We start from the raw sequence: 54,228 nt of genomic DNA on the forward strand, positions 1-54,228 counted from the left end.
GCCGCCCCGGCGCGCTGGCCGGCGCGCTTGGCCGATGGATCGCCGCGCTGGGCGGCTGGCCCGCCGTCTCGGGCGTGACGCTGGCGGGCGTTGCCGGTCTTGCCCTCGGCTTTGCCCTGCCCGATGTCGTCGACACATGGTCCGGCGGCCAGATCTGGTCCCTGTCGGGCGGCGCCGGGACCATGCCCGAGATGGGCGCGCTCTGGGATGGCACATGGGAGGAGGGTGGCGATGTCTGATCCAAACACGCAACAGACCGGACCCCGGCGCAGCGGTCGCGGCCTCAAGATCGCGCTTGGCCTGTCGCTCGGTCTCAACCTGCTGATCGTGGGGCTGGTCGTGGGCGCGCTCCTCTCCATCGGGCCGGGGCGGGGTCCGGACGGGGATCCGCGCCTGCGCAGCCTCGGCCTAGGGCCTTTCGCCATCGCCCTCCCGCGCGAGGATCGGCAGGCGGTGACTGACCGGATCGACCGCGACGCACTCCGCGCCGACCGCCGCGAGATGGGGCAGGCGCTGGCCGATCTGCGCGCGGCGCTCCTGTCCCAACCTTTCGACCGCGCCGCGGCCGAGGCGGCGCTGTCCCGATCCCGCGATGCCGCCCATGCCGCGCAGGGGCAGGGGCATCGCGCCCTTCTCGATCACATCGAAACCCTTACTCCGTCCCAACGCGCCGAGCTGGTGGAGCGTCTGGGCCGTGCCCTGCGCCGGATGGGCGGCCCCGAGGGCCGCCGCTGATCCGCGTCAGGCCGCCGAAACATTGGACAGCGTGACCTGATCGCGGCCATGCGCCTTGGCCCCGTAAAGCGCGGCATCGGCCCGATCCAGCAGGCTTTGCGTCGTCTCGCCGCTGCCCGGCCGCGACAGCGCGATCCCCACGCTCAGCGTGATCGCCAGCGCCCGGTCCACGGCATCGAGGCAAAAGGCCTGCCCCGCGACCGCCTTGCGAAGGCCTTCGGCGATGCTCAGCGCATGGGCCGCGTCGCAATCGGGCAGGGCGACGAGGAATTCCTCCCCCCCGATCCGCGCCAGCAAGTCACCCGACCGCAACGCCGACCGCAGCCGGCGCGCGACGCCGTGCAGCACGCTGTCGCCCACGGCATGGCCATGGACATCGTTGACCTGCTTGAAATGGTCGATGTCGAGCAGCATCACCGCCACCGCCGTTCCGTCGCGGGCCAGCATCCGCTCCAGCTCGAACAGACCCTTGCGGCGGTTGTGCAGCCCCGTCAGGCTGTCGGTCACCGCCATCTCCAGCTCCAGCCGCAGCGAGGCGCGCAGCCGGTCGGCCTGCCGCTTGCGGCCCAGTTGCGCACGGATGCGGATCGCCAGTTCCGCCGCGTCGAACGGATCGTAGAGGATGTCATGCGCCCCAAGGTCCAGCGCGATCGCCGCGCGTTCCGCGTCGCCATCGGGCAGGATCATCACGGTTGCCGCATGACGCGTGGCGGGGCGCGACCGCAGGTCGGACAACAGGCGCAGCCCCTCGTTGCGGTGCGACAGGTCGGCGGCGATGACGAAGACATCGGGCACGTCGGTGTCGTCTGCCCCGAAACTGCCCAGCGCCGCGTCGCGCGGCAGGATCGACACCTCGCCGCCCAACCGGTCGTCCAGCGCCGTCTTCCACAGGACCGCGCCCTTGGGCCCCGAGGCGATCAGCGCGATGCGCCCGGGCGTCTCGCGCGCTGCGAAACCTGCGGCAGCCTCGGCGAAACCGGGCGTGGTCTGGCCCCGCAGCTTCAATTCGCGCGCCGTGTCCCGCGCGCGAAGCAAGGACCGCACCCGCGCCAGAAGCGTCACCTCGTCCACCGGCTTGGTCAGGAAATCATCCGCCCCCGCCTCCAGCCCCGCCATCTTGGAGGCGTGATCGGCCAGCGCGGTGACAAGGATCACGGGAATGTCTGCGGTTTCGGGATCGGCCTTCAGGCGGCGGCAGACCTCCAGCCCCGACATCTCGGGCATTACGACATCCAGCAAGATCAGGTCGGGCGCGGCGCTCCGGGCCACGGCCAGCGCGGCAAGCCCGCAATCGGCCTGCTCCACGGCATAGCAGGCGGCGGCAAGCTTGACCTTCATGACGATGCGGTTCGTCGCGACATCGTCGACAACCAGTATTCGCCCTGTCATGCGCGCCTCGCAGCCGTTACTCGTATGTCAGCCGACCCCGGTCTGGTCGCGGACTCTGCACCGGTTTTGGTCCCGAATGGTTAACAAAAGCTTTAGCTGATGGGATTGTCTTGGGGATGAATGAAGACTTGGCGGAAACCCGCGCCCTCGCGGTCCTCGGCTGGATCGCCGGACAAGAAGAGATCTTCCCGGTTTTCCTTGGTGCGACCGGCGCCAGCGAGGCTGATCTGCGCCGCCGTGCGGGCGAGGCCGACTTCCTCGCGGCGGTCATGGATTTCGTGCTGATGGACGATGCCTGGGTGATCGACTGCGCCGCCGCGCTGGGCTGGCCGCCCGAGCAAATGCTGGCCATCCGCGCGGCCCTGCCGGGCGGGAACCTGCCGCACTGGACCTGATCGCGGATCGTTCAGGGCAGCTCGTCTGCCGCGAGCTTCGCCAAAAGCACCTTGAGCGTTTCCAGCTCGGCCTGGCTCAGCTTCTTGTGGAAATGAACCGACGCGGCTCGGCAGAACGGCAGGGCGGCGGCGAATTGCGTCTGGCCCAACTCGGTCAACCGCACCTCGGTGGTGCGGCGGTCGTCGCGGCCCATCTCGCGCAGGATCAACCCGTCATTTTCAAGCTGGCGCAGCGCGCGCGACGTGGCGGTCCGGTCGATGCCCACGAAATTGGCGATGTCCGACGGGTTCTTCTTGCCCTCTTCGGAGACGGCGACCAGAACGCACCACCCCACCCGCGTCAGGCCGAAGCGGCGCAGGTCTTCCTCCACCCGCCGCTCGACGATCCGCGCGGTGCGGGTGATCTGGTGGCCCACGCTGTCTTGCAGGCTGAACTTTTTGCCGGTGCCGTCCATGGTGAGGTTGCGCTATAGAGCCACGCGGTCATTCTGTCACGCCATATACGCATTGGGTGAAAGATTGACACCAAAATCAACCCGGAGTTGTGTCTTGTCATCTCGCCTCTCCACCCCGATCCGGGGTCTTCTGTTCGACAAGGATGGCACCTTGTTCGACTTCCATCTCAGCTGGTCGAACTGGATCGCGGGGCTGATCGACACCCTGTCCGACGGGCTGGACGACCGCCGCGTCCATATCGCGGAATGTCTCGAATATGATTTGGAAAACAGGTGCTTCTTTCCCGGCGCCCTGTCCATCGCCGGCACCGTCAAGGAACAGGCGGCCGTGCTGTCCCCGGCTTTGCCGCATTGGTCCACCGATGCAATCGAGGCCTATCTGGTGCGCGCCGCCGCCGATGTGAGGATGGTCCCGGCTGTGCCGCTTGCCCCGCTCCTTCATGAATTCCGCACCGCCGGACTGCGTGTCGGCCTCGCCACCAACGATGCCGAATCTGCGGCGCGCAGGCATCTTGAAGGCGCTGAAATAATTGACAAATTCGATTATATCGCCGGGTATGATTCGGGCTACGGTGCCAAACCTGATCCGGGCATGTGCACGGGCTTTGCCCGTACCCATGATCTCGACCCCGCCGCCTGCGTCATGGTCGGCGACAGCGCTCATGACCTTGTCGCCGGTCGCGCCGCCGGCATGGCAACCGTCGCGGTTCTGACCGGCATGGCCGGGCCCGAGGAACTGGCCCCGCTCGCCGATGCCGTCCTGCCCGATATCGGTTCGCTGCCCAGCTGGCTGTCCGCGCGCGGCTGACGCGCCGGGCGCGGCGCAGAAATGCGACCCTTACGCGTCGGTTCCGGGCAATCGGGTGCGCCGCCGATGGGCAAACCTGCCCCATGACAGGCGCGGGGCCGGACCCCGCCGCGCGCAGCGAAAGGCCGCCCGATGACCGACACGCTCGACCTTGCTGCCCCGAAGCGCCGCCGCGGCGGCGGGCGCGCGGGCCATTCCGCCCGGGCGGGTGGCCATGTCATCGACCAGATGCCGTGGCGTGTGCCGGTCAACACCGACCGCCCCACCGAACCACTCCCGCCCGAGGGGGTTCAGGCGATCCACGATGGCGCGATGCGCGTCCTGTCCGAGATCGGGATCGAATTCCTGAACGAAGAGGCGCTGGGCCATCTCAAGGCCGCGGGCTGCCGGGTCGAGGGGCAGATGGTCCGCTTCGACCGCGCCTTCGTCGAGGAGATGGTGGCAAAGGCCCCGGCCTCCTTCACCATCACGCCCCGCAACCCCGACCGCGCCATCACCATGGGCGAGGGCCATATGCTCTTCGGCAATGTCTCCTCCCCGCCCAATGCCTGGGACCTGGAGCGCGGCAAGCGGCCCGGCGACATGGCGACCTACCGCGACTTCATCAAGCTGACGCAGTATTTCAACTGCATCCATTTCGCGGGCGGCTACCCGGTCGAACCGATCGACGTGCATCCCGGCATCCGCCATCTCGATTGCCTGTTCGACAAGCTGACCCTGACCGACAAGGCGGTCCATGCCTATTCGCTCGGACCCGAGCGGGTCGAGGACGTGATGGAGATGGTCCGCATCGCGGCCGGTCTCAGCCATGCGGAATTCGACGCAGCCCCCCGCATGTTCACCAACATCAATTCGGTCAGTCCGCTCAAGCACGACTGGCCGATGCTTGACGGCGCGATGCGGCTGGCGCGGCGCGGGCAACCCGTGGTCGTCACCCCCTTCACGCTGGCGGGCGCGATGGCCCCGGTCACGCTGTCGGGCGCGGTGATGCTGAGCTTGGCGGAGGCTTTGGCCGCCATCGCGCTCTTGCAGTGGATCGCGCCCGGCTGCCCCGTGGCCATCGGCACCTTCACCTCCAACGTCGACATGAAATCGGGCGCGCCCGCTTTCGGCACGCCGGAATACATCCGCGCGACCCAGATGACGGGCCAGATGGCGCGCTTCTACGGTCTGCCGCTGCGCTCCTCTGGCGTTTGCGCCGCCAACGTTCCCGATGCGCAGGCGATGTGGGAGACGATGAATTCGCTCTGGGCCGCCGTGCAATCGGGCACCAACATGGTCTATCACGCGGCTGGCTGGCTCGAAGGCGGGCTGATCGCCTCGCCCGAGAAATTCGTGATGGATTGCGAGGTCTTGCAGCAATTCCAGCGCTATTTCGAGCCCTCGATCCTTGGCACGACCGAGGCCGATCTGGCGCTTGACGCCATCGCCGAGGTGGGACCGGGCGGCCATTTCTTCGGCTGCCAGCATACGCAGGACCGCTACCAACAGGCTTTCTACGGCCCCTTCCTGTCGGATTGGCGCAATTACGAGGCATGGCAGGGCGCGGGCGGTCTGTGGACCGCCGAACGCGCGCACGGGCTCTACAAGAAAATCCTCGACGAATTCGAACCGCCCCCGATGGATCCGGCCATCCACGAGGAACTGGCCGCCTTCGTCGCGCGACGCAAGGCGGAAGGCGGCGCGCCAACGGATTTCTGAACCGCGGCAAATGCCCTGAAATCGCCCTGTTTGCGAAAGGCTTCGTTTACGGATCGGCCCCTATCCGTCGCGGGCGGGCCATCGGTCGGCCTGCGGCGGCAAGGGATGGCTTTCATGCACGGGATGGTGAATCGCGCGCTTCAGGGGTTCCTGACCACAACCTACGGCCCCGATGTCTGGGCCGAGGTGCGGGGGCAGGCGGGCCTGCCCTTCGCCGATTTCGAGGCGATGCTCGACTATCCCGACGCCCTGACGCTCGCCTGTTTCGAGGCGGCCTGCCATGTGCTGCACAAACCGCCCAATGCGCTCCTCGAGGATATCGGGACTTGGCTCGTGACCGATCCCCATCTCGAACCGCTGCGCCGCCTGATGCGGTTTTCGGGCGCGGGCTTCGTCGATTTCCTCCATTCGCTCGAGGAATTGGGGGATCGCGGGCGGCTCGCCATGCCCGATCTCGACCTGCCGCAGATCGCGCTCGACCGGCACGATGCAGCCACCTTCACGATCCGGGCGCGCTGGTCGCTGCCGGGGATCGGGCCGATCCTGATGGGATGCCTGCGCGCCATGGCCGATGATTACGGCGCGCTCGCCCTTCTCAGGCTGGAGGGGATCGAGGATGGCGTGGAATGCCTGCGGGTACAGTTGCTCGACACCGCCTTTTCCACCGGGCGCAGCTTCGATCTCGGGCGGGTGGGGGCATGATCGGCCTACCCCCCAGCCTCGACCGGGTGATCGGCCTGTCGGGCGGCGCGCTCGACGTGCTGATGCCGATGCATCTGTGGGCTGATCCCGAGGGGCGGGTGGTGCAGGCGGGGCCGACGCTCACCAAGATGGCGCGGCGCGGCGATCTGACGGGGCTGTCCATCTTCCGCCTGCTCGAAATCCGCCGCCCGCTGCGCGTCGACCATGTGCCGGGCCTGATCGCGTTGGCCGGTCAACGGCTGGGGCTGGTGCTGCGCGATGCGCCCGACCTGCCGCTGCGCGGGGCACTGACCGCGCTGCCGGCCGGAACCGGGCTGATCCTCGACATCTCGCTCGGCCTGTCCTTTGCCCGGGCCGTGTCGGAATTCGGGCTCACGCTCAACGATTTCTCGCCCTGCGACCAGACCGTCGAACTGCTCTACCTGCACGAGGCCAATACCGCCACCATGGCGCTGTCGCGCCACCTGTCCCACCGGCTCGAGACCGCCCGCGCCGCGGCCGAGGCGCAGGCGCTCAGCGATCCGCTCACGGGTCTGGCCAACCGCCGCGCGATGGATGCGGCCATCGCCCGTTGCCTCGACGATCCAACGCAGGAGATCGGGCTTTTGCACCTCGACCTCGATCTCTTCAAACAGGTCAACGACAGCCTTGGCCATGCTGCGGGCGATGCGGTTTTGGAACGGGTCGGCTCGATCTTGCGCCAGCAGCTGCGGCACGATGATCTGGCCGCGCGCGTGGGCGGCGACGAATTCCTGATCCTCCTGCGCGATTGCACCGCCCGCGACGGGATGGAGCCTCTGGCCGCTCGCCTCATCGCCACGATCGAAGAGCCGATCCCTTTCCAAGACGGGATGTGCCGGGTCTCCGCCTCCATCGGCCTCGTGGCCAGCGTCGACTATCCCCACAGACCCGGCATCGACCGGCTGCTGGCCGATGCCGATGCCGCGCTCTATGCCGCCAAGCGCGCCGGGCGCGGCCGCTGGTCCGCGCATATCCCGCCGCCGCGCGGGCCCGGTCGGCGCGCGGGCGACGCGGCGCGCGTGACCCCGGGGGATTGAGCGGTCGCCCATCGGCGCTATCTGCCGGAGACCAAGCGCAACGCAGGCCCCCATGACCCGATCCCCCGATCTTCGCCCCCATCCCGTGCCCTCGGGCCGCTTTGCCCGCGCGCGCCGCATGGGCGGGCTGGCCACCGGGCTTGCAGGCGGCGTGGCGCTGGGCGGCGCGCAGGCGCTGTTGCGGGGCCAGCGTCCCCGCCTCGCCGATCTGGTGATGACGCCCGCCAACATCACCCGGCTAGCCGACCGCCTGTCCGAAATGCGCGGGGCCGCCATGAAACTCGGCCAGCTCCTGTCGATGGAGGCGGGCGATCTCCTCCCCCCCGAGCTGGAAACCATCCTCTCCCGCCTGCGCGCGCAGGCCCATGTCATGCCGCCCCAGCAGTTGAAGCATGTGCTACAAGACGCCTACGGCCCCGATTTCCGCAAACTATTCCGCAGCTTCGACACCACGCCGCTGGCCGCCGCCTCGATCGGGCAGGTGCATCGCGCCACCACGCCCGACGGGCAGACACTCGCCGTCAAACTGCAATATCCCGGGGTCCGCGACGCCATCGACAGCGATCTCGACAATGTCGCGGCGCTGATCCGCTGGTCCGGCCTCTGGCCCGCCGAGCTTGACCTCAAACCCCTGATGGCCGAGGCGCGCACCCAACTCCACGAAGAAGCCGATTACGCCCGCGAGGGGGCGGCCCTTGCCCGCTTTGGCGCGCTTCTGGCGGGTGACGACCGTTTCGTCGTGCCCCGCCTCGACGAGACGCGCACCCGCCCGGCGGCGCTGGCCATGAGCTTCGAACGCTCCGAACCCATCGAAACGCTGGCCAGCGCCCCGCCCGCGATCCGCGACCGGGCGGTCAGCGCCCTTCTCGAACTCTGTCTGCGCGAATTGTTCGATTTCCGCCTGATGCAGACGGACCCGAATTTCGCCAATTACCGCTGGCGGCCCGATACCGGCCAGATCGTGCTGCTCGATTTCGGCGCCACGCGCGAGATTTCGGCGCCCGTGGCCGAGGCCTATCGCCGCCTCCTCCGCGCAGGCCTCGACCACGACCAGCCCGGCGTCCTCGCCGCGCTCGAAGGGATCGGCTTCATCAAGCCCGGCCTGTCCGACACCCACCGTCGGACCATCCTCGACATGTCCGAAATGGGCTTCACCCTCCTGCGCGGGCCCGAACCCTTCGACTTTCGCGGCAATGATTTCGCCGAGCGCCTGCGCAAACGCGGGATGGAGATCGGGGGCGAGCGCGAGCTTTGGCACCTGCCGCCGCCCGAAACCCTGTTCCTGCAACGCAAGATCGGCGGGCTGTACCTGCTGGCCACGCGTCTTGGCGCGACAGTGGATGTCGCGGCCCTGGTGCGGCGCTTCGCCTGATCGACCGCTTACAACGACAACCGCCGCGTCCGTGCACCGCCCCGCCTGCGGGGTAGGGGCAGCGACAGGTCCAAGGGCGTCAACGGCAGGGTCAGCGACGTGGCCAGAAGCGCGCAGAACTCCGCCACTGCGGGCGAGGCCCCGGCATAGGGTTCCGCAAGGCGCAGCGCCGCCCGCGCGGCGCGCGGATAGGGCATATCGCCGGACAATCCGCCCAGCCATTGCATGTAGCCCAATTGCCCCAATTCGCGGGCCCGCTCAGGCGCGGCCTCCGGTCCTTGGTGGCTCAAAAGCTGGATCAGGGTCTTTTCGGTAAGCATTGCGCCCTCCGCGCAAGGGGGCGGGTTCTGCATGAGGCAGGCGTGAGGGGGGCGCGGCACGGGTCCGGTCGCATGTCGATCACTCCTGTCCGGACACCCCGCCCGGGTTTCGGTTCAAGGGCGATGGCAGGTCTCCTGGCTTGCGGGTCTGGGCTCGTCCGATCCTTCCCGGGCGGTGGTTTGCCCAGTGGTTCATCGGGGTCGCTCGCCGCTCACAGTTGCGGGGGCAGCCGCGGGTTTGCACCGCGTTCCCTTTTCAGACCGGAGGGCTCGCCACCGGTCACCATCCCCGCCATCAGACGCCGCCGCCCGGCCCGGGTCAAGCCATATCGCGGATCAGGCCCGCGGCATCATCCCTGCGCGGCGCGCCGCTCCAACAGGCCCGTCAGCCAATCGGGGTCCATCTCCGGCACCGACGACAAAAGAAGCTCGGTATAGGGCTCATGCGGCGGGGCAAAGATCTGCGCCTTGGGTCCTTTGTCGACCACGCGGCCCTTCTGCATCACCACCACGTCGTCGGCGATGGCGCGCACGGTGGCGATGTCATGGGTGATGAACATGTAGGACAGGCCCAATTCGTCCTGCAGCCGGGTCAGAAGCTTCAGGATGCCCTCCTGCACGATCTGGTCCAGCGCCGATGTCACCTCGTCGCAGATGATCAGTTTCGGCTCCGCGGCCAGCGCCCGGGCGATTCCGATCCGCTGCTTTTGTCCGCCTGACAATTCGCCCGGCAAGCGGTCGATATAGGTGTCCGGCTCCAGTTCGATCAGCGCCAACAGGTCGCGCACCCGCGCCTCCAGCGCCCGGCCCCGCAGACCAAGGTACATCTGCGCGGGCCGCCCGATCAGTTCGCGCAGGCGCAGCTTGGGGTTCAGCGCGGTATCGGCCATCTGGTAGATCATCTGGACCTGCCGCAGCTGGTCGCGCGTGCGCGATTTCAGCGCCGGGGGCAGAGGGCTGCCCTCGAACAGCACCGTTCCCGCGCTTGGCGGCAAAAGGCCGGTGATGACGCGGGCGGTCGTCGATTTCCCCGATCCGCTTTCACCCACCACGGCCATGGTGCGGCCCGGATGCAGGTCGAAACTCACATCCTCCAGCACTGGCACCTTGCCATAGGCCGCGCTCACGCCTTGCACCGACACCAGCGCCGCGCCGGGGCTGTCGGTGCGTTCGGGGCGGGCGAAACTGCGCACGGCCCACAGGCTCTTGGTGTAGTCCTCGCGCGGTGCGGCCAGCATGGCCCGCGTCTCGGCCTCCTCCACCTCCTCGCCGCGCAGCAGCACCTTGATCCGGTCGGCGGCCTGCGCGACCACGGCCAGATCGTGGGTGATGTAGATCGCCGCCGTGTCGAATTGCCGAACGATGTCGCGGATCGCGGCCAGAACCTCGATCTGCGTCGTCACATCCAGCGCGGTCGTGGGTTCGTCGAAGATGATCAGATCCGGACGGCAGGCCATCGCCATCGCCGTCATCGCGCGCTGCAATTGCCCGCCCGACACCTGATGCGGATAGCGAAAGCCGATCCCCTCGGGGTCGGGCAGTTGCATTCTCCGGTAGAGCTCGATCGCATCCTCTTCGGCCTTGTCGCGGCCCATCACGCCATGGGTCACGGGCCCTTCGGCATATTGGTCGATCAGCCGATGCGCCGGGTTGAAACTTGCCGCCGCCGATTGCGCGACATAGGCGATGCGCTTGCCGCGCAATCCGCGCCGCTGCGCCTCGGAGGTGCGGCGCAGGTCGATCCCGTCGAACTCGATCGTGCCGCCGGTGATCCGGCACCCGTCGCGGGCGTAGCCCATCGCGGCCAGACCCACGGTCGATTTGCCCGCGCCGCTTTCCCCGATCAGGCCCAAAACCTCGCCCCGGTGCAGCGTCAGGTCCACGCCCTTCACGATCTCGGACCAGGTGTCGCCCGAGCGTCCCTCGATCCGCAAATCTTCAATCTTCAGTAAGATATCGCCCGACATCTTCACCCTTCCTTAAGGCCCGAGGCCCGGTGAAGCTGCCAATCGACCACGAAATTCACCGCCACGGTCAACAGCGCGATACAGCCCGCAGGCAACAGCGGCGTCACATCGCCAAAGGTGATGAGCGTCGCATTGTCCCGCACCATGCTGCCCCAATCGGCCGTGGGCGGCTTGATCCCGAGCCCAAGGAAGCTGAGCGAGGAAATCGACAGGAAAACAAAGCAAAAGCGCAGTCCGAACTCGGCCACCAATGGCGCCATCGCATTGGGCAGGATTTCGCGCCGGATCAGGAACCACGCGCCTTCGCCGCGCAGCTTTGCCGCCTCGATGTAATCCATGACCACGATGCCTTGCGCCACAGACCGCGCCAACCGAAAGACGCGCGTGGCATCGACCGCCGCGATCACAAGGATCAGGGACAGCACCGAAGTCCCGAAAATCGTGAGCAATAACAACGAAAAGATCAGCGCCGGAATGGCCATCAGCGCATCGACGAACCGCGATAGCAACTGGTCGAGCCATCCCCCCGTGAGCGCCGCCCACAGCCCGAGGATCGACCCCACCACAAAGGCCAGCGCGGTGGTGGCAAAGGCGATGCCCACCGTATTGCGCGCCCCGTAGATCAACCGCGAAAGCATGTCGCGCCCGATCCGGTCGGTGCCCAGCGGATGTTCCGCGTTCCACGCCTGGAACTGGCTGCCCACGATCTCGCGCTCTGGAAAGGGCGCAAGCACGGGGGCCGCGATGGCGACGATTGCATAGATCAAGATGACCAAAAGGCCGAAGGCCGCCGTCAGCGGCATGTCATTGACAAGACTGCGGGATTGCCCGGTCAACACGGCCCGGCCGCCCGCGCGGATCACCCAGGCCAGTGCAAAGAGCCCGGCAAGCCCAAGCGTGACGGTGGCGGCGAACCCCATGTCGCTACCTCCGGTGCATCAGGCGCGGATTGCTCAAGGTCGAGAGCACGTCCGCGATGAGGTTGAGGCCCACATAGGCCGTGGCAAAGATCAGCGCGACCGCCTGCACCACCGCGATATCGCGGTTCGACACGGCATCTACCATCAACTGCCCAAGGCCGGGGTAGACAAAGACCACCTCCACCACCACGACGCCGGTGATCAGATAGGCAAGGTTGAGCGCCACCACGTTGATGATGGGGGCCAGCGCATTGGGTAGCGCATGACGCAACACGATCCGCAAGGGCGACAGACCCTTCAGCCGCGCCATCTCGATATAGGGGCTGGCCATCAGGTTGATGATCGCGGCCCGTGTCATCCGCATCATATGCGCCGTCACCACCAAGGTCAGCGTCAGCGCCGGCAAAAAGGTCATGTAAAGCCGCTCGCCCATGGTCGTGGTCGGGTTGATCCGCACCATCGACGGGAAAAGCCCCGTCTGCGCCAGCCACAGGACAAGGATATAGGCCACGAAGAATTCAGGCAGCGAAATCGCCCCCAGCGCGCCCGCATTGGCGGCGCGGTCAAAGATCGAATTGCGCCACAGCGCGCTCAGGATGCCAAGGGTCAGCGCGATGGGCACCGATAGGGCGGCGGCATAGAGCGCAAGGAAAACGGTGTTGCCCAGCCGCGCGCCGATCAGGTCGGCGATGGGGCGGTTGGTTGCCAGCGACACGCCGAAATCCCCGGTCAGGGCCCCGCTCAACCAGTTCCAGTAGCGCACGGGGGCGGGATCGTTCAGGCCCAGTTGCTCGCGTAGCGCCGCCAAGGTCTCTGGCGTGGCCGACTGGCCCAGAAGCTGGGACGCCAGATCACCGGGCAACAGTTCGGTCGCCCAGAAGATCACCAAGGACACGACGAACAAAAGCCCGATGCCCAGCGCCACGCGCGTCAGGATCATACGGATCAGATTGGACAGAACCCCGTCCTCCGCCTTGTTGTCAGGAGAATGTCCGCCCGGCCCGCATCAGGGGCCGGGCGGGACGTGCGGATCAGGCCATCCACCAGCGCTCGACGCAGCGGAAGCCGTCGAGGTTCCAGTTCGATCCGATCTGCTCGGGCGTGCCCACGCCATTGGCAACCGCCATGACGAAGTTGTTGTACATCGGGATGACGACCGATCCTTCGAAGGACACGATCTGCTGCATCTCGTGATACATCTCGCGGCGCAGATCCTCGTTCACCTCGGACCGGGCGGCGAGCAGCAACTCGTCGAACCGTTCGTTCGACCAGAAGCTGTCGTTCCAATCCGCGCCCGTCGCATAGGCGGTCGTGAACATGTGATCCTCGACCGCGCGGCCGCCCCAGTAGCTGGCGACAAAGGGTTCCTTCATCCACACGTTGTCCCAGTAGCCATCGTTCGGCACCCGGTCGACGGTGATGTTGATGCCTGCCGCCCGCGCATTCTCCGAGAACATGGAGGCCGCGTCGACCGCGCCCGAAAACGCCGCATCGGCCGCCTTGAGCGTTACGTCGAGGCTTTCTAGCCCCGCTTCGCGCAGGTGGAACCGTGCGCGGTCGGGGTCATAGCCCTTTTGCTCCATGTCCGCGAAGAAATAGCGGTTTGCGGGTCCGATCGGGTTGTCGTTGGACACCGCGCCATGACCGCCGAGGATCGTGTCGACCATCGCCTGACGGTCGAGCGCGTATTTCAGCGCCAGCCGCACGTTGTTGTCGCTGAAGGGTGCCGCGCGGGCATCCATCGGGAAAACGTAATGCGCGTTCGCCGGGATCGACAGGATGCGCGCCACACCGCGCCCTTCCAGCATCCCGATGGTGGCCGGGTCCACCTGGTCGATCAGATGCACCTCGCCGGTGATCAGCGCGTTCAGGCGCGCGGCCGGATCGAGGATCGAAAGGATTTCCACCCGGTCGAACCAGGCGCGGTTTTCCTTCCAGTAATTGGGGTTGCGCGTCAGCGAGGCTTGGACGCCCGGCTCGTAGCTTTCGACGATATAGGGGCCGACGCCATCGGTGGAGGCCGGGTCGATCCGCCCGTCCGTCGCAGGCATGATCGGGATGTGGTAGTCGGTCATCAGATAGGGCAGGTCGGCATTGGCCGCTTCCAGCGTGATGACAAGGTTTTGTCCATCGGCGCGCACATCGCTGATGGCCGACAAAAGCGTCTTGATCGCGCTCGTCGCCTCCTCGCCCCGGTGATGGTTGATCGAGGCGATCACGTCATCGACGGTGACGGTGCGCCCGGAATGGAAGGTCACCCCCTCGCGGATGCCGAAAACCCAGGTGACGCCGTCGGCGCTTTCCCAGCTTGTCGCCATCTCGGGCACAAGCTGTCCGTCGGCGCCCACCTCGATGAGCTGGTTGTGGCGGGCCGCGGCGAAGGTCTGGACGTAGAGGTTGTCCCACAGGCCGGGGTCGAGGCTGTCGGTGGTCGAGCCATGGCCGAGGCCGATCCGGAACGTGCCGCCGCGCGTCTGAGCGCGGGCCGATGTCACGCCATGCGGCAGGATCAGGCCCGCAGCGCCAAGGGCGGCGGCGCCTTGCAGCACGCCACGGCGCGACACGCCACGGTTCGCCATGGCGGGAAGTTTGGGGTATTTCATCGTCGTTCTCCCTGTGGTTCGCCCCTCGCTTTTCGCGGGGGCGTTCGTTCCGTCGGGCCAGGGTTGGCACCACGCGACCCTGCGGTCGCATCGGCCCGTCTGGGGCCCGGCTGGCGCGATCATACATACCGGGCGGCTGTGACAAAGCCTTGAATCGCCCGAATGCGACGGTTTGTGCCCGTGGGCCCCTTGGCCCCGCGGTGCGACGGCCTCAAGCCTGCGCCAGGATCAGGTCGGCCGCGCGCATTGCGGCCATGATCACCGGCGCATTGGTGTTGGCCGAGGTGATGTTGGGAAAGATCGAGGCATCCACCACGCGCAACCCCTCCATCCCGTGGACCCGCAGCGTCGGATCGACCACGCCACCCGCCTCTTGCGGGGCCATGCGGCAGGTGCAGCAGGGGTGATAGACAGTGCCTGCGCGGGCGCGCGCATCGGCAAGGATCGCGGCATCGTCCTGTCCCACGGGACTGAAGCCATGCGCCGCCGTAGCCAGAGTGCGCAGCGGTGCCGTCTCCATCAGCCGCGCGACCAGACGCCCGCCCGCGATCATGTCTGCCACGTCGCCTTGGGTCGACAGCGAATTGGGCCGGATCGCGGGTTGGGCCGTTGGGTCGGGACTTGCGATGTCGATCCGCCCCCGGCTGGTCGGACGGCAGGGGTTGAAGGACAGGATAAAGCCCGGCCATGGGTCGGGCCGCAGCAAGGGGCGCTTGTCGCGGTAGACGGTCGAATAGGACAGCGGGTTGAAATAAAGCTGCATGTCCGCTTGCGTCAGGTCGGGGCGCGACCGCACCAGCCCGCCCATCTGGTTCACGCTCAGGCTGAAAGGTCCGTCGCGGAACAGCGCATAGCGCAGCGCCGCCATCACCTGGCCCCTTCGGCTGCCCATGATCTGGTTCAGCGTCGGCTCCTCGCAGCGAAAGGTGTAGGTGACCGCAAGGTGATCTTGCAACGCGCCCCCCACGCCCGGCGCGTCAAGCACGACCGGAAGGCCCATACGTCGTAACAAGTCGCCCGGTCCGATGCCCGACAGCTGCAGCAATTGCGGCGATTTCACCGCGCCCGCCGACAAGATGACCTCGCCCCGGCAGGCGGCACTGAACACCTGCCCGCCCCGGCGGTAGCGGATGCCCGTGGCGCGCCGCCCGTCCAGCGTCAGGCCCAGAACCTCGGCCCCGGTGATCACCCGCAGGTTCGGGCGCGTCATGGCAGGCCGCAGAAAGGCATCGGCCGCCGAATGCCGCCATCCCTTGCGCGTCGTGGTGCAATAGGGCCCGGCCCCTTCGCCCGTGACCGTATCGCCCTCGGTCAGACCCGCCGCGCGGATCGCCGCGAGGTAATGCCGCCCCAGCGGATGAAACTCGGGCGAGCGGTCGCTGACCCAGAGCGGTCCGTCGCCGGTTTGCGTCCCGTCGGCATGGATGCGCCGCTCGACCCTTGCATAGACCTGCGCCACGTCTCGGGCGCCCCAACCCGGGTTTCCCGCCCCCGCCCAATCGTCGTAATCACCGGGCAGGCCCCGCGCATAGACCATCGCGTTGATCGCGCTCGACCCGCCCAGAACCTTGCCGCGCGGCCAATACATGCGCCGGTCGTTCAGTTCCGGATCGGGTTCGGATTGCATCCGCCAATTCAGCGATGGGTCGTGAAAGGTCAGGCCGTAGCCGATCGGCACGCGGACATCGGGCCGCCGGTCGCTGCCGCCCGCCTCGAGCACCAGAACACGCATGCGTCCATCCGCGCTCAGCCTGTCAGCAAGAACCGATCCTGCCGATCCCGCGCCGACGATGATGTAATCCCAAATGTCCAATCGGCCCTCCACCGGCGCGAAAATCGCAGGCTTGATGGCATCGGACAAACAATGGAAAACGGGTGAAAGGCCTAAATGAAATGGGGTCATTCATGCGTCATCTTCCGCCCCCCGCCTGGCTGCGCAGTTTCGAGGCCGCCGCACGGCTTGGCGGCTTTACCGCCGCCGCCGCCGAACTGGGCCTGACGCCTGCCGCCGTCAGCCAGCAGATCCGCAGCCTCGAGGCGCGGCTGGGCTATCCGCTGTTCCACCGCCTGCCGCGCGGCGTGACGCTGACCGAACTGGGGCAATCCTATTTGCCCGCCGTCCGCCGCGCCTTCGAGGATCTGGCCAGCGCCACGGCGGGCCTCTTCGGTGTCGCGCAGGGTCGCCCCCTCGTGGTGCGCGCCCCGCCCAGTTTCGCGGTCCTGTGCCTTGCGCCCCGGATCGCCGCCTTTCGCGCTCTGCATCCGGGCATCGTGCTGCGGCTGTGTTCCTCGACATGGGCCGATACAGCGCCCGAGGATCGGGTGGATGTCGACATCCGTTACGGCGATGGCCGCTGGCCGGTGGAGGATGTCCGCCCCCTGACCGAACCGGGATCGGTCGTCGTCGCCCCGCCGGGTGTCGATTTCGGCCCCGATCCCCTGTCGGTGCTGCGCCCGATGCTGGGGCAGGGCGCGATCCACATCATCGGTTGCGACAGTTTCTGGGAGGGGTTCGCGCGACTGCACGGCCTTCCCGAAACGTCCGTGGGCCGGGCAGTGGCGGTCGACAGTTCCCATGCCGCGCTGGAAATGGTGGCGGCGGGTCTGGGCGTCGCGCTCATGGCGCGCGATCTGGCGCGGCCGTTTCATGCGCGGGGCCGCATCACCGTCGAACCGCGCCTGACCTTCCAACACGATCAGGCCCATTACATCCTCGTACCCAAGACCGCCGATCCCCGTCCAGAGGCGCGGCTTTTCGCGGATTGGCTCACGGCCGAGATGGCGGCCCTCGGGCCGCTTCTGCCCGAGGCCGCCACGCCGCCCGACAGATCTATCTGAGGAAGAGTATGGGACCAACAAATCGCCCTTAAATTGCACAGGCCCTCAAGGGCTTGGCGCATCCCGCCCAAGCCTTTAGAAGGGCAGGACAACACACCTTTAGGGAGGTAACAAAATGTCGTTCTTCAAGGCTCTCGCAGCCGGCGCGCTGGTTGCCGTCGCAACCCCCGCCTTCGCCCAGGAACAGCTGTCGATCGCCACCGGCGGTACCGGCGGCGTCTATTACCCGATGGGCGGCGGTCTGGCCGAGATCATCAACGCGCAGGTCGAAGGCTATTCCGCCACCGCCGAGGTTACCGGCGCATCGGTGGAGAACATGGGCCTGATCGCCACCGGCGACGCCGATCTCGCCATCGCACTGGCCGATACCGTCGCGCAGGCTTATGCCGGAACCGGCCGTTTCGAAGGCCAGCAGCTGCCCATGGTGCGCGGCCTCGCCTCGCTCTACGCCAACATGGTCCAGATCGTCGCGCTCGAAGGGTCGGGGATCACCTCGCTCGAGGATCTGCGCGGAAAGCGCGTGTCGATCGGTGCGCCGGGCTCCGGCACCGAGGTGAACGCCGCCGCGATTCTCGAGGCGAACGGCATCAGCTATGACGACATCGAGGAACAGCGCCTGAACTTCAACGAAACCGCCGATGCGCTGGCCAACGGCGATATCGATGCGGGCTTCTGGTCGGTGGGCGCGCCCACTTCGTCGATCCTCAACCTGTCGACCACCAACAACATCGTCATCATCGAACTGGATGCCGCACAGCTTGACGCGGCCCGTGCCGCCGATGCGACCTTTGCCGTGACCACGCTGGCGGGCGGCACCTACACGGGCGTCGACAACGACATCACCGTGCTGGGTATTCCCAACGTCCTCGTCGTTTCCGAGGAGATGTCGGACGATCTGGCCTATGCGATCACCCGCGCCATGTTCGAGAACATCACCGATCTGCAGGCCGTGCACCCGGCAGCGAACGAGACCACGGTCGAGTTCACCATCGCAGCGACCCCGGTTCCGCTGCATCCCGGTGCGATCCGCTACTACGAGGAAATCGGCACCATGATCCCGGACGCGCTGCGCCCGTGAGACCGCGGATCGGAGGAGGGCTTTGCGCCCTCCTCCTGACCGCTCTGGCCGCTGGCCCGACCTTTGCGCAAGACCTTGTGGTCACGCGCGGGGACGGGGCGGAACTCCTGCGCCTGCCTGCGCCGAACGGCACGGGCTGGTGCATTCTCTGGAACCATTCGGTGCAGGGCTTTCCGGTGACGGACTGCTACGAAAACCGGGACGGACGAATGGTGCTGGTGCGCTCGCGCCAGCCCGATTTCGCCGCCGGGCTGGGGCATATTCCCGGCCGCGGGCGACAGGTCTCGGACGGGGCGGGCGGCTACTGGATCCTCGACATCGACGAAGCCGTGCCCGGTGATGCCTATGTGCTGCGCCCCGGCGCGGGCGCGGTCGATCACCGGATCGAGATGGGCGACACCATCGTGTCGCTTTCGGCGCTGGCCCCGCGCGACCGGGTGCGCATCGCCCTGACAGAAGGGAACGAGTGATGAGCGGCGACACCGAAATCCGCCCCGTCGAGGCCCCGCAGCCGCGTTTCGCGCTGCGTGCCATCACCATCGTGGGCATCGCGCTCTCGCTGTTCCAGCTCTACGCGGCGGGTCTTCAGCCGCTTGGCCTGTTCTTTCAGCGGCCCATCCATCTGGGCTTCATCCTTGTCCTGTGTTTCCTGATCTATCCGGTCTTTGGCCGCCACCGCCCGCGCGGGCCATTGGGCTGGGCCATCGACGGGGCGCTGATCGTGGCAGGTGTCGTGGTTGGGGCATGGGTGCCGATCAACATCGACATCATCGCCAACCAGATCTTTCCGCGCGACATCGACGTCTGGATGGGCGTCCTGACCATGATCGTGGTGCTGGAGGGCGCGCGCCGTGCCGTGGGCCTCGGCATGACGATCATCGGCGCGTTCTTCATCGCCTATGCCTTCGCGGGCAGCCGGGGCGAATTGCCGTTCCTCGCCGATTGGATGCCCGGCATCCTGAACCATCGCGGCTACGGGCTTGACCGCGTGGCCAGCCAGATGACGCTCGGGGCCGAGGGGATCTACGGCATCCCGCTCGGGGTGGCGGCGACCTTCATCTTCGTCTTCGTCCTGTTCGGTGCGTTTCTGGAGGTCACGGGGGCGGGCAAGTTCTTCATCGATCTGGCCTATGCCGCGACCGGCAGGCAGCGCGGCGGCCCGGCCAAGGCCGCCGTCATCGCCAGCGCAGGCATGGGTTCCATCTCGGGTTCGGCCATCGCCAATGTGGTCACGACCGGGGCCTTCACCATTCCCTTGATGAAAAAGCTCGGCTACCGCCCCGCGCAGGCCGGCGGGATCGAGGCCGCGGCCTCGACCGGCGGGCAGATCATGCCGCCCCTGATGGGGGCGGGCGCCTTCCTCATGTCGGAATTCACCCGCACGCCCTATGTCGACATCGTTCTCGTGTCGATCTTTCCGGCCATTCTCTATTTCGGGGCGGTCTACCTTCTGGTCCACATCGCCGCCGTAAAGCAGGGCATGACCGGCATGAGCGCCGAGGAATTGCCCAGCGTGCGTTCCGTTCTCGCCGAAGGTTGGCATTTCCTTTTGCCGCTTGTCGCCCTCACATGGTTTCTGGTCGCGGGCTATTCGCCGATGCGCGTGGGCTTTTACGCCATCGTCTCGGTCGTCGCCGCCGCCTCGGCCAAGGCGCTTTGGACCTTTTTCGCCAGCCAGCCCACCCTTGGCGGCTTCGTCGCTCTCTGCAAGCGCGGGCTGGATCTCACGCTTCAGGCGTTGGAGCTTGGCGCGCGCAATGCCGTTGCCGTGTCGATGGCCTGCGCCGTCGCAGGCATCATCGTGGGCGTCGTGGGCCTGACCGGGCTGGGGCTGAAATTCTCGGCCATGATGATTGCCTTCTCCGGTGGCAATTTGGTGCTGGCGCTGATCCTTGTGCTGATCGCCAGCCTGATCCTCGGCATGGGCCTGCCGGTGACGGCGGCTTATATCGTCCTCATCATCCTCGTCGGCCCCGCCCTGACCGAAGAATTCGGCATCCCGATCCTGATCGCGCATCTGGTCGTCTTCTGGTATTCGCAAGACAGCAATGTCACGCCACCGGTGGCGCTGGCGGGCTTTGCCGGTGCGGCCATCGCCGGGTCGAAACCGATGGAGACAAGCGTTCAGGCGTGGAAATACGCCAAGGGTCTCTACCTCATCCCGCTCTTCATGGTGTTCAACGAGGAAATCATCCTCGGCGGTCCCTTGCCCCTCGTGATCTGGAGCGGGGTGATCGCCGTGATCGCACTGGTGGCCTTTGCCGCCGCGCTCGAAGGGTTCTTGTGGCGCGCCATGCCTATCTGGCAACGCGTGGTGCTGGTGCCCGGTGTCATTGCCATCTTCTGGCCTGACATCCTGGTCGAGATCGCGGGCGTGGCCTTGATCCTCGCCATTCTCGGAGCGAACTGGTGGGGCGCACGGGGAACAACTCGCGCGCCGGCCTGAGCCGCCCGCACCCTTGCGCGCGGCAAAATGGTTGACGATTCGTCAATCCTTGCCAAACTGAACGAGTTTCGGGGGCATTCTTGACCTTTGCCCGCGATGGTGACGCGGCCCCGCCCGATCTGCGGCGGGATCGCAGTGTGTAACCAGTAGTCGGGAGGTCAGCATGGCTGAACCCTTCATCGGTCAAGCCTATCTCGTCGCCTATGATTTCCCCACGCGCGGCTTTGCTTTGTGCGACGGGGCGCTGATGTCGATAGCGTCGGCCCAGAGCCTGTATTCCCTCATCGGCACGACCTATGGCGGCAATGGCACGACAAACTTTGCCCTGCCTGATCTGCGCGGGCGCGTCCCGGTCGGACAAGGAGCCGCGCCGGGGGCCAGCACCTACAAGCTCGGGCAAAGGGCGGGCAGCGAGGCCACGACGCTGACACCGGGCAACATGCCGGCCCATACCCATAGCGCAACGCTCATGGCGGAAAACGGCGGCGCCACCACGACCGATCCGACCGGCAACCTGCTGGCCCAGGGCAACATCTACCTGCAGCCCGGACGCTCGCCCGATGTGGCGATGGCAAGCTCCGCCATCCAGATCGCCTCGGCGGGCGGCAGCTTGCCCGTCAACAATATGCAGCCCTATCTGGTAATGAACTACCAGATCGCGCTGGTCGGCCTTTTCCCATCGCGGCACTGACGATGGGTCTGGCCGTGTCGCCGCAACAGCCTCAGCACCGGCCCCCGCCGGACAGCCGCCAGATCGGCTTTCGCGTGATCCACGATGCGGATGCCGAATTCCTCTTTCGCGTCTATGCCGGCACTCGGGAGCATGAATTCCAGCTCACGATCTGGACCGACGCCGACAAGGACGCCTTCCTGCGCCGCCAGTTCGACCTCCAGGATCAGCATTACCAGATGGCCTTTCCGAATGCGCTGCGCCGCATCATTACCCAGGGCGCGACCGACATCGGGCGGATCTACCTGCAACGGCAGGACGATTGCCTGCGCATCATCGAATTTTCGCTTCTGCCGCAGGCGCGGGGGCGGGGCATCGGCACCGACATCCTCCGCAGCCTGATGAACGAAGCGCAGGGCGGCAAGGTGCCTGTCCTCCTCAGCGTCGAACGCGCCAGCCCCGCCCTGCGCCTGTACCTGCGCCACGGGTTCAGGCCGACGGGGCAGGCCGGATATCACGTTGCGCTGGAATGGCACCCCGCGCGCGCCATGGCGGAGCGGGATCAGTTGAAGACGGCTTCGTACAAGGTGCAGTCATGATCGCGCCGGAACGGTGCCACGAAAAGCATGAGCGGCCCCAATTCGGGATGGTGCAGCTCTTTCATTCCCTGCGGCAGGACGGGCGCGTGCGGCCCGATCAGTGTGAGCGCAAAGGCCTTGCGCGGCGGATAGACCACGCCCGCGATCTCGAGGTGATTGTCGCGGATGCTCGACCCTTCGAAGACCTTGATGTTGTCGAGCCGCAGCGCCACGGGCCCCGCGTCGGTGGCGCAGGTGAAGTCCTGCCCGACATGAGGCCGAAACGTCTCGGCGGTGGCGGTGACAAGGTCGATGGTCATCGGGGCGGGTGGCTTTCGGTCTGGGCTGTATCCACGCGCCAAGGATTAACCGGAATGCCGCGTCCGCGCCACCCGGAACGGAACCCCGTCACTCCGGACCAAGCCCGGCATGGTATCTCGCTCTCAACCTGAACAACCGCGACGCAGGAGCTCACGACAATGGCAGCATTCACTTGGAACTACCTGATCAGTTATGTCGGCAACGGAGACGGCGCAGACGACCCGATTGGCACCGGTACGCTCACCGGGACGTTGGATGATGGTGAACCGGACGGTCTGTTCGACAGCGGTGATTCGATCACCAGTCCAACGCCCGAGTTTCCCAGCGCGACAAGCAACGGGGTCTACATCGGCACGGCTGTGGTCGATGGCAACACCTGGCCGGTGTTCTACCATGCGGCCTCAAACGAGTCCGTTATTTATCTGAACGTCCCCAGCCCGCCGTCGACCCCCTTCGCGGCGACCCTCCAAGTCTCCGAAACCGACACTTTCGACGCGCCCTGCTTCCTCACCGGAACCATGATCGCCACGCCGACCGGCGAAACCCCGGTCGAGGCCTTGCGCATCGGCGACATCATCCTGACGGCGGAGGGCGCAGCCGTCGCGGTCAAATGGATCGGACACCGCCAGGTCGCCACCCGCTTCGCCCCCGCCGCGCGCCTGATGCCCGTCTGCATCGACGCGGGCGCGATGGGCCATGGTCTGCCCCGGCGCGATCTGCGGGTGACAGCGGATCACGCGCTTCTCATCGACGGTTTGCTCGTCACGGCGGGCGCGCTCGTCAACGGCACCACGATCCGTCATCTCGCCCCGTCCGATCTCGGCGGGTCCTATACCGTCTATCACGTCGAGACCGAGGCGCATGAGGTCATCCTCGCCGAAGGGATGCCGGCCGAAACCTATATCGATTACGTCGGGCGGCAGGCCTTCGAGAACCACGCCGAATATCTCGCCCTCTACGGAGCGGAACGCCCCATCGCCGAGATGCCGCAGCCGCGCATCACCACGGCCCGGCAATTGCCGCAAGCCTTGCGGGCCCGGCTGGGCATGGACCGCGCGGCCTGACGGCCCTCAGCGCGGGATCAGCGCGGCCAAGGGGCCGGGGGCGCTGCCCGCCTCCAGCCCCCGGTACCAGCGCGTGATGGCCTCGCGCTCTTCTGGCTGCATGAAGCTGACATTGCCGGGGGGCATCGCGTGGCTGACGCCTGCCTGAAGGTAGATCGCCCGCGCCGCGCGTGCGATGGCGGCCTCATTGTCCAGATGCACGCCGCGGGGCGCCCAATGCAGGCCGGGCCAGGCAGGTTCGGCCGCGTGGCACATGGAACAGCGGCCCAGAACGATATTCGTCACCTCCTCGAAGCCCGTGCTTTCCACGATCGGGACCAAGCTGTCGGGCAGGGCGGCGCTGGCCTCCGCCGCGCGGGGGGCGGGCAGGGCGGAAAGCCAGATGATCGCCACGAAAATCACCGCCGTCGCCCCCCATGTCCAATGCGGGTTGCCCGTGCCCGCGTGGCGGGTGTTGAACCAATGCCGGATCAGGACCCCCATCAGGAACACGAGGCTTGCGATGATCCACGCGTTCTGCGTGCCGAAGGCCATCGGGTAATGGTTCGACAGCATCAGGAAGACGACCGGCAGCGTCAGGTAATTGTTGTGGGTCGAGCGCAGCTTTGCGATCTTGCCGTATTTGGGATCGGGCGCGCGCCCGGCCTTGAGGTCAGCCACGATGATCCGCTGGTTGGGCATGATGATCAGGAAGACGTTCGCCGTCATGATCGTGGCGGTAAAGGCCCCCAGATGCAGCAGCGCCGCGCGCCCCGTGAACACCTGGTCATAGCCCCAGGCCATCGCCACCAGCACGCCGAACAAAAGCAGCATCAGCAATGTGGGCCGGTTGCCCAGCGGGCTCTTGCACAAGGTGTCATAGATCAGCCAGCCGATCCCCAACGATCCGGCAGAAATCGCCACCGCCTGCCATGCGGCCAGATCCACCTTGTCGTAATCGATCAGAACCATTTCCGCCCCGGCCCAATAGACCAGCGCCAAAAGCGCCGCCCCCGACAGCCATGTCGTGTAGCTTTCCCATTTGAACCAGGTCAGATGCTCGGGCATCGCCTCGGGCGCGACCAGGAACTTGCGGATCTGGTAGAACCCGCCGCCATGCACCTGCCATTCCTCGCCATGCGCGCCGGGGGGCAGGTCCGGCGCCTTGCGCAGGCTCAGATCCAGCGCGATGAAATAGAAACTCGACCCGATCCAGGCCATGGCGGTGATCACATGCAGCCAGCGGACCGCAAAGGCGATCCAGTCGGTCAGGATGGCAAGGTCGAGCATCGGCAGGGGCCCTTTCACGGCAGGAACGGTCCCTCAGCCTATCGCGGCGGGCTACTTTCTGATAATTCCTGATTGTGCCAAGCACTTTCAAGAATTTCAAAAGAATGCCGCCATGAACAACATCAACAACATCCGCATGTTCGTGCGCGTCTACGAGCTGGAAAACATGTCGGCGGCCGCCCGCGACCTGCGCGTGTCGGCGGCCGTCGCCTCGGCCCGCGTGGGCGAGCTGGAAAAGCATCTTGGCGTCCGGCTCTTCACCCGCACCACCCGCTCGATCCAGCCGACCGAACAGGGGCGCATCTTCTATGACAAGGCGGTGGCGATCCTCGATGCCGTCGACGATGCGGAGGCGGCAGTCCACGAGGTCACGCGCAAACCGCGCGGCTCGCTTTTCGTCGCGGCCCCCCTTGGCGTCGGTCGCCGCCTGATCGCCCCGGAAATCGCGGGCTTCCAGGCGCTATATCCTGACATCTACGTCCGCCTGCGCCTGTCCGACCGCAAGATCGACATGACGACCGAAGGGTTGGACGTGGCCTTTGTCCTCGGCAATCCGCCGGATTCCGCCCATCGCATCCGGGTGATCGCGGAATGCGCCCGCGTGCTGTGCGCATCGCCCGATTACATCGCCCGGCGCGGCGCGCCCGAACACGGCGCCGATCTGGTGAACGATGCGCATGATTGCCTGCTTCTGCGCTTTCCCGGCTCGACCGAGTTTCGCTGGACGCTCGACACCAGCGATGGCCCGCAATCCTTTGCCGTGGCCGGGCCGGTCAGTTGCGATGACGGCGACGTGCTGACCCAATGGGCGCTCGACGGGCGCGGGATCGTGAACAAGCCCGTCTTCGACGTGGCCGATCACCTGGCCGAGGGGCGGCTGGTGCCGGTCTGCCGCAAAACCCCGCCGCCGCGCGCGCAATTGGCCGTGCTGTTCCCGCACAAGCGCAACCAAGCCCCCAAGAACCGCCTGTTCATCGACTACATGGTGGACCGGATCAAGACGCGGCTACGCGCGCCCGCCTAGAGAGTGGCGCGTTCATCCGCATGCACGCGCCACTCTCTAACTTTTTGATTTCGCATGTTCTGGGTGCGCAAAACCGGTTCCCACTTTTGCGCAACATGCTTCAACTCCCGCGATAGGTCGAATAGCCGAAGGGAGAGAGCAGGAGCGGCACGTGGTAATGCGCCTCCTCCGCCATGCGAAAGCGCAAGGGCACGAGGTCGAGGAACGTATCCGGCGCGCCATGGGCGCGCAGGTAATCGCCCGCGTGGAACACCAGTTCGTAATCCCCGGTGGCAAAGCTGTCCTTGGGCAGGATCGGCGCATCGGTGCGCCCGTCCGCATTGGTCCGCGTCTTGGCCAGACGGGTGCGCGTGCCATCGGCCTCCACCCGGTCGAGCGTGATGGTGACGCCTTGGGCGGGCAGCCCGCGCGCGGTGTCCAGAACATGTGTGGTCAGGTAGCCCGGCATCGTGTCCTCCTGCATCTGGTGGGAGTCTGGCCCGTCCGACACGGGCGGCAAACAGCGTCCTTGCGCGAAACACTTTCAAGAAATTCTTGAAACCAAGTTTCTTCATCCGGGTCTAACCTGAAGATCCGGGCAGGAGGACCCAATGACACGCAATCACCCCGCGACGCAAGCCCAAGGCACGGCAGACCTGCTGCCCTCGCGGATGGATCGCGCGGGCTTCGTGGCGCGCTTCGGTGGCATCTACGAACATTCGCCCTGGATCGCGGAACAGGCCTTCGACGCCGGGATCGGCCCCGATCAGGACAGCGCGCCGGGGCTTCACGCGGCGCTTGCCCATGTGTTCCGGCAAGCCGATGATACCGCGCGCCTTGGCGTTTTGACCGCCCATCCCGATCTGGCAGGCAAGCTGGCCGCCGCGCGCCGCCTGACGCCGGAATCCACCGCGGAACAGGCGGGTGCAGGCCTCGATGCGCTGACCGATGCCGAACGCGCGCGGTTTTCCAACCTGAACGCGCGCTATGTCGCGCGGTTCGGGTTTCCCTTCATCGTCGCGGTACGCGATCATGCGGGCGATGGGGCGGCAGCGATCCTCGAAACGTTCGAGCGCCGCCTCACCCATGACCGCGACAGCGAATTCGCGGAAGCCTGCCATCAGGTGGAACGCATCGCGAACCACCGCTTAAGGGACATCCTGACGCCATGACCAATCCCGACCGATCCTATTACGCCGCGCTCGGCGGCCACCCGCCCCAGACCCAGCTGATGACCGACCGCGCCGTCTTCACGGAGGCCTATGCCGTCATCCCCAAGGGGGTCATGCGCGACATCGTCACCAGCGCGCTTCCCTTCTGGGATGCGACGCGTGCTTGGGTTCTGGCGCGCCCGCTCAGCGGCTTTGCCGAAACCTTCGCCCAGTCGATCCTCGAGATCGGGCCGGGCGGCGGTTCGGACAGGCCCGAACCGGATGCCGGCGTCCAAGGCGTCTTGTTCGTGGTCGCGGGCGGCGTCACCGTCACGCTCGGCGGCGCGGATCATGATCTGGCCACCGGCGGCTATGCCTACCTGCCCGCAGGCAGTGGCTGGACGATCCGCAACCGTGGCGATCAGCCCGCGACGCTCCATTGGGTGCGCAAGCGCTACGAGGCGGTCGAGGGGCTCGACCATCCGGAGGCCTTTTTCACCAGCGACGATGCCGTCGCCCCCACGCCGATGCCCGGCACCGAGGGGCGCTGGGCCACCACCCGCTTCGTCGATCCCGCCGACCTGCGCCACGACATGCACGTCAACATCGTGACCTTCGAGCCCGGCGCCTCCATCCCCTTTGCCGAAACGCATGTGATGGAACACGGGCTCTACGTGCTGGAGGGCAAGGCCGTCTATCGGCTCAACCGCGATTGGGTCGAGGTCGAGGCGGGCGATTTCATGTGGTTGCGCGCCTTCTGCCCGCAAGCCTGCTACGCGGGCGGGCCGGGGCGCTTTCGCTACCTGCTTTACAAGGATGTGAACCGCCACGCGGCGCTGCCCGCGTCGCGTCTCTAGTCTCTAGGAGCGCCGATCGAGGATCGCGTCTCTTGGCGGGCCAAGCCCGCCATCGTGGTGGCCCCGGAAGGAGGAGCCGGGGCCGCCGCATCTTCCCCACGCCCGGCGCGGGGACCAGACCATCAAGGGAGGACAGATGATGGCAGACGCAACCCTCGGAACGCCGCAACAGCTCCGCGATCCGGACTACACCCCGCCGCTGGTCAAGGCCGTGCCGCTTGGCATCCAGCACGTTATGGCCATGTTCGTGTCGAACGTGACGCCCGCGATCATCGTCTGCGGGGCGGCGGGATTCGGCTTCGGCTCGAACAGCCCCGATTTTCCCCAGATGATCTACATGATCCAGATGTCGATGTTCTTTGCGGGCATCGCCACCCTGTTCCAGACCATCGGCTTTGGACCCGTCGGCGCGCGCCTGCCGATCGTGCAGGGCACGTCCTTTGCCTTCATCCCGATCATGGTGCCGCTGGTGGCGGGGCAGGGGGTCGATGCCATTGCCGTGCTGATGGGCGGCATCCTTGTAGGGGGCCTGTTCCACGCCTGCCTCGGCCTGTTCATCGGCAAGCTGCGCTTCGCCCTACCGCCGCTCGTGACCGGGCTTGTCGTCACCATGATCGGTCTCGCGCTGGTCAAGGTCGGCATCCAGTACGCTGCCGGCGGCGTGCCGGCCATCGGCACGCCCGAATACGGCAGCCTTCAGAACTGGGCGGTGGCGGGAACCGTCATCCTCGTGACCCTTGCGCTCAAATTCTTCGCCCGGGGCATGTTGTCGGTCTCTGCCGTTCTGGTGGGCCTGCTCGCGGGCTATGCGGTGGCATGGTCCATGGGCATGGTGAGCTTTGCCGCCGTGGGCCGCGCCGCCCCCGTCGCCTTGCCCAACCCGTTCCACTTCGGGCTCGAATTCTCCGTCGCCGCGATCGTGGGCTTCTGTGCCATGTCCTTCGTCAGCGCGGTGGAAACCGTGGGAGATGTTTCGGGCATCACCAAGGGCGGCGCGGGCCGCGAGGCGACCGACAAGGAGATCCAGGGCGCGACCTTTGCCGACGGCCTCGGCACCGCCGTCTCGGGCGTCTTCGGCGCGCTTCCCAACACCTCCTTCAGCCAGAACGTGGGCCTGATCGCCATGACCGGCGTGATGAGCCGCCATGTCGTGACCATCGGCGCGATCTTCCTGATCCTGTGCGGCCTCGTGCCCAAGGTCGGCGCGGTGATCTCCACCGTCCCGATCGAGGTTCTGGGCGGCGGCGTGATCGTCATGTTCGGCATGGTCGTCGCGGCGGGCATCTCGATGCTGTCGGACGTGGATTGGAACCGCCGCAACATGGTGATCTTCGCCATCGCGCTGTCCTTGGGTCTTGGGCTGCAGCTCGAGCCGCAGGCGCTGCAATACCTGCCCGACACGGCCAAGGTGCTGGCGACCTCGGGCATCCTGCCTGCAGCCCTCATCGCCATCATTCTGAACCTCGTCCTGCCCAAGGACCTCGCCGCCGAAGCGACCGAGGAGGTTTCGGGCGGCATGGCCGGCAACGGCCGCGGCTCGATGCCGGGGGAGTGACCGGCTCGCGACGGCAAAGCCGTTGACTAGGACAGGGCCGCATCCGGTTGGGTGCGGCCCTTTCGTGTCCGGGGCCGGCGTCGTCCATTGTCTCTCGGACCGATGGCGAGACGATGGACGACCGCTTGCCCTGCGCCTACGACGCGCACCGGGCCTTTCAGCGCTCAGAAGTCCTTGGGGACTCCCCCCTTCACACCACCTGCGCCCCCAGATCCACGCCCTCGGCCACGCCCCGCACCTCCACGATCCCCAGCCCCAGCCGCAGCCGCCAGACACCTCCGCCCATCTCCTGCACGATCGGGGCCGAAGGCCAGCCCGACAGGTCATAGACGGCACCGGGGTCCCAGCCCTCGATCACGCAGACCCCGCCCCAGCGGATGCGGTAGCGTTTCGCCCCTGCCCCCGCCTCGATCCGGGTCACGCCGGTGCCCACGATCACCTCGTGCTCCCCCTCGGCCAGCCGGACCACGTTCCGCCCCGGCCCCGGATCGATGGTCGACGCGCCCTCGCCATCCTCGATCACGTCATTGCCATGGCCGCCGTAGATGTGGTTGCGCCCCGTATAGCCAAAGATCACGTCATCGCCCGTGCCGCCGTCCAGCGTATCGCGCCCCGGCCCGCCATGCAGCGTGTCGTTGCCCGCCTCGCCGTAAAACGCATGCCGCCGGTTCGCCTGTTTCGCGCGCGCGATCATCAGATCGTTGCCCGCGCCCCCGTAAAACGTCGCCGCCCCGTGTTTCGGCCCGATCATCACGTCATCGCCATCCGACCCGGTCAGGTCGATCTCCACCCGTTCCGAGGTTTCGAATTCGATGGGGCTGTCGGGATGGGCGACGATGCGGATCACCTTGCTGGTCTGGCCATCGGCCTCGGACCGGCTGACCACCGTGGCGATGCGGATCTTTTCCACATTCGGCGGGCAGCGCAGGACGTAATCATCGGGCCCCGCCATGTACCACAGCGTATCGGTGCCGCCGTCCTTTTCCTCGACGATCTTCTCGGCATCCGCGCCATAGGCCCAGTAATCGTTGTTCCCGCGCCCTCCCGCCAAGATCACCGATCCATCGACCGCCATCATCGCATTGACGCCATCGGCCGGGTTTTCCGCCCCCCGCAGGTCTAGGCCAAGGTTCAGCGCCCCCTTGACCAGTTCCGCGCGCAACGCCTCCAGCGGCGCTGTGTCGGCGATATTCGTCGTCTCGCCGGGGTCGTTTTTCAGGTCATAGACATGCTCTTCGCCATTGGGGTAGCGGAAGTAGCGGTACTGCGTCAGCCCCTCGACCGAGGGGCGCACCGACAAGGTGCCGAACACGCAGGTGACGGGCGACCACTGGCGGTCATACGTCCCGAAACTCGCGTCGATCAGCGGCAAGAGCGATTGACCCGATGTCCAATCCGGGCGCGGCGGCAGACCGGCCAGATCCATGATCGTCTTGGGGATGTTGTGCAGGCTGACGGGCAGGGCGATCTCGCGGCCCTCTGTCATCGCCGGGTGATGGATGCCCAACGGGATATGGGCGGCACTGTCCCACTGGCTCATCTTGTGGAAACTGTCATGCGTCCCGAGGTTGAACCCGTTGTCCGAAAAGAACACCACCGTCGTGTTCCCCCCGAGCGGCGAGGCCGCCAACGCGTCGAGGAACCGGCCCAGCTCGTGATCCATGTGGGAAATCGCGGCGAAATAGGCGCGCACCACCTGCCGCCACGCCTCATCCCCCGCCTTTTCCGGCGTCCATTGTCCGTTGGCGATATAGGCCGCCTCGTAGACCGCGAAACCGGGCTGGGGCCCGTGGTAATCATCGGCATGGGCGATGCTGGGCCAGCGGATCTTGGCGGGGTCATATTGCGCATAGAACCGGTCGGGCGTGATCAGGTTGTAATGCGGATGCTTGAATCCCAGCTGGATCAGGTGCCGCCTTGCCGGATCGGCCCGGTTCAGGAAATCGATGGCGTTCTGGGCGACGTGGAAGTCATAGAACCGGTCATCCTGCGATCCGTCGTCATCGGGATGGTTCACGCCCTTGATGCCCGGTCCCCGCTCCAGGTAGGTCTTCACCCCCGACCGCTTGCCGTTGTCATCGGCGGCCGGTTCCTCGTGGAACAGGATGCGCCGATAGGCCTCGGGCATCGGCTGGTAATTGCTGTCCACCTTGCCCGTGGTGAACATGTGCCAGCCCGCGCGGCGCAGGTCGTAATGCCACGCCTTCTCGGGCCGGTAGACATCGCGCCAGAACCGGTTGAGGTCGACCAACCCCGACCGGAACGGGCTGATGCCCGTCGCCACCTCGGCCCGGCAGGGCGCGCACAAGGGCACGGTCGCATAGGCATTGGTGAACCGCGCGGCCCGCGCCATGAACCGGTCAAGGTTCGGCGTCTCGATCCTCAGGCCAAAGGCGTCGCGCCACGTAAAGACATCGATCAGGTCATCGACCCAGATCACCACGATATTGCCCGTGGCGATGGTGTCGCGGGTAAAGCCCGTCATCCCGCATCCGCCCAGAGATGGAACCGCCGCAAGGCCAGCAGCGCCGCCCGATCCTCTGCCCCGCCCGGGGTCAGGATCGCCCGTCCGGGCCAGAACCACACATCCGCGATCAGCGCGCCACCCAAGGTCTTGGTCAGGCCCGGCCGATGGTTGCGACAGCCGAAAAACAGGTGCCCCGGCCCCGACAGGACCGGGGCCTTGGCCTTTACCTCGGCCTCCTCACCGCCCAAAACCGCCACGCAAAGCCGGTCGCGCATCAGCGACACAAGAACCAGCCGCGTCGCCTCCGGCGCGGGGGCAGGCAGGTTCAATTCCACAAGGCCCTTGTCGTCCTTGACCGTCACCCGCCCCTCGGCCTCGGACAGGTAGAGGTAATTCTCCCCCGCCGATTTCTTGGCCCCGCCGCCGGTGTTGAAGGTCAGGATCGTCTTTGCCTCGTCTCCCCAAGGCGGCAGGTAGCGCGCGGCGAAACTGACCATGCCCGCGTCGCGGGCCACATCCTCGGCCACCAGCCCGCAATGCAGCCCCTCGCGGCATTGCAGCCCCACCAGATCGCCCGCCGCCCCGGACAGGCCGTTCCCGGTGTTGGGATCGGTCGGGCGCGCCGCCAACCCACCCAACCGGTCGGGCCAGTGCGTGACCGCGCCTGTTGCATCCGCGACGATCCCGGCCCCGTCCCACCACAGCGCGCCGGTCGCTCCCAGCGCCCCGGCTAAAATCCCGGCCCCGCCGTCACACAAGGCGCCGGGCGGCAGCTTTTCGGTCAACTCGATCATCGCGCGCCCCCAGATCCGCGCCCGGATCCGCCCTCATTCACCGGCAAGATCGCGGGCAGCGCCCACCGGTGCAGCACCCCGCCCGTACGGCTATCAAGGCTCCAACCATCCCGCACCGCGCCCGGCACCCCCGCCGCATAAGACAGATGCAGGCCCGGGGCCTTGCCGCTCACCCGCACCAGCAGGGCCTGCGGATCATCCGGGGCCAGCGTCACCGCCTCGACCGTGGCCTCCCCTTCGACGATGGCGAACCCCGCCGCCCCGCCGCCGTCCAGCACCAAGGGTCCCTCGGCCTGCGCCGTGACGCGGATCACGGGCGCGCCGCCCGGTTCCCATTCCGCCAGGAACAGGGTCGGACAGCGCCATCCCTCACCGACCGAGATCGCCGCCGCCGTCATCTCGGCCATGCGCAGGCGTGCCTCGTCTGTCGGGCGGTCATAGGCATCGCGGGCAAAGGCATAGCTGGGGCTGGAGAAAATCAGCCGGTGATCGCCATGGTTCCACGCCAATTCCCACTGGCCCTGCAACACCGCCGCCGCCGTTGCGGGATCAAGCCCCGCCTCGAACCGCGCGACAAAGAGCGGCCTGTCAAAGCCCAGCCGCCCCGATTCCCCCTCGATCCGGCGCATGACGGCGAGCATCCCGTCGCGATAGGCGATGGCATCGCCACCCAGATCCTCCAGCGCATAGTCGAGGCAGACCGCCAAGATCTTCGCCCGCTTGCCCATGCGCGCTGCCGCCGCCCGCAGGTTGCCCGCCGCGCGGATCAGGTTGCCCACCGCCGTCCCGCCCGCCAGATCGGCGGCACGGGCCGAGGCGTCGGTTTCCACCCGTGCCACGATCAGGGGCAGGGGGGCGAATTTCTCGATCTGCCAATGCAGGATCGTCTCGCCCGCCAACGCCTCGTGCGTCACCTCGCGCAAGGGCTCCAGCCGGTCGGTTTCGGGCGCGGCCTCGATCCCCGCCATGCCGACCGCGCCGATGTCATCCTCGGGCGCCACGATGTGATGCGGAAAATCCGACGCGCGGGGATTGGCCAGCGCCGCGCGCGGCCCGCCCAGCCCCAGGATGCCCAGCACCGCCCCCGGCCCGTCGCCCAGAACCGCGCCGCCGGTGACATGGCGGCGGAACCCGCGCACCCCCTGCGCCCCCGCCATCCGCGCGGTAAAGCGCAGCCAATCGCCCTCCCGGCTCACACCCCAGGCGTCGATCCCGTCGAGCAGATCCTCCACCGGCCGCTCGGCGGCCCCCTCCGCCTCCTCGCCAACCGCTTCCGTAGGGTGCGCCTTCAGGCGCACCATCCCCGCACCCGCCCCATCCCCCAACCGCATGGCAATGTCGGCGATCACCGTATCGGACAGGCGCAGGACAAGGCCCGTGGGGTCATAGCGGATCACATCGCCATTGGCGGCACGCACCACGACGCCATGCCCGGCCAGCAACTCATCCTCGGTTTCGGTCTTGCGGGTCACATCCACCTCCGGTCCAATCCAATCAGGCTAGGGCAGGGCGCCTCCCACGTCACGCCCCCGCCGCTCGCCGCAGGTCCACGGCCCCGCCGCCTCATTGTGCCACCCGGTCGAATTGCAGGCTTCCCCCGCCGGCGCGATCCGGGTTTTCGGCAAAGCCCATGGCCTCCAGCACCGGACCATAGCCCGCCCGCAGCCGCCCTGCCTCCTCCTCCGAGACGAAGGGAAACAGAACCCGGCGCAGCGTGCCCGGATCTTGCGCCGCCAAGACCTCGGGCGGCACATCGGCGGGGCGGTTCAGGCGCAGCGCCTCGGGGCGGAAATCGCGCAGATAGGCCGCCAAACCGCCCGCCGCCGCCCCGCTGTCCGACGCCAGCCGCAACGGCCCGTCGCTCCATTTCAACCGCGCGGAATTCTCCACGCCCGCACGTCGCGCGATCTCTTGGCCCAGCACGATCAGTTCGGCGCGCATGTCTTGCGCCATCACGGTCACGCCCTCCGAAATCGTCAGCAGCCGGATCGGCAGGAACCCCACACCAGTCCCGATTTCCAGCACCCGCGCGCAGCCCTCCAGATAGCCCGCGATGTTGCGCGCATGCCGCCGCTCGAACCGCCCCGCGACGATCGCGCTCAGCGCCTCGGGGCGAAAGACGCGGGCGTCCGCAGGCAACGCGATCTCGTGGTTCGCCATCCAGTCGCAGGGGATGTCTTCCCTCAGATCGATGGGCGCGGGCATATAGGGATCGCCCCCCTCCACCGCCCAGCCCGCCACGGTCTCGGTGCGCCGCTCCTCCTTGGGGCGGGATTGGGATTTCTGCTCAACCTCGCTCATCAGGGCGGCGATCTTGGCCGGGTCGCGCGCCTTGGGCGGTTTCGCCTCCACATCCGTGATCGGCACCTTCGACGCCGCGATCAGGCTTTCGCGCAACTCCTGGTAGGCGGGCGTTTGGCGATACTCGGCCAGCCGCGCCTCGACCCGGTCGAGGGCGGCATGATGCAGCCGGTTCAACACCGGGTCCTTGAGCAATTCCGCCATGATCCGCGCGCGCTCGGGGGCGTGGCGCAGGATGGCGCGATCCTCCACCTCGTTGCGGTCCTGAAGCGACCAGTAATCGGCGTTATACTTGTCCTTCTTGTTGTTCACGTTGCCGCGGAACTTGCGGACGGCATAGCTGTCCACCGATTTCACCGCGTAATGGTTCATCTGCGCCCAGTTGTAGCCGATGGTGCGCCGGATCGACCGCCAGCCGCGGAACTTGAAATAATCCTCCATCGGCAGGCCCGACCCGTTCAGCCATTTCACCTGATCGGGGAACCCATCCTCCAGATGCTTGTTCTTGATCGTGGGGCGGTGGATGCCGAGCTTCCAATATTCCGGGTCGAACTTGAAAAGGGTCTTCACCCCCCATCCCTTGTTCCACAGCGGCGGGGCGGCGCGCGTATACTGCTCCGTCACGGGCGCGCGCGACCAATCCACCACGCCCCCCGAGCCAAAGATGCGCCAGGTGATGACAACACCCGTGCCGCCACGCGCCACCGTGTCATCCAGCATCCCCTCCAGATTGCCCGACGGGTGATTGACGCTCAGGAATTCGTCCGCATCGAACACCAAAACCCAATCGGCCGCCCCCACCAGCGGCTCGTTCTGCGCATGGTTCAGCGCCGAGGGCTGCGGCTTGACCCCCTCGGGGATCACGTTGGGCCGGTGATACCCCAGCCCCAGCTCCTCCAGCCGGATCAGCATCTCGTCCGTGCCGTCCGAACAATCGTTGGTGTAGACAAGGATATCGGTAAATCCGACCGCCAGATGATGGGCGAACCATTCCAACAGGAACGGGGCCTCGTCCTTCATCATCGACACGGCCATGACGCTGCCGTGTTTCGAGCTGGGTTTGAGATGCTGCATCGTGCCCCTGCGCCCGCGTCCCCGGCGTCTTCGACTTTCGCGAGTGTTACCACGTCGGCGGATCAAGGCAAACGAAAGACCGGCGCGGAGGCCGCGCCGGTCCTTGATTCCGTCGGGCGGGGGCGGTTCAGGCGGCGCGCAGCGCGCCCGCCGGTGCCGACCGGAAATGGCGGCGGTGCAGATAGACCACCAGCGCCACCGCAACCGCCTGAAACGCCAGCGCCACGGCGGTCAGCGCCCAATAAGCCGTCCCGAATTTCTCGATCAGACCGGCGCCAACCAGACCGTTGTTGATCCAGAACTGCGTCAGGACGGACAGCGCCACGGGCGGGCAGACCAGCGCGTAATTGCCGGGGCTGATCGCATCGCCCGCAAGGAACCGGCGCGCATAGCCCGTTGCGGCCAGCACCGTCAGACCGAAAAGCGCGAACAGAACCTCGACCGACAACAGCCGCGTCAGCAGCATCATCCGCTCGGCGGCTTCCATATGCGCCTCGAAACTCGTGCCCAGACCATGCGCTTGGCGCAGCATCAGGATGCCGAGGATCGTGGTGATCGGCACGACCATCATCAGCGTCGGGGCCTGTTCGGCGGCGACGCCGTTCTCCAGGATCGACCGCAGGCCGAGGATCAGCCCGACCAGCACGATCAGCACGGCAGCGACCAGAAAGAAACTCGACAGGATCAGCGATATCCCCGCGACGGTGACATTGCCGCTCATGGCCGCAGGCGCCGACAGGCCCACGCCCGTCATCGCAAGCGCAAAGGCGGGCAGCATCTGGGCAAAGGAATTGTTCTTGGCGCAGTCGAACCCGCCCGATGCGGTCACCCGCGCGATGAACCGGCCCAGTTGCTTGAATGCCAGCCAGCCCACCGCCAGAAAGGCCACCATCGCCAGCGGGAACAGGTATTCGACCACCGTCCACAGGCCGGGAACAAAGACCATGCCAAGGATGAAGCCGCCGTTGATCGACATGGCCAGCGCCAGCGGCAGGGCCATCATCTGCGTCTGGGCGTTCGAATTGGCGATGGCCTGACCCTTTTCGCTGGCCCAGAAGCCGCGCATCTTGCGCAGGTTCCACACCAGAAGCGACAGGTTCAAGGCCCCGAAAACGGCGATACCGATCAGCGCCACGACAATAGCCGCCGTAAGCGCCGGGGTGCCCGAGGCCAGCGCGGCGGCAATGTCCTCGAACACGGCCACCGTCTTGCCGGGGTGCGGCACCCAATGCATCAGGTACATGTAGAAGGTGACGGACAGACCGCCCGCGCCCACGGAGGCGAGGAAATAGAGCGGCGACCATTGGTCGGCGGGTCGTTTGAGAATGCTGGACATGGTGTTGGTCTCCTTGATCGGAGACCTGTTTACGCCGCAGGGCAGGGGGGTGTCGGTGACTTTGTTACCACCGTCAATGAATTCGACGGATGGGGTGGGGGCGTGTGGTGGGTTGCACACACCCTACGTCACCCCACCCGAGGCGGGGCGATGCTGCGCGTGAACGCACACCCCACGTCACCCCCGTTTCCGTAGGGTGCGCCTTAAGGCGCACCACCCGACGCGCCCGATCACGACATGCCTGTAGGGTGGGTGAAACCCGCCATAAGCACCGCCGCCAACCGCCAAGGTGGGTTGCACCCACCCTACAGCATCCCCTCCGGCAGCTTCTGCTCGGCGGCCGTATTGGCCCGCCGGAACACCAGCGTGACCAGCGTCGACACGATCACGATGAACAGCGAATAAAGCGCCGGTACCGCCATGTAGCTCTGCGCCTCGTCGCCTGCGAAGGTGAAGGCGATGATGGCAATCGCCAAGGGCCCGTTCTGGATGCCCGTCTCCAGCGCCACCGTCCGCGCATTTCTCGGATGCAGCTTCAGCACCCGCGCGAAACCATAGCCGATCATGATCCCGAACAGGCCCAGCCCGATGGCCGCCACATAGGTCGCGGGCGTCGTCGTCATCAGGAACTGCCAGTTCCGCGGCACCCACGAAATCGCGATGAAGGCGATGAAAAACAACGCCAGCGCCGATCCCATGAATTCCGTGACCGCCCCCACATTGGCGTTCAGCTTGCGCAACACCATCCCGATCGCCACCGGCACCAGCAGCAACACCAGCGTGATGATGATGTTCTCGCGCGGGATCTCCAACTCCAGCGCGGTCGCGTAGATCACAAGGATGATGGGGATCAAGATCACCCCCGTCACGGTCGACGTCACCGTCATCAACACCGACAAGGCCAGATTGCCCTTCGAGAAATAGGTGAAGATGTTCGAGGTCGTCCCCCCCGGCATGCAGGCCATGATCAGCACACCCACCGCGATGGCCTGCGGCAAGGGCAGGATCGTGATCAGCAAAAACCCGAGGAACGGCATGATCCCGTATTGCGACACCACGCCGATCAGCAACCCGTAGGGCCGTTTGAGCGCCAGCCAGAAATCGCGCGGCGTCAGCGATGCCCCCATGCCCAGCATGATGACAAAGATCATCAGCGCCAACAGCGCCTGTTCGAAGGCCCCGACCATCTACGTCACTCCGCTGCGATCTGCGCCATCGCCTCGGCGCGCAGGTCTTTTCTCAGGATCTTGCCGACATTCGATTTCGGCAGTTCGTCGCGGAATTCCACGCGCTTTGGCACCTTGTAGCCGGTCAGATGCTCCTTGGCGTAGGCGCGCAGGTCTTCGGCCGTCAGCCCGGGGTCCGACTTCACCACATAGGCCTTCACCGCTTCGCCGGTTCCCATGTCCGGCACGCCGATCACGGCCACCTCCAGAACGCCGGGATGGGCGGCCAGCACCTCCTCCACCTCGTTGGGATAGACGTTGAACCCCGAGACCACGACCATATCCTTCTTGCGGTCGACGATCCGGACGTAGCCGTCCGCGTCGATCACCCCGATATCGCCGGTCAGGAACCAGTCGCCGCGCATGACCTTGGCGGTCTCTTCGGGCTTTTGCCAATAGCCCAACATCACCTGCGGCCCGCGTGCCGCGATCTCGCCCGCCTCGCCCTGCGCCACGGGGTTCCCCGCATCATCGAGACAGGCGATCTCCGTGCCGGGCACCGGCACCCCGATGGATCCCGGCCGCGCCTTGCCCAAGGGTTCGAAGGTCAGAACCGGCGCCGTCTCGGTCAGGCCATAGCCCTGGATGACGGGCGATCCGGTGATCCGCTCCCATGTCTCGGCCACCGAGGATTGCAGCGCCATGCCGCCCGCGCTCGAAAATTTCAGATGTCGGGGCGGGCTGTCGGTGAACCAGACCTCGTTGGTCAGCCCGTTGAACAGCGTGTTCACCCCGCTCATCCAGGTGATCTTGTAATTCTCGAAGGCCCGCTTGAGGTTGGTCAAAGGCTTGGGATTGGGGATCAGCACGTTGCGCGCGCCCAGCCACCAAAAGCCCAGCAAATTCACGTTGAAGGCAAAGATGTGGTACATCGGCAGCGCGGTCAGCGCGACCTCGCGCCCCTTCTGCAGATCGCCCACCAGCAATTCCATGACCTGTTCCATGTTCACCAACAGGTTCGCATGGCTCAGCATCGCGCCCTTGGACACGCCCGTCGTGCCCCCGGTATATTGCAGCACCGCGACATCATCCGGTGCCACGCCCTGGTGATAGGCATCCACCTCGATCCGCGCCTCCTGCGCATGGGCGCGACCCGCCGCCAGCGCGTCGGGCAGACGGATATGGGCGATCTCGATCGGCTTGACGGTCCGGTCCCAGTATTTTTGCACCAGCCCCACGATGCCGCGCGGCATCGCGGGCAGAAACTCGGCCACCCGCGTCACGATCACGTTGGGGATCGGATGACCCGCCGTCGCCGCCGGCACCTTGTCGGCGAACATGTCGACGATGATCAGCGCATGGGGGCGGGCATCGGCGAATTGCCGCGCCATCTCCTCGGCGGTGTAAAGCGGGTTGACGTTGACCAGAACGCAGCCCGCCTTCAGCACGCCGAAGGCCGCCACCGGAAAGGACAGGCAATTGGGCATCTGCACCGCCACCCGGTCCCCCGCCCGCAACCCCGCGATCTCGCGCAGGTAGACGGCCAGCGCATCCGACATCTCGTCGACCTGCGCGAAACTCAGCGTGCCGTTCATCCCGTTGGGCAGGCAGCAAGTAAAGGCCGGATTGCGGCCATGGGTCTCGGCCACGCTGCGGATCATGTCCGCCAGGTTGCGATAGGCGGGCTCCGAGATCTCGGTCCGCGCGCCCGCGCGGTAGAATGCCGTCCAGGGCTTGTCCGGATGGTCCATGAGCCTCCCCTCTCACGTCGTTCCTGACGGGGGACGCTATCCCAACTCCGTTTGCGCGTGAAACGAAATCCGTCGGGACGTGGCGTCATCTCCGCATCTCCCCCGCCCCTTGCAACCGCCCGCGCCCTTGGCCAAAGCTGTGCCGCGAGAACCGGAGACCCCGCCATGACCAGATACCCCCGCGACCTGACCGGCTACGGTGCCACCCCCCCCGATCCGCAATGGCCGAACGGGGCCAAGATCGCCGTCCAGATCGTGATGAATTACGAGGAAGGCGGCGAGAACAACATCTTGCATGGCGACCCCGCCTCCGAAGGCTTCCTGTCCGAGATCACCGGCGCCCAGCCCTGGCCGGGGATGCGGCACTGGAACATGGAATCGATCTATGAATACGGCGCGCGCGCCGGGTTCTGGCGGCTCCACCGGATGCTCGCGCATCTGCCCATCACCGTCTACGGCGTGACCAGCGCGCTCGCCCGCGCCCCCGAACAGGTCGCCGCGATGAAACAGGCGGGTTGGGAAATCGCCTCCCATGGCCTCAAGTGGATCGAACACAAGGACATGGACGAGGCGACCGAACGCGCGCTGGTGGCCGAGGCCATCCGCCTGCATACCGAGGTCACGGGCGCGCCGCCGCGCGGCTGGTACACCGGGCGCTCCTCGATGAATTCCGTGCCGCTGGCCGCCGAAACCGGCCTCTTTGCCTATATCGCCGATGATTACGCCGACGACCTGCCCTACTGGCGCCGCTTCGGTGACCGCGACCAGCTGATGATCCCCTATACGCTCGACGTGAATGACATGCGCTTCGCCATCCAGGCGGGCTTCAGCGAAGGCAGCCAGTTCGAGCGCTATATCCGTGACACCTTCGATTGCCTCTATGCCGAGGGTCAGGCCGGTCGGCCCGCGATGATGTCCATCGGCCTTCATTGCCGCCTCGCCGGGCGTCCGGGCCGCGCGCTGGCGCTTCAGCGCGCCATCGATCACATGGCCGCGCACGAGGGTGTCTGGTTCGCCACCCGCCTCCAGATCGCCGAACACTGGGCGCGCACCCATCCCCCCCAGCCGCGAACCAGGCCCTCAGAAATGGATCGTGCGACCTTCGTCGCCGAATTCGGCGGCATCTTCGAACATTCCCCCTGGATCGCCGAACGCGCCCATGGGCTGGAGCTTGGCCCCACCCATGACACGGCCACGGGCGTCCATTCCGCGCTCGCCCGCGTTTTCCGCGCCGCCAGTCCCGCGGAACGCCTCGGCGTCCTGACCGCCCACCCCGATCTGGCGGGCAAGCTTGCGGCGGCCAAACGCCTGACCCCCGACAGCACGGCGGAACAAGCCAGCGCCGGCCTCGATGCCCTGACCGATGCCGAACGCGCCGAGTTCACCGAACTCAACAGCGCCTATACCGCGAAATTCGGCTTCCCCTTCATCATCGCCGTGCGCGACAACACCAAGGCCTCGATCCTCGACGCCTTCCGCCGCCGCCTCGGCCAAGACCGCGACACCGAATTCGCCGAGGCCTGCCGCCAGGTCGAACGCATCGCCGAACTCCGCCTGCGGGAGAAACTGGGATGAGCGAGACGATCCTCATCCAGCCCCTGACGGAAACGGCCTTCGCCCCCTTCGGCGAGGTGCTCGAGACCTCGGGCGATCCCGACCGGATCATCAACCAGGGTCTCTGCGGCCGCTGGCACGACCGCGCGCGCCTCGATATCGTGGACGGGCAGACGGGCATCAGCCTTTTTCGTTCCGAGACCCGCGCGCTGCCCTACCGGCTCGACATGGTCGAACGCCATCCGATGGGCAGCCAGGCTTTCCTCCCGATGTCCCACGATCCTTTCCTCGTGATCGTCGCCCCCGACGAAGGCGGGACACCGGGCCTCCCGCTGGCCTTCCGCAGCGCGCCGGGGCAGGGCATCAACATCGCGCGCAACACCTGGCACGGGGTCCTGACGCCGCTCCACGCGCCGGGGCTTTTCGCCGTGATCGACCGGATCGGCGAGGGCGCGAACCTCGAGGAACACTGGTTCGCGACCCCCTACACAGTCCGCGACGCCTGAGACCGCGGAAAGCACTGCCCGCGTCGCCAAAGGCGATGGTGCCAAAGCTAGGGGGCTCTGCCCCCGTCCTGCGGACTCCCCCGGAGTTTTCCGGCCAAGATGAAGAAAAGCCCGCACCTTCATCTTGGCTAAAAAACTCCCGCCGGAGGCTCCCGCAGCTGCCGCGGGCGCTGCGGGTCGAGGGACAGAAGAGGTGCGCGGAGGGCCTGTAAGCCGGATTCTGTCCAAGGGGTCGCCCCCTCTGGATGGCCATTCCTCTGGACGCGGGATTGCTTCCGCGCCTCAAGCTGCCAACCCGGATGCCTGGGGGCGAAGCCAGCCCCCGGGGTTGCCCCCGCGACATCCCTATTCGGCATTGCTCCCGGTGGGGCTTGCCGTGCCGCTCCTGTTGCCAGTCGCGCGGTGGGCTCTTACCCCACCGTTTCACCCTTGCTGGGCCCCGAGGGGCACAGCGGTTTCATTTCTGTGGCGCTTTCCGTCGGATCGCTCCGCCCGGGCGTTACCCGGCACCGTGGCTTCAGGGAGTCCGGACTTTCCTCGAACGGTTGCCCGCCCGCGGCCATCCAGCCCTCCGCGCAAGGCCTGAGCTACGCTCAGAGCGCCGCGGGTTCAAGCGCGCATATGCGCGGCCATCTCGGCCATGATCGCGCAATCGCGCCCGTCGAGCGGTCCGCGCATCCCGTGCCGGAACCGCAGCCGGACCGCCGCCAGCAACAGCGCGTCCTCCACATCGGGAAACCCATAGGCCAGCGCATCGGCCCGGAACCGGCCCGGATCGAGCGGCGACACCCCGCGTCCTGCAGGCCAAAGCGCCAGCCCCCCCCGCGCCAGCCTTTCCCAGTCGAAGCGCGGGCCGGGGTCGATCTTGCGCCCCGGCGCCATGCACGAATGCCCGATCACGCCATGGGCCGGGATCTCCCACCGCGCGAGGATGCCGGGCAACAGCCCCTCCAGCCCATCCATCAGCGCCGCTGCAAAGGGCGAGGCGCCGTCATTGTCCAGTTCGATCCCGATCGAGCGCGAATTCACATCGCCTTGCCCGCGCCATTCCCCCGCGCCCGCATGCCAGGCGCGCAGCGCTTCATCCACCAGCGCCACGACCTGCCCGTCGCGGCGGATCAGGTAATGCGCCGACACTTCGCGTTCCGGCGCGCACAGAACCCGGATCGCCGCCTCGCAATCGGCCATGGCCGTGTAATGGATCACCACCAATTCCGGGCGCAGCCCGTCGCGCCGCGGCCCGTGATTGGGCGACAGGCTCAATTCCGCGCAGCCGCCGCGGCGGCGCGAAAGACCGACGGATCCCAGCCGCAGGCAAAGCCGTCGCCATCGGGATCCAGCCCCTGACGGTCGCGCCCCGGCCCGCCGTTTTGCAAGAACCACTCCTGCGCCAGATCGGCGGAGCGGAAGGAGAGACAGGCGCGCTGGTGCCGCGTCTCCGAGATCGGGCGGCGGGTATAGCGCCGCTCGCCCAAGCCATGGGTCGTGGCCAACGCGTAATCGACGATATTCGGGCCCAGCCCCTCGGGCCGGTCGGGCACGGCGCTGGGCGCGACCACGACCCGGTCGGCCTGCATCCGGGCCAGACGCTCCGCATCGCTTTCGATCGTCTCGCGGGTGGCGACGGCGGTGAAATCCTGCTCGTCCGAGATGCCGGGGTTGCCGGACAGCGCGCTGGCCACCAGAGTCGGGGCGGCGGGTGCCGGCGCAGGCGCGACAACGGCGCTCGCCGGAGCAGGGGCCGGGGCAGGGGGCGCGGCCGGGACGGCGGGCCTGTCGCGCAAGGCGGCCATGGTCGCTGCGGCGATCCCTTGGGGCTCGGCTGTGGGGGCGGGGGTGGCCGCCGTCTGCACGATCACCGGGGCAGGGGCCGCGACAGGTGCCGCGCGCGGCGGCGCAGGCGGCAGGGCCGCGCTGACCGGGGCCAAGGGCGAGGCGACGGTCGCAGGTTGCCCGCGCAACATCGCGCGCCGCGCCTCCAGCGCCTGAAGATCGGCAAACCCGACACCTTGGGCCACATCGTTCGGCGGCGCGCCTCCCGTGCAGGCCGAAAGCGCGGCGACCAAGATCATACCATGGACAAGGGCGCTACCGCCCGTCCGGAACCTTGCAAACATGACTGCCTCGAAACATTATCGTTTTCGAGACATTACCACCATTTCGCCGGTTTCGCCACAAATCCCGCGGCCTGTTCCAGCGCGTAGCCGATGTTCAACAACTCGCCCTCTTCCCAGGGTTTGCCGATCAGCTGCAGCCCCATGGGCAGCCCCTGCGCATTCAGCCCCGCAGGCACGGCCAGCCCCGGCAGACCGGCGAGGTTGACCGTCACCGTGAAGACGTCGTTGAGATACATCTGCACCGGGTCGTCGAATGTCTGACCCAGCTCAAAGGCGGCGGATGGCGTGGCGGGCGTCAGGATCGCGTCGATCCCATCGGCGAACACCGTCTCGAAGTCGCGCTTGATCAGGGTGCGGACCTTGCGGGCGCGGTTGTAATAGGCGTCGTAATAGCCCGCCGACAGAACATAGGTGCCGACCATCACGCGGCGGCGCACTTCGGCCCCGAAACCTTCGGCGCGGGTCTTCTCGTACATATCCGTGATGCCATCGCCCTGCGCGAGCTTGGCGCGATAGCCGAACCGCACCCCGTCATAGCGCGCGAGGTTCGACGACGCCTCGGCGGGCGCGATGACATAATAGGTGGGCAGCGCGTATTTCGTATGCGGCAGGCTGATGTCGCGGATCACCGCGCCCGCATCGGCCAGCATCTCGCGGCCACGGGCCCACAGCGCCTCGATCTCCTCGGGCATCCCCTCCATCCGGTATTCGCGGGGAATGCCGATCACCTTGCCGCGAATGTCGCCGGTCAGCATCGCCTCGAAATCGGGCACGGGCAGATCGGCGCTGGTCGAATCCCTCGGGTCATGGCCCATCATGGCGGCGCCCATGATGGCGGCATCGCGCACCGTCTTGGTCATAGGCCCGGCCTGATCCAGCGACGAGGCGAAGGCCACGATCCCCCAGCGCGAACAGCGCCCGTAGGTGGGCTTCAACCCCACCGTTCCGGTAAAGGCCGCAGGCTGGCGGATCGACCCGCCCGTATCGGTGCCGGTGGCCGCAAGGCACAGATCGGCGGCGACGGCGGCGGCAGAGCCGCCCGAGGAGCCGCCGGGCGTCAGCGCCGCATCCGAATTGCCCGCCCGCCACGGGTTCACGGCATTGCCGTAGACGCTGGTCTCGTTGGACGAGCCCATGGCGAATTCGTCCATGTTCAGCTTGCCCAGCATCACCGCGCCCGCATCCTGCAACCGCCCCGAAACGGTGGATTCGTATTCGGGCCGGAACCCTTCGAGGATTTTCGAGGCCGCCTGGCTCGGCACGCCCTTGGTGCAGAACAGGTCCTTGATCCCCACCGGGATGCCGCACATGCCAGACGCATCGCCCGCCTTGATCCGCTGATCGGCGGCCTTGGCGCGCTCCAGCGCGATTTCGGGCGTCTTGTGGACAAAAGCCCCCAGCGCATCGGCGGCATCGATCGCGGCAAGGCAGGCTTCGGTCAGCGCGACGCTCGTGGTCTCGCCCTTGCGCAGCGCGTCGCGGGCCTCGGCGATGGTCAGTTTCGTCAGGTCGGACATGCTCACTCCACCACCTTGGGAACCGCGAAAAAGCCTTCGCGCGCATCGGGGGCATTGGCCAGAACCGCTTTTTGCTGGTCGCCGTCGCTCACCACGTCCTCGCGGCGGGGCAGGCGCATCGGCGTCACGCTCACCATCGGCTCCACGTCGCTCACGTCCAGTTCCTGCAATTGCTCGATGAAGCCGAGGATCGCGTTGAAATCGTCGGCGAGCGCGGGCAGGTCGGCCTCGTCCACGCGGATGCGGGCGAGCTTGGCGACCTTGGCGGCGGTGGCGCGGTCAATGGACATGGGGCGTGCACTCTCCTCGGGCCGGTGCGGCGGGACAGGGGGCGGTTTAGCCCCGCACAGCCCCGCCCGCAAGCGTGTCGGACAGCAGATGCGGCAGGCACTTTGCGCCCGGGCGCGCCCGCGTCTATCCTGCCCCAAGAACAGGAACGTCCCGAGGGAGGGGAAAATGAAATACACATGGCTCGGACATGCCGGGGTGCGGCTCGAGATCGGGGATCAGGTGCTCCTGATCGACCCGTGGGAACAGGGCAACCCGATGTTTCCCGCAGCACAGCGCGACGCGGTGTTCGCAGGCGTGACCGCCATCCTGATCACGCACGGCCATTTCGACCATGTCGCGGGTCTGGGCGATCTGGCGCGCGAACTGGGCGTGCCGGTCTATGGCATGGTGGAACTGATGGGCTGGCTTGCCGCGCAGGAAACCGGGATCGAGACGACCGGCTTCAACAAGGGCGGCACGGTGCGGCTGGGCGATGTCGCCGTCACCATGGTCCATGCAGTCCATTCCTCCTCCGTGGGCGGCGACGGCCCGCCCGTCTATGCCGGTGAGCCTGCGGGCTACATCCTCGAGGGCGAGGGGCGCGCCGTCTATGTCTCGGGCGATACCGACGTGATGGCCGACATGAAGATCTGGGCCGACATCCACGCCCCTGATCTCGGCATCCTCTGCGCGGGCGGCCATTACACCATGGGCATGACGCGCGCGGCCTACGCGGCCTCGAAACTCTTCAGCTTCAAGACCGTGATTCCCTACCATTACAAGACCTTCCCGGCCCTCGAACAATCCGCCGACCCGATGAAGGCGGCCTTGCCGGGGGTCCGCGTCCTCGACCCCGATCCGGGTGTGACGATCGAGGTCTGAGGGAAAGATCGGCGGGCGCCCTCGGGCATCCCGCCACCCCTCACAGCGCGCGTTCCATCTCCACCGCCGGAAAGGTGATGCCGGGGCGCAGCGCGATTACGATCTCGCCCCGCGTACGGAACCCCATCGCGCGGTAGAACGCCTCCGCCGTCCGCGTCGACTGGCAGATCATCCGCTCCACCCCCGCGGCCAGCGCATCGGCCAGAACCCGCGTCAGGATCGCCTGCGCCAACCCTTGGCGCAGATGGTCGGGATGGGTGGCGACATGGCGCACATGCCCGATCTCGGGCAGGCCCGCGCCACCCTGCGGCGGCGACCGGCTCCAGCCGCCCGCCGCCAGCGCGCGGCCCGCCCCGTCCTCGGCCATGAAATAACTGCCCGACCGCAACAGCGCCGGGTTCGCGCGCGAAATCAGCGGCAGCGCCGTCACCAGCACCGAAGGCGCGTAATCGCGCTTGAGCAATGCCGGGTAACTCGCGGCAAGCAGCGTGTCGATGGCACCAAGATCGGCGCCCGTCGTCGTCCGGATCGTGATCGTGTCACTCATGGTCTCAGGCTTTCGGGGGATCGGTCGTTCGGACCGCTGAAAACGAAAAAGGGCCGCGGCGGTGTTCCCGTCGCGGCCCTCAGGTCGGATATGGAAAGGCGGATTACTTGATCTTCCCTTCCTTGTATTCGACATGCTTGCGCACGACAGGATCGTACTTTCGTACGGTCATCTTGTCGGTCATGGTGCGCGCGTTTTTCTTGGTCACGTAGAAATGGCCCGTCCCGGCGGTCGAGTTCAGGCGGATCTTGATGGTCGTCGGCTTCGCCATGGGTCGGGCTCCTGCACAAATCGGGGCGGAGCGTCGGGCGCGCCGCGTCAAGTCTTGAGACTGCGCCTTTTACCCGCGCCCCGCCCTGAGTCAACCCCCGAGTCACCCCCATATTGACGGCTCAAATCCCGCCCGTCGCCCATGTGGCACCCAGCCCCGCCAAAGCCATCACCGGCAGCACCTTCATCAGGTCCCACCGCAGCCCCCAGATCAGCGCCGCCGCCACTCCCGTAAGCCCCAGCGCCACCCCGTCAAGGCTCGTCCAGACCGGCACCAGAACACGCAGCGGCCCCACGGGCTGGCTCTCCAAGTTTCCAAACAGAACATGGGCCGCAAACCAGATCGACAGGTTCAGGATAACGCCCACCACCGCAGCCGTGATCGCCTGCAGCGCGCCGGTCAGGCGCGGGCGGCTGGCGATCCAGTCGACATACGGCGCGCCCGCAAAGATCCACAGGAAACAGGGCGCGAAAGTCACCCACAGCGTGACCAAGGCCGCAGCCAGCCCCAGACCCCAGCCGCCCGCCTGCGCACCCGCCAAAAACCCCACGAATTGCGTCACAAGGATCAAGGGCCCCGGCGTCGTCTCGGCCAGACCCAGCGCATCCATCATCTGCGCGGTCGTGAGCCAGCCGAAATCGCCCACGACCGCCTGCACCATATAGGCCAGAACCGCATAGGCCCCGCCAAAGGTCACGACAGCGAGCTTGGCAAAGAACAACCCCACCTGCGCCAACAGACCGCCCGGATCGACCAGCCACAAAACCGCCAGCGGCAAGAGCCAGACCGCCCCCCAGATCGCGACGGTCCGGGCGGTGTCCCGCCCCGAGACGCGCGCCACCGCCGCCCCCTCCGGCACGGCCTTCGCAAGCAGGACCGCACCCAGACCACCGGCCCCCAGAACGATCAGCGGAAAGGGCAGCTGCACCGCGTAGATGCCAAGAAACGCCGCCGCCGCGATCGCGTAGGGCAATAACCCCGTCAGCGCGCGCTTGGACACTTTCACCAAGGCCTGCACCACGATCACGATCACCGCGGCCTTGATGCCCAGAAACAGCGCCTGCACCAACGGCACCCCGCCATAGGCGGCATAAAGGCTGGCCAGCGCCAAGATCACCAGCGCGCCGGGAATGACGAACAACAGCCCCGCGATCAGCCCGCCCGGCATCCCCGCCCGCTTCCACCCGGCATAGGTGGCCAGCTGCATCGCCTCTGGCCCCGGCAACAACATGCAAAACGACAGCGCCCGCAGGAATTGCGCCTCGCTCAGCCAGGGCCGCTCCTCGACCAGCTCCTTGTGCATCAGCGCGATTTGCGCCGCAGGCCCGCCAAAGGACAAAAGCCCGATCCGTCCAAAGACGCGGGTCAACTCGGGCAGGTCGCGGGGCGTGGGGGCGGGGGCGGCGGCATCGGTCATGATCGGGGTATATGGCGCAGCCGCCTGCTGCGTCCCCGTGAATTTTTCATGACGGCAAAGGAAAAGGGCCGGGGATGACCCCGGCCCTTCGCAATCCTCATGCCTGCAGGCGCTATTCCTGCTGGCCCATGAACATGAGCAGGAACTGGAACATGTTCAGGAAGGAGATGTAGAGGCTCAGCGACCCGTCGATCGCGGCCTTGTCCAGCCATTCCTGATCGCCATGCGCGGCATGTGCCACGTAGGTTCCCTTGATCTCCTGCGTATGGAACGCCGTCAGGCCCGCAAAGACCAGAACGCCGATCGCCGAAATCGCGAACATCATCGCGGGCGACTGCAGGAAGATGTTGATGACCATCGCCACCAACAGGCCGATCACGCCCATCATCAGGAACGTGCCCATGCCCGACAGGTCGCGCTTGGTGGTGTAGCCCCAGAGGCTCAGACCGGCAAAGGCGATGGCCGTCACAAGGAAGGTCTGCACGATCGAATAGGTCGTGAAGACAAGGAAGATCGAGCTCATCGACACGCCCATGGCCGCCGCGAAGGCAAAGAAGCCAAGCGACACGGCCGCAGCCGAACCACGGCGCATCAGCGCGCCCCAGCCGAACAGGATGAAGGCGAGCGGCGCCAGCATCACCACCCAGCGCAGCGGCGACAGGTAGAGCGACGCACCCAGACCCGTCAGCAGCGTGCCGTTGCCCAGCTGGGCAGCGGCCATCGCCGGATCGGTCGTGGTGGCAAGATTGCTGATCGCCCAAGCGGCGGCAGCGGTGATGAGCATGCCACCCGACATGGTGGCATAGACCTTGTTCATGTGGGCCTTGAGGCCCTCGTCGATCGCAGCGGCGCGGGCACCCGAAAGGCCGGCCCGGATCGTCTGATAGTCTGCCATGTATCCCTCCAAGAAAGACATCGTCCGGAAACGCACCACGCGCGAACCGCGCGCACGCTCCCATCCTTGACGCTAATATCGGGGAGCTTGGCCCTCATTTCAAGAAAGTCGCGCCGCAAGCGGGGCCTGCGGCGCGATAGTTTTTTCCTATTGAAGGCTCCGGGAAGCTCCGGTCAGCTCCGGATTCAGCGCAGGCCCTGAAGCCGCAGGTCCCAGCCGGGCTGGACCGCGACGCGCGGGGCCGCCGGGTCGATCAGACCCGCATCGCGCCGCTGGCGGGCGTCGAGTGCGCGCAGGTGTCGCGCGTCGAGCGCGCGCTGGCGATACGCGTCGGTCCAGCCGGTCAGCCGGGCGATGGCGTGGGCCAGAGCCGAGGGGGTGAAAACGGCGCGACCCATGGCGGTCGCCCCGTGCGAAGCCATGAGGTTGGCCATCGGGGTATCCTTTCGAGTTTCGTGATTCAAAATCGGAAATTGATTTCGAGGCTTGATATATGTGCACCCTTATGCATCTTGAAAGTGAATGTTTCTGAAGTTTCAGATCACAGGATGTGATATGCCGCGCAACCTCGACCTCACCGCCCTCCGCGCCTTCGTCGCCGTCGCCGATGCAGGCGGCGTGACCAAGGCCTCTGGCTACCTCAACCTCACCCAATCCGCCGTCTCCATGCAGCTCAAGCGGCTCGAGGATATGCTCGACGTGGGCCTTTTCGACCGCTCCACCCGGCGGCTGATCCTGACCGGCGCGGGTGAACAGATGCTGGGCTATGCGCGCCGGATGCTCGATCTCAACGACGAGGTTCTGACGCGCCTCACCGCCTCCGATTACGAGGGGCAGCTGACGCTCGGTGTGCCCCACGACATCGTCTATCCCTCCATCCCCCGCGTCCTGCACCGGCTCGCCGTCGATTTCCCCCGCGTCAAGGTGCAGCTCGTCTCCTCCTACACCGAACGGCTCAAGCGCATGTTCGCCCGCGGCGAGGTCGACGCCATCCTCACGACCGAAGCCTCTTGCGACGCGGGCGGCGAAACGCTGATCACCCGCCCCCTCGTCTGGGTCGGGGCCGAGGGCGGGCAGATGTGGAAACAGCGCCCCCTGCGGCTCGCCTTCGAACATGCCTGCATCTTCCGCAATTCCGTGCAGGCAGCCCTCGACCGGGCCGGCATCCCTTGGGAAATGGCGGTGGAATCCGATTCGATCCGCACGGTGGAGGCCTCGGTCAGCGCCGATCTCGCCGTCCACGCCTGCATCGAAGGCACCGAACCGCCCTATGTCGAACGCATCGCCCATGGCGGCGCCCTGCCGCCCCTGCCGCAGATCCGGATCAACCTCTACCGCTCCGACCTCAACCGGGGCCAACCGCTCGACGCGCTCGTCGAACTGACCCGCGCGGGCTTCCGCAGCCTGTGACGGCGGATCACAGCCGTACCACGACCTTCCCCGTGCTCTTGCGGTCCCGCAAAAGCGCCAGCGCCGCGCCCGCCTCCTCCAGCGGATAGACCGCGCTCACATGCGGCCGGATGCGTCCCGCCGCCTGCCAGCCCATGACCTCGGCCAAGGACGCTGCCATGACATCGGGCGCAAAGCGCAGGTAGCCGCCCCAATAGACGCCCATCACGTTCACGTTCTTGACCAGCAGCAGGTTCGCGGGGATCTGCGGAACCTGCCCGCTGGCAAAGCCGATGCACAGGATCCGCCCCTCGGGCCGCGTCGCGCGCAGCGCCGCGTCGAACCCCGCGCCCCCCACCGCGTCATAGACCACGTCGACCCCGCCCAAGGCCTTCAGCGCCGCCCGCAGGTCGCCCGCCCCGCTGTCGATCAGGTGCCGCGCGCCCGCAGCTTCGGCCACGGCAAGCTTGTCCGCCCCCCGCGCCACCGCGATCACCTCGGCCCCCATCACTGTGCCCAGTTCCACCGCCGTCAGGCCCACGCCCCCCGCGGCCCCCAGCACCAGCAGCCGTTCCCCCGCCTGCAACCGCGCCCGATGCGCCAAGGCCAGATGCGAGGTGCCATAGGCCACGACGAAGCCCGCCGCCGCCTCCATCCCCATCGCCTCGGGGATCGGCACCGCGCGGGCGGCCTCCATCACGCAAAACTCGGCCAGCCCGCCATGGCCCGCGAACCCCGCAACGCGCGTCCCGATCGCGGGCGCCGTCACCCCCGGCCCCAGCGCCTCGACCACGCCCGCCACTTCCATGCCCAGCGTGAAGGGCAGGGGGGGCGTGTCCTGGTAATCGCCCGTGATCATCAACAGATCCGCGAAATTCAGCCCGCAGGCCGCGACCCGCACCAGAACCTCGCCCGGCCCGGGCGCGGGCCGGGCGATCTCGACCAGCGCGGGCGGCTGCCCGCTTTCGGTGACGCGAAAGGCGCGCATCCTGTCCTCCCCTGCCGTGACCGCCCCACCCTAGCCGCGCCCGCCCGGCCAAGCCAAGCGGCGCTTGCGCAAACGCGCTGTTGCGGGACACGCAAAAGGCGACTAACTTCACCTCAACTCGCGTCGGATCAGTATTTTGGTGGGCAACTGCCTCATAGGATGAGCGTGTGCGCCCCAGTTCGCCAAAGGATTGATCCCGGTTCGGGCCGCGCTATCTGTTCGAGGCCGAGGTTTTTCCACGGCACAGGTCGTCCGGGAGGACCGGCGCGGGCGGCAAAGGATCGGTTTGGCAATCAAGGGAGGGGCTCGTGAAGCACCCTGTAGACGTCCACGTCGGAAAACGCGTCCGGCATCGCCGCTGGATGGTCGGAATGACCCAGCAGCAGCTGGCCGAAAAGGTCGGCATCAAGTTTCAGCAGATCCAGAAATACGAAACCGGCATGAACCGCATCAGCGCCTCGCGCCTGTGGGACATCGCCGAGGCGCTGTCGGTGCCCGTGGCCTATTTCTTCGAAGGCATGACCGGTGCCGAGGACGAGGGGCAGGTCGCGGCCAATACCCAGGGCCTGCCGGGGGACATCCTCGCCGACAAGGAGGCGCTGGAACTGGTCCGCTCCTATTACGCCATCCCCGAAAACCAGCGCCGCCGCCTCTTCGAACTGGCGCGCGTCTTGTCGGATGCGGCCGCCTGATCCGGCCCGCCTGACCGTACCCGCCTGACCCTGCCCGCTTGACCCCGGACAGGGGATCGTGCCACCTCGGACCTGCGTCCAGACCCGCAGAGCCCGAGGCCCATGATGCCCGATCCCCAGCCCGGCGCCGCGGGCGAACTTCCCGCCCCTGATCTGATCTCCTGCGCCCATGCGATGGCCGATGCCGCGCGCGCGGCGATCTTGCCGCATTTCCGCAACCCCGCCCTCCTGACCGAAGACAAGGGCGTGGGCCGTTTCGACCCGGTGACCGAGGCCGACCGCGCCGCCGAGACCGCGATGCGCGCCATCCTCGCCGAACGCCGCCCCCAAGACGCGATCTTGGGCGAGGAACAGGGTACGACCGCCGGAACATCGGGCCTGACTTGGGTGCTCGATCCCATCGACGGCACCCGCGCCTTCATGTCCGGCACGCCCACCTGGGGCGTTCTGATCGCGCTTTGCGATGCCCGTGGCCCGCTCTACGGCCTGATCGACCAGCCGCATATCGGCGAAAGGTTCGAGGGCGGATTTGGCCGCGCGCAATTGATGGGGCCGCGCGGCTCCCTGCCGCTTTGCACCCGCGCCACCGCGGCGCTTGCCGATGCCATCCTCTTTTCCACCTTCCCCGAGGTCGGCACACCCCCTGAGCGCGCGGGCTTCGAGGCGGTCCGCGACCGCGTGAAACTCACCCGCTACGGGATGGATTGCTACGCCTATGCGCTTCTTGCGGCAGGACAGATCGACCTCGTGATCGAGGCGGGGCTGGCCGCCTATGACATCTGCGCCCCCATCGCCGTGATCAAGGCCGCGGGCGGCATCGTCACCGATTGGCAGGGCGGCCCGGTCCACGCAGGCGGGCGCGCGCTTGCCGCCGCCAACCCCTCGGTCCATGCCGCAGCCCTCGCCCTCCTGAAATCTGTCCCCGATGCCTGAGCCTTGCCTGCGCAAGATGCCCATCGCCGTGCCCCACAATGCACGCAGCAGCGCCACGGCCCCGGGGTCGCGCCGCGCCCGCGCTGCGGATGATGGCCGGTCTGCC

At 66.9% G+C, this 54,228-nt stretch carries 51 protein-coding genes, 1 other RNA gene, 2 pseudogenes and 1 riboswitch; of the genes and pseudogenes, 25 read left to right on the forward strand and 29 right to left on the reverse strand.

Features of this window, described 5'->3' with window-relative positions:
- A pseudogene (locus QQK63_RS16095) lies at positions 1-239 on the forward strand (hypothetical protein); the annotation flags it as partial.
- On the forward strand, positions 232-735 hold the full coding sequence (locus QQK63_RS16100) for a periplasmic heavy metal sensor (RefSeq protein ID WP_277823909.1): 504 nt from the start codon (positions 232-234) through the stop codon (positions 733-735). The pseudogene QQK63_RS16095 and the gene QQK63_RS16100, both read left to right, overlap by 8 nt.
- A 6-nt stretch (positions 736-741) precedes the next feature.
- Here the strand turns inward: QQK63_RS16100 and QQK63_RS16105 are convergent, their stop codons facing one another.
- Positions 742-2,124 (reverse strand): diguanylate cyclase domain-containing protein, encoded by a 1,383-nt coding sequence (locus QQK63_RS16105; protein ID WP_277823907.1) that lies wholly within the window; start codon positions 2,122-2,124, stop codon positions 742-744.
- Positions 2,125-2,240: 116 nt separating this feature from the next.
- On the opposite strand from QQK63_RS16105, the gene QQK63_RS16110 reads away from it, so the two are divergent.
- The gene (locus QQK63_RS16110; protein ID WP_336618792.1) at positions 2,241-2,519 is read left to right on the forward strand and encodes a DUF3572 domain-containing protein; all 279 of its coding nucleotides are present in this window, start codon (positions 2,241-2,243) and stop codon (positions 2,517-2,519) included.
- A gap of 11 nt (positions 2,520-2,530) precedes the next feature.
- Here QQK63_RS16110 and QQK63_RS16115 read toward each other — a convergent pair whose 3' ends face one another.
- Positions 2,531-2,974, reverse strand: coding sequence for a MarR family winged helix-turn-helix transcriptional regulator (locus QQK63_RS16115; RefSeq protein ID WP_277823903.1), 444 nt, complete (start codon positions 2,972-2,974; stop codon positions 2,531-2,533).
- Between the two features lie 94 nt (positions 2,975-3,068).
- Between QQK63_RS16115 and QQK63_RS16120 the strand changes: the two genes are divergently transcribed.
- From QQK63_RS16120 to QQK63_RS16140, 5 genes are all read left to right on the forward strand, one after another.
- Positions 3,069-3,782: an HAD family hydrolase gene (locus QQK63_RS16120; RefSeq protein ID WP_348540441.1), complete on the forward strand. Its 714-nt coding sequence runs from the start codon at positions 3,069-3,071 to the stop codon at positions 3,780-3,782.
- Positions 3,783-3,914: 132 nt separating this feature from the next.
- A complete protein-coding gene (locus QQK63_RS16125) occupies positions 3,915-5,483 on the forward strand; it encodes a trimethylamine methyltransferase family protein (RefSeq protein WP_277823901.1) in 1,569 nt (522 codons plus the stop codon).
- 114 nt (positions 5,484-5,597) lie between these two features.
- Positions 5,598-6,185: a heme NO-binding domain-containing protein gene (locus QQK63_RS16130; protein WP_277823899.1), complete on the forward strand. Its 588-nt coding sequence runs from the start codon at positions 5,598-5,600 to the stop codon at positions 6,183-6,185.
- A complete protein-coding gene (locus QQK63_RS16135; protein ID WP_277823897.1) occupies positions 6,182-7,243 on the forward strand; it encodes a GGDEF domain-containing protein in 1,062 nt (353 codons plus the stop codon). The genes QQK63_RS16130 and QQK63_RS16135 overlap by 4 nt, the downstream gene beginning before the upstream one ends.
- A gap of 52 nt (positions 7,244-7,295) precedes the next feature.
- Complete coding sequence (locus QQK63_RS16140) at positions 7,296-8,615, forward strand: ABC1 kinase family protein (protein WP_277823895.1); 1,320 nt, start codon at positions 7,296-7,298, stop codon at positions 8,613-8,615.
- An 8-nt stretch (positions 8,616-8,623) separates the two neighbouring features.
- Here QQK63_RS16140 and QQK63_RS16145 read toward each other — a convergent pair whose 3' ends face one another.
- From QQK63_RS16145 to QQK63_RS16170, 6 genes are all read right to left on the reverse strand, one after another.
- Positions 8,624-8,935, reverse strand: a complete 312-nt coding sequence (locus QQK63_RS16145) for a hypothetical protein (protein WP_277823893.1) — start codon at positions 8,933-8,935, stop codon at positions 8,624-8,626.
- Positions 8,936-9,043: 108 nt separating this feature from the next.
- Positions 9,044-9,238: riboswitch (cobalamin riboswitch) on the reverse strand.
- Between the two features lie 47 nt (positions 9,239-9,285).
- The gene (locus QQK63_RS16150) at positions 9,286-10,902 is read right to left on the reverse strand and encodes an ABC transporter ATP-binding protein (protein WP_277823891.1); all 1,617 of its coding nucleotides are present in this window, start codon (positions 10,900-10,902) and stop codon (positions 9,286-9,288) included.
- 2 nt (positions 10,903-10,904) lie between these two features.
- A complete protein-coding gene (locus tag QQK63_RS16155; protein ID WP_277823889.1) occupies positions 10,905-11,822 on the reverse strand; it encodes an ABC transporter permease in 918 nt (305 codons plus the stop codon).
- Positions 11,823-11,826: 4 nt separating this feature from the next.
- Positions 11,827-12,762: an ABC transporter permease gene (locus tag QQK63_RS16160; protein WP_377133380.1), complete on the reverse strand. Its 936-nt coding sequence runs from the start codon at positions 12,760-12,762 to the stop codon at positions 11,827-11,829.
- Positions 12,763-12,853: 91 nt separating this feature from the next.
- Entirely contained in the window at positions 12,854-14,425 is a 1,572-nt protein-coding gene (locus QQK63_RS16165) for an ABC transporter substrate-binding protein (protein ID WP_277823887.1), read from the reverse strand.
- Between the two features lie 211 nt (positions 14,426-14,636).
- Entirely contained in the window at positions 14,637-16,238 is a 1,602-nt protein-coding gene (locus QQK63_RS16170; protein WP_277823885.1) for a GMC family oxidoreductase, read from the reverse strand.
- Between the two features lie 92 nt (positions 16,239-16,330).
- Between QQK63_RS16170 and QQK63_RS16175 the strand changes: the two genes are divergently transcribed.
- From QQK63_RS16175 to QQK63_RS16200, 6 genes are all read left to right on the forward strand, one after another.
- Positions 16,331-17,263, forward strand: coding sequence for a LysR substrate-binding domain-containing protein (locus QQK63_RS16175; RefSeq protein WP_277823883.1), 933 nt, complete (start codon positions 16,331-16,333; stop codon positions 17,261-17,263).
- Positions 17,264-17,378: 115 nt separating this feature from the next.
- The gene (locus QQK63_RS16180; protein ID WP_277823881.1) at positions 17,379-18,341 is read left to right on the forward strand and encodes a TAXI family TRAP transporter solute-binding subunit; all 963 of its coding nucleotides are present in this window, start codon (positions 17,379-17,381) and stop codon (positions 18,339-18,341) included.
- On the forward strand, positions 18,338-18,811 hold the full coding sequence (locus tag QQK63_RS16185) for a DUF1850 domain-containing protein (RefSeq protein ID WP_277823879.1): 474 nt from the start codon (positions 18,338-18,340) through the stop codon (positions 18,809-18,811). The genes QQK63_RS16180 and QQK63_RS16185 overlap by 4 nt, the downstream gene beginning before the upstream one ends.
- Positions 18,811-20,787, forward strand: coding sequence for a TRAP transporter permease (locus QQK63_RS16190; protein ID WP_277823876.1), 1,977 nt, complete (start codon positions 18,811-18,813; stop codon positions 20,785-20,787). Before QQK63_RS16185 ends, QQK63_RS16190 begins: the two co-directional genes overlap by 1 nt.
- A gap of 163 nt (positions 20,788-20,950) precedes the next feature.
- Complete coding sequence (locus QQK63_RS16195) at positions 20,951-21,478, forward strand: phage tail protein (protein WP_277823874.1); 528 nt, start codon at positions 20,951-20,953, stop codon at positions 21,476-21,478.
- A gap of 2 nt (positions 21,479-21,480) precedes the next feature.
- Positions 21,481-22,056 carry a GNAT family N-acetyltransferase gene (locus QQK63_RS16200; RefSeq protein WP_277823871.1) on the forward strand — a complete coding sequence of 192 codons (576 nt, stop codon included), beginning with the start codon at positions 21,481-21,483 and terminating at the stop codon, positions 22,054-22,056.
- On the opposite strand, the gene QQK63_RS16205 is transcribed toward QQK63_RS16200, so the two are convergent.
- The gene (locus QQK63_RS16205; protein WP_277823869.1) at positions 22,020-22,355 is read right to left on the reverse strand and encodes a DUF6916 family protein; all 336 of its coding nucleotides are present in this window, start codon (positions 22,353-22,355) and stop codon (positions 22,020-22,022) included. The genes QQK63_RS16200 and QQK63_RS16205 overlap by 37 nt on opposite strands.
- 159 nt (positions 22,356-22,514) lie before the next feature.
- On the opposite strand from QQK63_RS16205, the gene QQK63_RS16210 reads away from it, so the two are divergent.
- A complete protein-coding gene (locus QQK63_RS16210; protein ID WP_277823867.1) occupies positions 22,515-23,420 on the forward strand; it encodes a Hint domain-containing protein in 906 nt (301 codons plus the stop codon).
- A gap of 6 nt (positions 23,421-23,426) precedes the next feature.
- On the opposite strand, the gene QQK63_RS16215 is transcribed toward QQK63_RS16210, so the two are convergent.
- Positions 23,427-24,689, reverse strand: a complete 1,263-nt coding sequence (locus tag QQK63_RS16215; protein WP_277825875.1) for a urate hydroxylase PuuD — start codon at positions 24,687-24,689, stop codon at positions 23,427-23,429.
- 112 nt (positions 24,690-24,801) lie between these two features.
- Between QQK63_RS16215 and QQK63_RS16220 the strand changes: the two genes are divergently transcribed.
- Positions 24,802-25,713 carry a LysR family transcriptional regulator gene (locus tag QQK63_RS16220; protein ID WP_277823865.1) on the forward strand — a complete coding sequence of 304 codons (912 nt, stop codon included), beginning with the start codon at positions 24,802-24,804 and terminating at the stop codon, positions 25,711-25,713.
- Positions 25,714-25,813: 100 nt separating this feature from the next.
- Here QQK63_RS16220 and uraH read toward each other — a convergent pair whose 3' ends face one another.
- Positions 25,814-26,176, reverse strand: a complete 363-nt coding sequence (uraH, locus tag QQK63_RS16225) for a hydroxyisourate hydrolase (RefSeq protein ID WP_284283247.1) — start codon at positions 26,174-26,176, stop codon at positions 25,814-25,816.
- Positions 26,177-26,354: 178 nt separating this feature from the next.
- Between uraH and uraD the strand changes: the two are divergent.
- The 3 genes and pseudogenes from uraD to QQK63_RS16240 form a co-directional block, all read left to right on the forward strand.
- A pseudogene (uraD, locus tag QQK63_RS16230) lies at positions 26,355-26,864 on the forward strand (2-oxo-4-hydroxy-4-carboxy-5-ureidoimidazoline decarboxylase); the annotation flags it as partial.
- Entirely contained in the window at positions 26,861-27,700 is an 840-nt protein-coding gene (locus QQK63_RS16235) for a bifunctional allantoicase/(S)-ureidoglycine aminohydrolase (protein ID WP_277823861.1), read from the forward strand. The pseudogene uraD and the gene QQK63_RS16235, both read left to right, overlap by 4 nt.
- Positions 27,701-27,839: 139 nt before the next feature.
- On the forward strand, positions 27,840-29,255 hold the full coding sequence (locus QQK63_RS16240) for a uracil-xanthine permease family protein (RefSeq protein ID WP_277823859.1): 1,416 nt from the start codon (positions 27,840-27,842) through the stop codon (positions 29,253-29,255).
- 190 nt (positions 29,256-29,445) lie between these two features.
- Here QQK63_RS16240 and QQK63_RS16245 read toward each other — a convergent pair whose 3' ends face one another.
- The 7 genes from QQK63_RS16245 to QQK63_RS16275 all read right to left on the reverse strand — a co-directional run bounded on the left by QQK63_RS16245 (position 29,446) and on the right by QQK63_RS16275 (position 40,144).
- Positions 29,446-31,740: a sulfatase-like hydrolase/transferase gene (locus tag QQK63_RS16245; protein WP_277823857.1), complete on the reverse strand. Its 2,295-nt coding sequence runs from the start codon at positions 31,738-31,740 to the stop codon at positions 29,446-29,448.
- On the reverse strand, positions 31,737-32,516 hold the full coding sequence (locus QQK63_RS16250; RefSeq protein WP_277823855.1) for a hypothetical protein: 780 nt from the start codon (positions 32,514-32,516) through the stop codon (positions 31,737-31,739). Before QQK63_RS16250 ends, QQK63_RS16245 begins: the two co-directional genes overlap by 4 nt.
- Positions 32,513-33,988: a hypothetical protein gene (locus QQK63_RS16255; RefSeq protein WP_277823853.1), complete on the reverse strand. Its 1,476-nt coding sequence runs from the start codon at positions 33,986-33,988 to the stop codon at positions 32,513-32,515. Before QQK63_RS16255 ends, QQK63_RS16250 begins: the two co-directional genes overlap by 4 nt.
- Positions 33,989-34,079: 91 nt before the next feature.
- Positions 34,080-35,891, reverse strand: a complete 1,812-nt coding sequence (locus tag QQK63_RS16260) for a glycosyltransferase family 2 protein (RefSeq protein ID WP_277823851.1) — start codon at positions 35,889-35,891, stop codon at positions 34,080-34,082.
- 127 nt (positions 35,892-36,018) lie between these two features.
- On the reverse strand, positions 36,019-37,227 hold the full coding sequence (locus tag QQK63_RS16265; RefSeq protein ID WP_277823849.1) for a TsoY family (seleno)protein: 1,209 nt from the start codon (positions 37,225-37,227) through the stop codon (positions 36,019-36,021).
- Positions 37,228-37,532: 305 nt separating this feature from the next.
- Entirely contained in the window at positions 37,533-38,414 is an 882-nt protein-coding gene (locus QQK63_RS16270; protein WP_277823847.1) for a bile acid:sodium symporter family protein, read from the reverse strand.
- Between the two features lie 5 nt (positions 38,415-38,419).
- A complete protein-coding gene (locus QQK63_RS16275) occupies positions 38,420-40,144 on the reverse strand; it encodes an AMP-binding protein (protein ID WP_277823845.1) in 1,725 nt (574 codons plus the stop codon).
- A gap of 165 nt (positions 40,145-40,309) precedes the next feature.
- Between QQK63_RS16275 and puuE the strand changes: the two genes are divergently transcribed.
- Together puuE and QQK63_RS16285 are read left to right on the forward strand one after the other, a co-directional pair.
- Positions 40,310-41,719 (forward strand): allantoinase PuuE, encoded by a 1,410-nt coding sequence (gene puuE / locus QQK63_RS16280; RefSeq protein WP_277823843.1) that lies wholly within the window; start codon positions 40,310-40,312, stop codon positions 41,717-41,719.
- Positions 41,716-42,204, forward strand: coding sequence for an ureidoglycolate lyase (locus QQK63_RS16285; protein ID WP_277823841.1), 489 nt, complete (start codon positions 41,716-41,718; stop codon positions 42,202-42,204). Before puuE ends, QQK63_RS16285 begins: the two co-directional genes overlap by 4 nt.
- Before the next feature lie 193 nt (positions 42,205-42,397).
- Here QQK63_RS16285 and rnpB read toward each other — a convergent pair.
- The 5 genes from rnpB to gatC form a co-directional block, all read right to left on the reverse strand.
- An RNA gene (rnpB, locus tag QQK63_RS16290) (RNase P RNA component class A) lies at positions 42,398-42,779 on the reverse strand.
- Between the two features lie 34 nt (positions 42,780-42,813).
- Positions 42,814-43,467: an N-acetylmuramoyl-L-alanine amidase gene (locus QQK63_RS16295; RefSeq protein ID WP_277823839.1), complete on the reverse strand. Its 654-nt coding sequence runs from the start codon at positions 43,465-43,467 to the stop codon at positions 42,814-42,816.
- Positions 43,464-44,321, reverse strand: coding sequence for a hypothetical protein (locus QQK63_RS16300; protein ID WP_277823837.1), 858 nt, complete (start codon positions 44,319-44,321; stop codon positions 43,464-43,466). The genes QQK63_RS16295 and QQK63_RS16300 overlap by 4 nt, the downstream gene beginning before the upstream one ends.
- 32 nt (positions 44,322-44,353) lie before the next feature.
- On the reverse strand, positions 44,354-45,838 hold the full coding sequence (gene gatA / locus QQK63_RS16305) for an Asp-tRNA(Asn)/Glu-tRNA(Gln) amidotransferase subunit GatA (protein WP_277823835.1): 1,485 nt from the start codon (positions 45,836-45,838) through the stop codon (positions 44,354-44,356).
- 2 nt (positions 45,839-45,840) lie between these two features.
- The gene (gene gatC / locus QQK63_RS16310; protein WP_277823833.1) at positions 45,841-46,128 is read right to left on the reverse strand and encodes an Asp-tRNA(Asn)/Glu-tRNA(Gln) amidotransferase subunit GatC; all 288 of its coding nucleotides are present in this window, start codon (positions 46,126-46,128) and stop codon (positions 45,841-45,843) included.
- Between the two features lie 166 nt (positions 46,129-46,294).
- Here gatC and QQK63_RS16315 point away from each other — a divergent pair, with 166 nt between their 5' ends.
- A complete protein-coding gene (locus tag QQK63_RS16315; RefSeq protein WP_277823831.1) occupies positions 46,295-46,990 on the forward strand; it encodes a metal-dependent hydrolase in 696 nt (231 codons plus the stop codon).
- 40 nt (positions 46,991-47,030) lie between these two features.
- On the opposite strand, the gene QQK63_RS16320 is transcribed toward QQK63_RS16315, so the two are convergent.
- The 5 genes from QQK63_RS16320 to QQK63_RS16340 all read right to left on the reverse strand — a co-directional run bounded on the left by QQK63_RS16320 (position 47,031) and on the right by QQK63_RS16340 (position 50,554).
- Positions 47,031-47,537 (reverse strand): GNAT family N-acetyltransferase, encoded by a 507-nt coding sequence (locus QQK63_RS16320; protein WP_277823829.1) that lies wholly within the window; start codon positions 47,535-47,537, stop codon positions 47,031-47,033.
- A 103-nt stretch (positions 47,538-47,640) separates the two neighbouring features.
- On the reverse strand, positions 47,641-47,808 hold the full coding sequence (gene rpmG / locus QQK63_RS16325; RefSeq protein ID WP_109667404.1) for a 50S ribosomal protein L33: 168 nt from the start codon (positions 47,806-47,808) through the stop codon (positions 47,641-47,643).
- Between the two features lie 121 nt (positions 47,809-47,929).
- Positions 47,930-49,225, reverse strand: a complete 1,296-nt coding sequence (gene chrA, locus QQK63_RS16330; protein ID WP_277823827.1) for a chromate efflux transporter — start codon at positions 49,223-49,225, stop codon at positions 47,930-47,932.
- Positions 49,226-49,337: 112 nt separating this feature from the next.
- Positions 49,338-50,120, reverse strand: coding sequence for a Bax inhibitor-1/YccA family protein (locus tag QQK63_RS16335; protein WP_277823825.1), 783 nt, complete (start codon positions 50,118-50,120; stop codon positions 49,338-49,340).
- A 185-nt stretch (positions 50,121-50,305) separates the two neighbouring features.
- On the reverse strand, positions 50,306-50,554 hold the full coding sequence (locus tag QQK63_RS16340) for a hypothetical protein (RefSeq protein ID WP_277823823.1): 249 nt from the start codon (positions 50,552-50,554) through the stop codon (positions 50,306-50,308).
- 121 nt (positions 50,555-50,675) lie between these two features.
- Between QQK63_RS16340 and QQK63_RS16345 the strand changes: the two genes are divergently transcribed.
- A complete protein-coding gene (locus QQK63_RS16345; RefSeq protein WP_277823822.1) occupies positions 50,676-51,530 on the forward strand; it encodes a LysR family transcriptional regulator in 855 nt (284 codons plus the stop codon).
- Between the two features lie 7 nt (positions 51,531-51,537).
- Here QQK63_RS16345 and QQK63_RS16350 read toward each other — a convergent pair whose 3' ends face one another.
- Positions 51,538-52,497 carry an NADPH:quinone oxidoreductase family protein gene (locus QQK63_RS16350; RefSeq protein ID WP_277823820.1) on the reverse strand — a complete coding sequence of 320 codons (960 nt, stop codon included), beginning with the start codon at positions 52,495-52,497 and terminating at the stop codon, positions 51,538-51,540.
- 308 nt (positions 52,498-52,805) lie between these two features.
- Here QQK63_RS16350 and QQK63_RS16355 point away from each other — a divergent pair, with 308 nt between their 5' ends.
- Together QQK63_RS16355 and hisN are read left to right on the forward strand one after the other, a co-directional pair.
- Positions 52,806-53,189, forward strand: coding sequence for a helix-turn-helix domain-containing protein (locus QQK63_RS16355; protein WP_277823818.1), 384 nt, complete (start codon positions 52,806-52,808; stop codon positions 53,187-53,189).
- 102 nt (positions 53,190-53,291) lie between these two features.
- Entirely contained in the window at positions 53,292-54,122 is an 831-nt protein-coding gene (gene hisN, locus QQK63_RS16360; RefSeq protein ID WP_377133352.1) for a histidinol-phosphatase, read from the forward strand.
- Positions 54,123-54,228: the final 106 nt, after the last annotated feature.

Origin of the sequence: Roseicyclus marinus (assembly GCF_030163795.1) — a bacterium.
GTDB classification, from domain to species: domain Bacteria; phylum Pseudomonadota; class Alphaproteobacteria; order Rhodobacterales; family Rhodobacteraceae; genus Roseicyclus; species Roseicyclus marinus.

Excerpts from the sequence above, each read along its gene's own strand:
- QQK63_RS16175 (WP_277823883.1), top strand. The coding sequence starts at position 16,331 with ATGCGTCATCTTCCGCCCCCCGCCTGGCTGCGCAGTTTCGAGGCCGCC.
- QQK63_RS16105 (WP_277823907.1), bottom strand. The coding sequence starts at position 2,124 with ATGACAGGGCGAATACTGGTTGTCGACGATGTCGCGACGAACCGCATC.
- QQK63_RS16320 (WP_277823829.1), bottom strand. The coding sequence starts at position 47,537 with ATGAGTGACACGATCACGATCCGGACGACGACGGGCGCCGATCTTGGT.
- QQK63_RS16210 (WP_277823867.1), top strand. The coding sequence starts at position 22,515 with ATGGCAGCATTCACTTGGAACTACCTGATCAGTTATGTCGGCAACGGA.
- QQK63_RS16130 (WP_277823899.1), top strand. The coding sequence starts at position 5,598 with ATGCACGGGATGGTGAATCGCGCGCTTCAGGGGTTCCTGACCACAACC.
- QQK63_RS16270 (WP_277823847.1), bottom strand. The coding sequence starts at position 38,414 with ATGGTCGGGGCCTTCGAACAGGCGCTGTTGGCGCTGATGATCTTTGTC.
- QQK63_RS16350 (WP_277823820.1), bottom strand. The coding sequence starts at position 52,497 with ATGCGCGCCTTTCGCGTCACCGAAAGCGGGCAGCCGCCCGCGCTGGTC.
- QQK63_RS16135 (WP_277823897.1), top strand. The coding sequence starts at position 6,182 with ATGATCGGCCTACCCCCCAGCCTCGACCGGGTGATCGGCCTGTCGGGC.
- QQK63_RS16195 (WP_277823874.1), top strand. The coding sequence starts at position 20,951 with ATGGCTGAACCCTTCATCGGTCAAGCCTATCTCGTCGCCTATGATTTC.
- QQK63_RS16315 (WP_277823831.1), top strand. The coding sequence starts at position 46,295 with ATGAAATACACATGGCTCGGACATGCCGGGGTGCGGCTCGAGATCGGG.
- QQK63_RS16240 (WP_277823859.1), top strand. The coding sequence starts at position 27,840 with ATGGCAGACGCAACCCTCGGAACGCCGCAACAGCTCCGCGATCCGGAC.
- QQK63_RS16110 (WP_336618792.1), top strand. The coding sequence starts at position 2,241 with ATGAATGAAGACTTGGCGGAAACCCGCGCCCTCGCGGTCCTCGGCTGG.
- gatA (WP_277823835.1), bottom strand. The coding sequence starts at position 45,838 with ATGTCCGACCTGACGAAACTGACCATCGCCGAGGCCCGCGACGCGCTG.
- QQK63_RS16165 (WP_277823887.1), bottom strand. The coding sequence starts at position 14,425 with ATGAAATACCCCAAACTTCCCGCCATGGCGAACCGTGGCGTGTCGCGC.
- QQK63_RS16250 (WP_277823855.1), bottom strand. The coding sequence starts at position 32,516 with ATGATCGAGTTGACCGAAAAGCTGCCGCCCGGCGCCTTGTGTGACGGC.
- QQK63_RS16345 (WP_277823822.1), top strand. The coding sequence starts at position 50,676 with ATGCCGCGCAACCTCGACCTCACCGCCCTCCGCGCCTTCGTCGCCGTC.
- hisN (WP_377133352.1), top strand. The coding sequence starts at position 53,292 with ATGATGCCCGATCCCCAGCCCGGCGCCGCGGGCGAACTTCCCGCCCCT.
- puuE (WP_277823843.1), top strand. The coding sequence starts at position 40,310 with ATGACCAGATACCCCCGCGACCTGACCGGCTACGGTGCCACCCCCCCC.
- QQK63_RS16150 (WP_277823891.1), bottom strand. The coding sequence starts at position 10,902 with ATGTCGGGCGATATCTTACTGAAGATTGAAGATTTGCGGATCGAGGGA.
- QQK63_RS16140 (WP_277823895.1), top strand. The coding sequence starts at position 7,296 with ATGACCCGATCCCCCGATCTTCGCCCCCATCCCGTGCCCTCGGGCCGC.
- QQK63_RS16300 (WP_277823837.1), bottom strand. The coding sequence starts at position 44,321 with ATGTTTGCAAGGTTCCGGACGGGCGGTAGCGCCCTTGTCCATGGTATG.
- QQK63_RS16155 (WP_277823889.1), bottom strand. The coding sequence starts at position 11,822 with ATGGGGTTCGCCGCCACCGTCACGCTTGGGCTTGCCGGGCTCTTTGCA.
- QQK63_RS16235 (WP_277823861.1), top strand. The coding sequence starts at position 26,861 with ATGACCAATCCCGACCGATCCTATTACGCCGCGCTCGGCGGCCACCCG.
- QQK63_RS16160 (WP_377133380.1), bottom strand. The coding sequence starts at position 12,762 with ATGATCCTGACGCGCGTGGCGCTGGGCATCGGGCTTTTGTTCGTCGTG.
- QQK63_RS16145 (WP_277823893.1), bottom strand. The coding sequence starts at position 8,935 with ATGCTTACCGAAAAGACCCTGATCCAGCTTTTGAGCCACCAAGGACCG.
- QQK63_RS16200 (WP_277823871.1), top strand. The coding sequence starts at position 21,481 with ATGGGTCTGGCCGTGTCGCCGCAACAGCCTCAGCACCGGCCCCCGCCG.
- QQK63_RS16265 (WP_277823849.1), bottom strand. The coding sequence starts at position 37,227 with ATGTCCAGCATTCTCAAACGACCCGCCGACCAATGGTCGCCGCTCTAT.
- chrA (WP_277823827.1), bottom strand. The coding sequence starts at position 49,225 with ATGACCGATGCCGCCGCCCCCGCCCCCACGCCCCGCGACCTGCCCGAG.
- QQK63_RS16100 (WP_277823909.1), top strand. The coding sequence starts at position 232 with ATGTCTGATCCAAACACGCAACAGACCGGACCCCGGCGCAGCGGTCGC.
- rpmG (WP_109667404.1), bottom strand. The coding sequence starts at position 47,808 with ATGGCGAAGCCGACGACCATCAAGATCCGCCTGAACTCGACCGCCGGG.
- QQK63_RS16340 (WP_277823823.1), bottom strand. The coding sequence starts at position 50,554 with ATGGCCAACCTCATGGCTTCGCACGGGGCGACCGCCATGGGTCGCGCC.
- gatC (WP_277823833.1), bottom strand. The coding sequence starts at position 46,128 with ATGTCCATTGACCGCGCCACCGCCGCCAAGGTCGCCAAGCTCGCCCGC.
- QQK63_RS16190 (WP_277823876.1), top strand. The coding sequence starts at position 18,811 with ATGAGCGGCGACACCGAAATCCGCCCCGTCGAGGCCCCGCAGCCGCGT.
- QQK63_RS16335 (WP_277823825.1), bottom strand. The coding sequence starts at position 50,120 with ATGGCAGACTATCAGACGATCCGGGCCGGCCTTTCGGGTGCCCGCGCC.
- QQK63_RS16125 (WP_277823901.1), top strand. The coding sequence starts at position 3,915 with ATGACCGACACGCTCGACCTTGCTGCCCCGAAGCGCCGCCGCGGCGGC.
- QQK63_RS16275 (WP_277823845.1), bottom strand. The coding sequence starts at position 40,144 with ATGGACCATCCGGACAAGCCCTGGACGGCATTCTACCGCGCGGGCGCG.
- QQK63_RS16215 (WP_277825875.1), bottom strand. The coding sequence starts at position 24,689 with ATGCTCGACCTTGCCATCCTGACCGACTGGATCGCCTTTGCGGTCCGC.
- QQK63_RS16260 (WP_277823851.1), bottom strand. The coding sequence starts at position 35,891 with ATGCAGCATCTCAAACCCAGCTCGAAACACGGCAGCGTCATGGCCGTG.
- QQK63_RS16205 (WP_277823869.1), bottom strand. The coding sequence starts at position 22,355 with ATGACCATCGACCTTGTCACCGCCACCGCCGAGACGTTTCGGCCTCAT.
- QQK63_RS16285 (WP_277823841.1), top strand. The coding sequence starts at position 41,716 with ATGAGCGAGACGATCCTCATCCAGCCCCTGACGGAAACGGCCTTCGCC.
- QQK63_RS16245 (WP_277823857.1), bottom strand. The coding sequence starts at position 31,740 with ATGACGGGCTTTACCCGCGACACCATCGCCACGGGCAATATCGTGGTG.
- QQK63_RS16220 (WP_277823865.1), top strand. The coding sequence starts at position 24,802 with ATGAACAACATCAACAACATCCGCATGTTCGTGCGCGTCTACGAGCTG.
- uraH (WP_284283247.1), bottom strand. The coding sequence starts at position 26,176 with ATGCAGGAGGACACGATGCCGGGCTACCTGACCACACATGTTCTGGAC.
- QQK63_RS16180 (WP_277823881.1), top strand. The coding sequence starts at position 17,379 with ATGTCGTTCTTCAAGGCTCTCGCAGCCGGCGCGCTGGTTGCCGTCGCA.
- QQK63_RS16115 (WP_277823903.1), bottom strand. The coding sequence starts at position 2,974 with ATGGACGGCACCGGCAAAAAGTTCAGCCTGCAAGACAGCGTGGGCCAC.